52 protein-coding genes, 2 pseudogenes and 2 riboswitches (2 of these 56 cut by a window edge) are annotated in these 57,671 nt (G+C 42.2%); of the genes and pseudogenes, 14 read left to right on the top strand and 40 right to left on the bottom strand.

The genetic code is table 11. The features are described from left to right. The 7 genes from CVD23_RS12730 to CVD23_RS12705 form a co-directional block, all read right to left on the bottom strand. Positions 1-1,910 carry the 5' portion of a copper-translocating P-type ATPase gene (locus tag CVD23_RS12730; protein WP_257988398.1) on the bottom strand. 190 nt of this gene lie to the left of the window's left edge, so 1,910 of the gene's 2,100 nt are visible here — the first part of the coding sequence; its start codon is at positions 1,908-1,910; the stop codon falls past the left edge of the window. A 38-nt stretch (positions 1,911-1,948) separates the two neighbouring features. Beyond that, positions 1,949-2,227, bottom strand: coding sequence for a YHS domain-containing protein (locus tag CVD23_RS12725; protein ID WP_101666226.1), 279 nt, complete (start codon positions 2,225-2,227; stop codon positions 1,949-1,951). A 228-nt stretch (positions 2,228-2,455) separates the two neighbouring features. Next, positions 2,456-2,617 (bottom strand): hypothetical protein, encoded by a 162-nt coding sequence (locus tag CVD23_RS21995; RefSeq protein WP_180955654.1) that lies wholly within the window; start codon positions 2,615-2,617, stop codon positions 2,456-2,458. Positions 2,618-2,629: 12 nt separating this feature from the next. After that, a complete protein-coding gene (locus CVD23_RS12720; protein WP_101577890.1) occupies positions 2,630-5,044 on the bottom strand; it encodes a heavy metal translocating P-type ATPase in 2,415 nt (804 codons plus the stop codon). A 95-nt stretch (positions 5,045-5,139) separates the two neighbouring features. After that, positions 5,140-5,346 (bottom strand): copper chaperone CopZ, encoded by a 207-nt coding sequence (gene copZ / locus CVD23_RS12715; protein WP_101577889.1) that lies wholly within the window; start codon positions 5,344-5,346, stop codon positions 5,140-5,142. A gap of 14 nt (positions 5,347-5,360) precedes the next feature. Further along, complete coding sequence (locus CVD23_RS12710; RefSeq protein WP_101577888.1) at positions 5,361-5,705, bottom strand: metal-sensitive transcriptional regulator; 345 nt, start codon at positions 5,703-5,705, stop codon at positions 5,361-5,363. Between the two features lie 284 nt (positions 5,706-5,989). Continuing rightward, positions 5,990-6,727: an urease accessory protein UreH domain-containing protein gene (locus CVD23_RS12705; protein WP_101666225.1), complete on the bottom strand. Its 738-nt coding sequence runs from the start codon at positions 6,725-6,727 to the stop codon at positions 5,990-5,992. Between the two features lie 208 nt (positions 6,728-6,935). Here CVD23_RS12705 and CVD23_RS12700 point away from each other — a divergent pair. Further along, positions 6,936-8,282 (top strand): annotated as a pseudogene (locus tag CVD23_RS12700) (MATE family efflux transporter). Between the two features lie 69 nt (positions 8,283-8,351). Here CVD23_RS12700 and CVD23_RS12695 read toward each other — a convergent pair. Together CVD23_RS12695 and CVD23_RS12690 are read right to left on the bottom strand one after the other, a co-directional pair. Continuing rightward, positions 8,352-9,473 carry a YncE family protein gene (locus CVD23_RS12695; protein WP_101666224.1) on the bottom strand — a complete coding sequence of 374 codons (1,122 nt, stop codon included), beginning with the start codon at positions 9,471-9,473 and terminating at the stop codon, positions 8,352-8,354. Between the two features lie 375 nt (positions 9,474-9,848). Next, complete coding sequence (locus CVD23_RS12690) at positions 9,849-10,364, bottom strand: ubiquinol-cytochrome c reductase iron-sulfur subunit (RefSeq protein WP_101666223.1); 516 nt, start codon at positions 10,362-10,364, stop codon at positions 9,849-9,851. A gap of 243 nt (positions 10,365-10,607) precedes the next feature. Between CVD23_RS12690 and CVD23_RS12685 the strand changes: the two genes are divergently transcribed. Next, on the top strand, positions 10,608-12,215 hold the full coding sequence (locus tag CVD23_RS12685; protein WP_101666222.1) for a multicopper oxidase family protein: 1,608 nt from the start codon (positions 10,608-10,610) through the stop codon (positions 12,213-12,215). 55 nt (positions 12,216-12,270) lie between these two features. Here CVD23_RS12685 and merA read toward each other — a convergent pair whose 3' ends face one another. From merA to CVD23_RS12670, 3 genes are all read right to left on the bottom strand, one after another. Then, a complete protein-coding gene (merA, locus tag CVD23_RS12680; protein WP_101666239.1) occupies positions 12,271-13,911 on the bottom strand; it encodes a mercury(II) reductase in 1,641 nt (546 codons plus the stop codon). Positions 13,912-14,097: 186 nt separating this feature from the next. Beyond that, positions 14,098-14,496 carry a mercury resistance transcriptional regulator MerR1 gene (merR1, locus tag CVD23_RS12675; protein WP_101666221.1) on the bottom strand — a complete coding sequence of 133 codons (399 nt, stop codon included), beginning with the start codon at positions 14,494-14,496 and terminating at the stop codon, positions 14,098-14,100. 201 nt (positions 14,497-14,697) lie between these two features. Beyond that, positions 14,698-15,135: a MarR family winged helix-turn-helix transcriptional regulator gene (locus CVD23_RS12670; RefSeq protein ID WP_101577882.1), complete on the bottom strand. Its 438-nt coding sequence runs from the start codon at positions 15,133-15,135 to the stop codon at positions 14,698-14,700. A 155-nt stretch (positions 15,136-15,290) separates the two neighbouring features. Between CVD23_RS12670 and CVD23_RS12665 the strand changes: the two genes are divergently transcribed. Together CVD23_RS12665 and CVD23_RS12660 are read left to right on the top strand one after the other, a co-directional pair. Beyond that, positions 15,291-16,787 carry an ATP-binding protein gene (locus CVD23_RS12665; RefSeq protein ID WP_101666220.1) on the top strand — a complete coding sequence of 499 codons (1,497 nt, stop codon included), beginning with the start codon at positions 15,291-15,293 and terminating at the stop codon, positions 16,785-16,787. 192 nt (positions 16,788-16,979) lie between these two features. After that, on the top strand, positions 16,980-18,212 hold the full coding sequence (locus CVD23_RS12660) for an MFS transporter (protein ID WP_101577880.1): 1,233 nt from the start codon (positions 16,980-16,982) through the stop codon (positions 18,210-18,212). A gap of 80 nt (positions 18,213-18,292) precedes the next feature. On the opposite strand, the gene CVD23_RS12655 is transcribed toward CVD23_RS12660, so the two are convergent. After that, on the bottom strand, positions 18,293-18,814 hold the full coding sequence (locus CVD23_RS12655) for a hemerythrin domain-containing protein (RefSeq protein ID WP_101577879.1): 522 nt from the start codon (positions 18,812-18,814) through the stop codon (positions 18,293-18,295). Between the two features lie 194 nt (positions 18,815-19,008). Between CVD23_RS12655 and CVD23_RS12650 the strand changes: the two genes are divergently transcribed. Continuing rightward, positions 19,009-19,347: a hypothetical protein gene (locus CVD23_RS12650; RefSeq protein WP_101577878.1), complete on the top strand. Its 339-nt coding sequence runs from the start codon at positions 19,009-19,011 to the stop codon at positions 19,345-19,347. 276 nt (positions 19,348-19,623) lie between these two features. Here CVD23_RS12650 and CVD23_RS12645 read toward each other — a convergent pair whose 3' ends face one another. From CVD23_RS12645 to CVD23_RS12590, 12 genes are all read right to left on the bottom strand, one after another. Further along, positions 19,624-20,001 (bottom strand): four-helix bundle copper-binding protein, encoded by a 378-nt coding sequence (locus tag CVD23_RS12645; RefSeq protein WP_245917463.1) that lies wholly within the window; start codon positions 19,999-20,001, stop codon positions 19,624-19,626. 318 nt (positions 20,002-20,319) lie between these two features. Further along, positions 20,320-20,619 carry a metal-sensing transcriptional repressor gene (locus CVD23_RS12640; RefSeq protein ID WP_101666219.1) on the bottom strand — a complete coding sequence of 100 codons (300 nt, stop codon included), beginning with the start codon at positions 20,617-20,619 and terminating at the stop codon, positions 20,320-20,322. A 713-nt stretch (positions 20,620-21,332) separates the two neighbouring features. Beyond that, positions 21,333-21,617, bottom strand: coding sequence for a ferredoxin family protein (locus tag CVD23_RS12635; RefSeq protein WP_101577876.1), 285 nt, complete (start codon positions 21,615-21,617; stop codon positions 21,333-21,335). Then, the gene (locus CVD23_RS12630; protein ID WP_101666218.1) at positions 21,617-22,912 is read right to left on the bottom strand and encodes an FAD-dependent oxidoreductase; all 1,296 of its coding nucleotides are present in this window, start codon (positions 22,910-22,912) and stop codon (positions 21,617-21,619) included. Before CVD23_RS12630 ends, CVD23_RS12635 begins: the two co-directional genes overlap by 1 nt. Next, positions 22,905-23,927, bottom strand: coding sequence for an electron transfer flavoprotein subunit alpha/FixB family protein (locus CVD23_RS12625; protein WP_101666217.1), 1,023 nt, complete (start codon positions 23,925-23,927; stop codon positions 22,905-22,907). The genes CVD23_RS12630 and CVD23_RS12625 overlap by 8 nt, the downstream gene beginning before the upstream one ends. A 38-nt stretch (positions 23,928-23,965) precedes the next feature. Next, the gene (locus CVD23_RS12620) at positions 23,966-24,784 is read right to left on the bottom strand and encodes an electron transfer flavoprotein subunit beta/FixA family protein (protein ID WP_101577873.1); all 819 of its coding nucleotides are present in this window, start codon (positions 24,782-24,784) and stop codon (positions 23,966-23,968) included. 460 nt (positions 24,785-25,244) lie between these two features. Next, the gene (locus tag CVD23_RS12615; RefSeq protein ID WP_245917462.1) at positions 25,245-25,493 is read right to left on the bottom strand and encodes an aspartyl-phosphate phosphatase Spo0E family protein; all 249 of its coding nucleotides are present in this window, start codon (positions 25,491-25,493) and stop codon (positions 25,245-25,247) included. A 296-nt stretch (positions 25,494-25,789) separates the two neighbouring features. Next, entirely contained in the window at positions 25,790-26,323 is a 534-nt protein-coding gene (locus tag CVD23_RS12610; protein WP_101666216.1) for a 1,2-dihydroxy-3-keto-5-methylthiopentene dioxygenase, read from the bottom strand. Between the two features lie 20 nt (positions 26,324-26,343). Continuing rightward, the gene (locus CVD23_RS12605; RefSeq protein ID WP_101666215.1) at positions 26,344-26,976 is read right to left on the bottom strand and encodes a methylthioribulose 1-phosphate dehydratase; all 633 of its coding nucleotides are present in this window, start codon (positions 26,974-26,976) and stop codon (positions 26,344-26,346) included. Continuing rightward, the gene (locus CVD23_RS12600) at positions 26,973-27,635 is read right to left on the bottom strand and encodes a 2-hydroxy-3-keto-5-methylthiopentenyl-1-phosphate phosphatase (RefSeq protein WP_101577869.1); all 663 of its coding nucleotides are present in this window, start codon (positions 27,633-27,635) and stop codon (positions 26,973-26,975) included. Before CVD23_RS12600 ends, CVD23_RS12605 begins: the two co-directional genes overlap by 4 nt. Then, complete coding sequence (gene mtnW / locus CVD23_RS12595) at positions 27,635-28,858, bottom strand: 2,3-diketo-5-methylthiopentyl-1-phosphate enolase (RefSeq protein ID WP_101666238.1); 1,224 nt, start codon at positions 28,856-28,858, stop codon at positions 27,635-27,637. The genes CVD23_RS12600 and mtnW overlap by 1 nt, the downstream gene beginning before the upstream one ends. A 98-nt stretch (positions 28,859-28,956) precedes the next feature. Further along, positions 28,957-29,063: riboswitch (SAM riboswitch) on the bottom strand. A gap of 71 nt (positions 29,064-29,134) precedes the next feature. Next, positions 29,135-30,319, bottom strand: a complete 1,185-nt coding sequence (locus CVD23_RS12590; protein WP_101577868.1) for a pyridoxal phosphate-dependent aminotransferase — start codon at positions 30,317-30,319, stop codon at positions 29,135-29,137. 60 nt (positions 30,320-30,379) lie between these two features. On the opposite strand from CVD23_RS12590, the gene CVD23_RS12585 reads away from it, so the two are divergent. Together CVD23_RS12585 and mtnK are read left to right on the top strand one after the other, a co-directional pair. Then, complete coding sequence (locus CVD23_RS12585; RefSeq protein ID WP_373270866.1) at positions 30,380-31,216, top strand: carbon-nitrogen family hydrolase; 837 nt, start codon at positions 30,380-30,382, stop codon at positions 31,214-31,216. Between the two features lie 111 nt (positions 31,217-31,327). After that, positions 31,328-31,485, top strand: a riboswitch (SAM riboswitch). 91 nt (positions 31,486-31,576) lie between these two features. Beyond that, a complete protein-coding gene (gene mtnK, locus CVD23_RS12580) occupies positions 31,577-32,743 on the top strand; it encodes an S-methyl-5-thioribose kinase (RefSeq protein WP_101666214.1) in 1,167 nt (388 codons plus the stop codon). A 45-nt stretch (positions 32,744-32,788) separates the two neighbouring features. Here the strand turns inward: mtnK and CVD23_RS12575 are convergent. The 5 genes and pseudogenes from CVD23_RS12575 to CVD23_RS12555 form a co-directional block, all read right to left on the bottom strand. Further along, positions 32,789-33,166: pseudogene (locus tag CVD23_RS12575) on the bottom strand (DUF2087 domain-containing protein); the annotation flags it as partial. Then, a complete protein-coding gene (locus tag CVD23_RS12570) occupies positions 33,160-33,669 on the bottom strand; it encodes a methylated-DNA--[protein]-cysteine S-methyltransferase (RefSeq protein WP_101577864.1) in 510 nt (169 codons plus the stop codon). The gene CVD23_RS12570 and the pseudogene CVD23_RS12575, both read right to left, overlap by 7 nt. A gap of 5 nt (positions 33,670-33,674) precedes the next feature. Continuing rightward, entirely contained in the window at positions 33,675-35,495 is a 1,821-nt protein-coding gene (locus tag CVD23_RS12565) for a PAS domain S-box protein (RefSeq protein WP_257988394.1), read from the bottom strand. A 215-nt stretch (positions 35,496-35,710) separates the two neighbouring features. Further along, positions 35,711-38,005: a thiamine pyrophosphate-dependent enzyme gene (locus CVD23_RS12560; RefSeq protein WP_101666212.1), complete on the bottom strand. Its 2,295-nt coding sequence runs from the start codon at positions 38,003-38,005 to the stop codon at positions 35,711-35,713. Next, on the bottom strand, positions 38,005-39,018 hold the full coding sequence (locus tag CVD23_RS12555) for a 2-oxoacid:acceptor oxidoreductase family protein (protein WP_101666211.1): 1,014 nt from the start codon (positions 39,016-39,018) through the stop codon (positions 38,005-38,007). The genes CVD23_RS12560 and CVD23_RS12555 overlap by 1 nt, the downstream gene beginning before the upstream one ends. A 328-nt stretch (positions 39,019-39,346) precedes the next feature. On the opposite strand from CVD23_RS12555, the gene CVD23_RS12550 reads away from it, so the two are divergent. After that, positions 39,347-40,390 carry an acyltransferase family protein gene (locus CVD23_RS12550; RefSeq protein ID WP_101666210.1) on the top strand — a complete coding sequence of 348 codons (1,044 nt, stop codon included), beginning with the start codon at positions 39,347-39,349 and terminating at the stop codon, positions 40,388-40,390. A 32-nt stretch (positions 40,391-40,422) separates the two neighbouring features. Here the strand turns inward: CVD23_RS12550 and CVD23_RS12545 are convergent, their stop codons facing one another. The 4 genes from CVD23_RS12545 to CVD23_RS12530 all read right to left on the bottom strand — a co-directional run bounded on the left by CVD23_RS12545 (position 40,423) and on the right by CVD23_RS12530 (position 44,352). After that, positions 40,423-41,142, bottom strand: coding sequence for a LutC/YkgG family protein (locus CVD23_RS12545; protein WP_101666209.1), 720 nt, complete (start codon positions 41,140-41,142; stop codon positions 40,423-40,425). Further along, a complete protein-coding gene (locus CVD23_RS12540) occupies positions 41,142-42,569 on the bottom strand; it encodes a LutB/LldF family L-lactate oxidation iron-sulfur protein (RefSeq protein WP_101666208.1) in 1,428 nt (475 codons plus the stop codon). Before CVD23_RS12540 ends, CVD23_RS12545 begins: the two co-directional genes overlap by 1 nt. A 54-nt stretch (positions 42,570-42,623) precedes the next feature. Further along, complete coding sequence (locus CVD23_RS12535) at positions 42,624-43,340, bottom strand: (Fe-S)-binding protein (RefSeq protein ID WP_101577858.1); 717 nt, start codon at positions 43,338-43,340, stop codon at positions 42,624-42,626. A gap of 268 nt (positions 43,341-43,608) precedes the next feature. Continuing rightward, positions 43,609-44,352, bottom strand: a complete 744-nt coding sequence (locus CVD23_RS12530) for a FadR/GntR family transcriptional regulator (RefSeq protein WP_373270867.1) — start codon at positions 44,350-44,352, stop codon at positions 43,609-43,611. 313 nt (positions 44,353-44,665) lie between these two features. On the opposite strand from CVD23_RS12530, the gene CVD23_RS12525 reads away from it, so the two are divergent. Continuing rightward, a complete protein-coding gene (locus CVD23_RS12525; protein WP_101666207.1) occupies positions 44,666-46,357 on the top strand; it encodes an L-lactate permease in 1,692 nt (563 codons plus the stop codon). A 168-nt stretch (positions 46,358-46,525) separates the two neighbouring features. After that, entirely contained in the window at positions 46,526-48,289 is a 1,764-nt protein-coding gene (locus CVD23_RS12520; RefSeq protein ID WP_101666206.1) for a B12-binding domain-containing radical SAM protein, read from the top strand. A gap of 50 nt (positions 48,290-48,339) precedes the next feature. Here CVD23_RS12520 and CVD23_RS21990 read toward each other — a convergent pair whose 3' ends face one another. After that, complete coding sequence (locus CVD23_RS21990; RefSeq protein ID WP_180955653.1) at positions 48,340-48,483, bottom strand: hypothetical protein; 144 nt, start codon at positions 48,481-48,483, stop codon at positions 48,340-48,342. A 387-nt stretch (positions 48,484-48,870) separates the two neighbouring features. After that, the gene (locus tag CVD23_RS12515) at positions 48,871-50,229 is read right to left on the bottom strand and encodes a TrkH family potassium uptake protein (protein WP_101577854.1); all 1,359 of its coding nucleotides are present in this window, start codon (positions 50,227-50,229) and stop codon (positions 48,871-48,873) included. A 136-nt stretch (positions 50,230-50,365) separates the two neighbouring features. Between CVD23_RS12515 and CVD23_RS12510 the strand changes: the two genes are divergently transcribed. The 3 genes from CVD23_RS12510 to CVD23_RS12500 all read left to right on the top strand — a co-directional run bounded on the left by CVD23_RS12510 (position 50,366) and on the right by CVD23_RS12500 (position 54,360). Continuing rightward, positions 50,366-51,472: a CdaR family transcriptional regulator gene (locus CVD23_RS12510; protein WP_101577853.1), complete on the top strand. Its 1,107-nt coding sequence runs from the start codon at positions 50,366-50,368 to the stop codon at positions 51,470-51,472. 138 nt (positions 51,473-51,610) lie between these two features. After that, on the top strand, positions 51,611-53,023 hold the full coding sequence (glcD, locus tag CVD23_RS12505) for a glycolate oxidase subunit GlcD (RefSeq protein WP_101666205.1): 1,413 nt from the start codon (positions 51,611-51,613) through the stop codon (positions 53,021-53,023). Then, on the top strand, positions 53,020-54,360 hold the full coding sequence (locus CVD23_RS12500; protein WP_101577851.1) for a (Fe-S)-binding protein: 1,341 nt from the start codon (positions 53,020-53,022) through the stop codon (positions 54,358-54,360). The genes glcD and CVD23_RS12500 overlap by 4 nt, the downstream gene beginning before the upstream one ends. 41 nt (positions 54,361-54,401) lie before the next feature. Here CVD23_RS12500 and CVD23_RS12495 read toward each other — a convergent pair whose 3' ends face one another. Continuing rightward, on the bottom strand, positions 54,402-55,622 hold the full coding sequence (locus CVD23_RS12495; RefSeq protein WP_101666204.1) for an NAD(P)/FAD-dependent oxidoreductase: 1,221 nt from the start codon (positions 55,620-55,622) through the stop codon (positions 54,402-54,404). A gap of 207 nt (positions 55,623-55,829) precedes the next feature. On the opposite strand from CVD23_RS12495, the gene CVD23_RS12490 reads away from it, so the two are divergent. Next, positions 55,830-56,027, top strand: a complete 198-nt coding sequence (locus CVD23_RS12490) for an alpha/beta-type small acid-soluble spore protein (protein ID WP_101577849.1) — start codon at positions 55,830-55,832, stop codon at positions 56,025-56,027. A gap of 70 nt (positions 56,028-56,097) precedes the next feature. Here the strand turns inward: CVD23_RS12490 and CVD23_RS12485 are convergent, their stop codons facing one another. From CVD23_RS12485 to CVD23_RS12480, 3 genes are all read right to left on the bottom strand, one after another. Beyond that, positions 56,098-56,580 carry a hypothetical protein gene (locus CVD23_RS12485; protein WP_101577848.1) on the bottom strand — a complete coding sequence of 161 codons (483 nt, stop codon included), beginning with the start codon at positions 56,578-56,580 and terminating at the stop codon, positions 56,098-56,100. Then, a complete protein-coding gene (locus tag CVD23_RS22490; RefSeq protein ID WP_257985649.1) occupies positions 56,577-56,705 on the bottom strand; it encodes a hypothetical protein in 129 nt (42 codons plus the stop codon). The genes CVD23_RS12485 and CVD23_RS22490 overlap by 4 nt, the downstream gene beginning before the upstream one ends. Before the next feature lie 214 nt (positions 56,706-56,919). Beyond that, on the bottom strand, positions 56,920-57,671 hold the end of the coding sequence (locus CVD23_RS12480; RefSeq protein ID WP_101577847.1) for an efflux RND transporter permease subunit. It continues 2,533 nt past the right edge of the window; the window shows 752 of its 3,285 coding nt (coding positions 2,534-3,285); its start codon lies off the right edge, out of view; its stop codon occupies positions 56,920-56,922.

Raw genomic sequence — 57,671 nt, 5'->3', positions numbered from 1 at the left:
TTCTTCATTGTTGCCCGACTGATCTTGATCGCACTTGCGACACCGTTAAGGCTTCCAGAGATTAAAGTGATATCACTTGCTTCAATCGCTACATCTGTACCCGTTCCAATGGCGACCCCAACGTCAGCCTGTGTAAGAGCCGGAGCATCGTTAATGCCATCACCTACCATTGCAACAGTTTTGCCCTCCCCTTGAAGTTTTCGGACGTTTTCAGCTTTGTCTTGCGGTAAGACATCCGCAAGCACGCGCTTGATACCTACCTGTTTTGCAATCGCCTTGGCGGTGCGTTCGTTGTCACCGGTGATCATAACGACTTCAAGCCCCATTTTTTGCAGTTCCTGGATAGCTGAAAGCGAATCTTCTTTTACTGTATCCGCTACTGCTATAATGCCGCCCGCTTCTCCATTAATAGCCAGAAACATTGGCGTTTTACCTTCATCTGCCAGTACAGCAGCATACTGGTTGAACCCTTCCAGCGCAATACCTTCTTTTTTCATAAGCTTTAGATTGCCGAAATAAATCCTTTGTTTATCGACAAGACCTTCTACCCCGTGACCAGGGATTGCGTTGAATCCTTTTACTTTAGACGGCGTCTGCTGCTTTAGTTCTGCTTCGTCTAAAATCGCTGCAGCCAATGGATGCTCCGATCCCTGTTCAATTGATGCTGCTATTTGCAGAAGTTCTTCTTCTCGATAGCTTCCTAACGGTATAATATCGGTCAGGGATGGTTTTCCTTCAGTGATAGTCCCTGTTTTATCAAGTACGATTGTGTCTAATTTTTGTGCTATTTGCAGTGCTTCCCCGGAACGGATTAAGATCCCATTTTCGGCGCCTTTACCAACACCGGTTGTCAATGACATTGGAGTCGCCATTCCAAGGGCACACGGGCAGGCGATAATTAATGTAGTGACTGCAACAATCAGGGCATACACCCAACCCGGCTGAGGGCCAAAATTAAACCATGTGATATATCCGAAAATGGACGCTATCATTACACCAGGGGTAAAGTAAGCTGAAACCTGGTCAACCACTTTTTGGACCGGAATCCGGGACCCTTGAGCCTGTTTCACCATTTCTACAATATTGGCAAGCGCTGAATCCTTCTGTTCTTTTGTTACCTTGAAGGTAAAGCTCCCTGTTTTGTTCAGGGTTCCCCCAAATACATCACTTCCCGGGGCTTTTTCAACAGGCATAGATTCTCCGGTCAGCATGGATTCGTCGACGGCTGAATTTCCTTCGACAACGATCCCGTCAATAGCAATTTTCTCTCCGGGGCGGACAACAATTATTTCACCAATCTTTACTTCTTCGATCGGTATTTTCAGATCTTTTCCTTCTCTGATAACATTAGCTGTCTTTGGCTGCAGCCCGATTAGTTTTTTAATTGCTTCGGACGATCTCCCCCTCGCTTTAACCTCCATCGCCATTCCCAGAATAACGAGAGCAGTTACAACGGTTGTAACATCATAGTATACTTCCGCCATCTCAGCTTTTGGAAAAAGTTCCGGCCAGAAAAGGGCAACAAATGAATAAAGCCAGGCGGCACTAATTCCAGTGGCAATCAGTGTGTGCATATTGGCGGATCTCTGCTTTAAACCTTCCCACATGCCCGTAAAGAATTGTCCGCCGCTCCAAAACATGACAACTAACGCTAAGATCCCCATAATAAGCCTCGCCCACCATAGCCCATCACTTCCCATCGGCAGCCAATCACGGATACCGGGGAACAAATTAGGGTAGGAAACGAGAATAATTGGAACGGATATAGCAGCAGCAAACCACCACTTTTTCATCAATGAACGGTATTCAATTTCTTCGGATGATTCTTCTTCGTTAGAATGTTTATGATTCAGATGATTGGCAGCCGACATATCCTGTTCGTGTTCAGTGTAAAGCTTATGTGCTTTCATCGTGATTTCTCCTTTCATTGAAAATATCTTCTATCACTTTAATGCCGATGATAATTGTGGTGCTTATGCAAACGGTGCTCATGATCATGCTGTTTGCCGCGGTCCCTATGGTGGTGGTGCTCACCATGCTGGTGTCCCAATTCATCTGAATTGGCTGTATGAGCAATAAATTTTTGTGGTTCCATATTGAACTTTCCGAGGCAATCTGTCGAACAAAAGTAATAGTCGGAACCTTGATAACCTGATCGAATTGTTGAATTCGTCACTTTGATTTCCATTCCGCAAACCGGGTCTGTCTCCTTCTTCCTAAAAAACATGGAATCTCCTCCTTAAAAAACTTTGATAAGTTTCTACATTTAAATAATAAAAATCCATGCTTAGCAGCAGCTTAAACAAATCTGAGAATAACTTAAGAGTTTTTTTCATCAGCCCAATCACTAATTCACAGCCTGATATAAACAAAAATAGACCCCTGTTCGATAACAGGGGCCATGTTAAGAAAAGTCCACATCCGGAAATGAACAGACCTTCTCAAATAAAGTGTTCTAATGTTCTTCCGCTTCTTTAACATCTGTTTGGTCGCTATGTTCCATCTCCTCGTTATGATCGATGTTTTCGGAATCAGCTTCCGTTAACGAGGCATACACATAATACATACCCAGGACAATGAGCAGGTATACGAGTGCTGATAAGGCCCATTTTTTCATAGAAGGTTCTCCTTATAATTTTACTCTTTGTAAGCGCAATGCGTTTAGGACAACGGATACAGAGCTGAATGCCATTGCTGCTCCGGCGAGCCATGGTGCCAAAAATCCCAATGCAGCAACCGGAATTCCGAGCGTATTATAACCGAATGCCCAGAACAGGTTTTGCTTAATGTTGCGGATCGTTTTCCTGCTCATAAAGATCGCATCTGCAATGCTGTTGAGGTCACCGCGGATTAACGTAATGTCTGCCGCTTCCATCGCGACATCCGTTCCAGTTCCGATCGCCATCCCAATGTCGGCAACCGCTAATGCAGGAGCATCATTGATTCCGTCTCCGATCATTGCTACCTTCTTGCCCTGCTGCTGAAGTCTCTTCACTTCTTCGGCTTTTCCTTCCGGCAATACTTCGGCGATCACATGTTCAATGCCTGCCTGTTTGGCAATCGCCTCGGCCGTCTGGTGGTTATCACCGGTAATCATGATGACTTCCAATCCCATCTCTTTTAGGCGCTTGACCGCTTGCGTAGAGGTTTCTTTAATGGTGTCTGCGACAGCGACAATCCCTGCGTAAACGCCATCAATGGCTGTTAACATCGCTGTTTTACCTTGCTTCTCAAGACTGTCCATTTGCGGTAAAGCATGCTCGATTTCTACATCGTACTTTTTCATCAATCGGCGCGTGCCGATGAGAACTTCTTTGCCATCGACAACCGTTTTAATACCATAGCCGGGGATAGCCTCGAACTCAGCGACATCTTTGAGGCTGATATTCTTTTCTTTAATCCCCTCTACAATTGCCTGGGCGAGTGGGTGTTCGGATTGCTTTTCAGCAGACCCGACAAGTGTCAAAAATTCGGCTTCTTCCCGGTCTGTGATGATATCAGTCAGAATTGGAGTACCATTCGTGATTGTACCTGTTTTATCAAGGATGACCGTATTAATCCGGTGCGTCATCTCCAGATGTTCTCCACCTTTAAAAAGAATTCCGTATTCTGCAGCCCGGCCGGACCCTGCCATGATTGAAGTTGGCGTTGCGAGCCCTAGTGCGCATGGACAGGCAATGACAAGAACGGCGATTAAGATTTCCAAGGCGGCAGCAAAGTTTCCGGGAGAAACCCACAAATACCAAATCAAGAAACTGATAATCGCAATGCCGACAACAATCGGAACGAAAATACCGGAAATCGAATCGGCTAATCGCTGAATAGGTGCTTTTGACCCCTGTGCTTCTTCAACCACTTTAATGATTTGCGCAAGTGCCGTATCTTTTCCGACTTTTGTTGCTTTTATTTTAATAAAACCATTTTTGTTAATCGTGGCACCGATAACGGTGTCACCGACTGTTTTATCTACCGGCAGACTTTCCCCGGTAATCATTGATTCATCAAGAGCGGTCCGTCCTTCAAGAATTTCCCCGTCGACCGGGATTTTTTCACCGGGCTTTACATACAAAATATCACCTGTGACCACTTCCTCAAGCGGAATTTCTATTTCCGCACCATCGCGCAGGACGGTTGCTGTTTTTGCCTGCATGCCCATCAGCTTTTTGATTGCTTCTGACGAGCGGCCTTTTGCTTTAGCTTCGAATAGTTTTCCAAGAATAATTAATGTAATCAAAATAGCACTTGTTTCGAAATAAAGACCAACGGAATGGGCGTTATTTCCGATCGTTTCTATAGCAAGATATACACTGTAAAAATAAGCTGCCGATGTACCGAGTGCAACCAGCACATCCATATTGGCGCTCTTATTCCTCAGCGCTTTATAAGCCCCGACATAAAATTGCTTGCCAATAAAGAACTGTACAGGTGTAGCCAGTGCCATTTGCACCCAAGGATTCATCAGTGCGTCAGGGACATAAAGGAAAGAAGTGAAACTGAAGTGGCCAACCATTGCCCAAAGAAGCGGGAGCGATAAGATGAGTGAAAAAACGAACTTCCCTTGTTGCTTTTCAATTTCCTTCAAGCGGTGATCGACTGCCTCTTTTTCGTTTTCATCACTTTTCACGCTGGCCCCGTAGCCAAGCTTTTCAACCCTTTGGATCATCTCTTTAGGTGAGACAATGGACGGATTGTATTCGACAGATGCTTTTTCTAAAGCCAGGTTGACGTTTGCCTTTATGACTCCATCTTGTTTATTCAACCCTTTTTCAATTCTTTGCGCACAGGCGGCACATGTCATGCCGGTCAAGTTCAATTCAGTTTTTTCTGTTACGACATCATAGCCGAGATCCCTAACTTTCTTTTGGATATCAGCAGTTCCCATGGCAGACCCGTCAAACTTTACTGTTGCTTTTTCGAGGGCAAGATTAACATTTGCATCTTTGACGCCTTCCATTTTCTTTAACCCTTTTTCAATGCGGATGGCACAGGCGGCACATGTCATGCCAGTTATTTGAAATTGGCTTTCCTGAACTTTTTCACTCATAGCAAAAACTCCTTATACCTGTATAGGGTATATTTTTATAAAAAAGAGAGGTGCTATTTCTAGCACGGTTCTCTTTACTTTTATAGTTCAAAAACTCAGTTTACATCATAGCCTTGATCATCGATTGTTTCTTTAATTGTATCAAGAGTTACTTCATTTGCGTTATATTCAACATCTACTTTACCAGTTTCAAGGTGAACTTTTACGTTGGAGACACCTTTTAATTCCCCGACACTGCCCTCGACAGATTTTACACAATGCCCGCAAGACATTCCTGCTACATCTAATGTTACCTTTTCCATTCTGATCGTCTCCCTTATTTTTTCATTAATCTTTGAATAGTGACAAGGACTTCATCCAGTACTTCCATGTCACCTTCCTGGATTCTTTCGACAACACAGTTTTTCAAATGGCCTTCCAAAAGAATTTTTGCTACGCTGTTTAAAGCGGATTGGGTAGCTGAGATTTGCGTAATGACATCGTCACAATACGTATCTTTTTCAATTAACCCTTTAATCCCGCGAATTTGGCCTTCAATCCGGTTTAAGCGTGTTACCATATTTTTCTTCACGGCTTCGGAATGATGGCTTTTCCGGCCACTTGCAGCAGTGCAGCATTCTTCTTCTGTTAGGAGAGGATCATTTTCTAATTCATTTACCATGGTAACTCCCTCCTTGTTTTTTATTATAGTATACCCCAGTTCGGTATGTAAAGAGTTTGAATTCTATTTTTTGTGAACGTTTCTTGACGTTTCCTTTAGATTTAAATAAGTTTAGAAATTTTTCTCGATAATAAACTCAAGGGAATATTTAATATATCATAACTAAAATTTCCAATAAATACACCTCGCCAAACCATTTAACAAACTTATGGAGCTGCTCAGGTTTTTCCCCATATTGGCTACATAGATTATCATTTGTTCAATGGTAGATATCATTCATTTGGTTAACCTCCCCAATACGTTAAAGTATCAAAAATCCCCAAAATAAGCATTATTCCACCTGCGATTTTTTGAACAAGTAGACCAAGCTTACTCCCTTTTTTCTTCATTAACTTTCCATTCAGCTTAAAATACCAGATAAGAAAAATGAACAAAATGAGTGGAAGGGAAGTCCCAATCGCAAAAATCCCCGGGAGGAATAATCCGTATGATACTGAAATCGCCATCGGCATAAGGGTAATAAAAAATAACACAAACATTGTCGGACAAAATCCCAATGTAAAACTAACGCCCATCAAAAATGCACCTAAATTCCCTTTCTTCATGAATCTTTCAGGAATTTTCCCGAGTGTAAATGATTTATAAAACTTTAAAGCACCAATCATAAATAGTCCAATTATAATTAGCAGGGGACCAACCATTTTTCTTATCCAAGGGAAATATACAGTTAAAATACTTTTCACTTCGCTGCCGAGCAACCAGACAAGCAAGCCAAGTCCTGAAAAAACAACTATTTTCCCAAGTATAAAATACAGGATTTCCCTCCAGGCGAGCTTTGTTTGAACAGACCTATTTCCGTAAATTGTAATAGCCCCAAGATTCCCTGTGAATTGACAAGGTGCAAGCGCTCCGATAATGCCTAATATAAATGCAGCTAACATTGGCATGCCTTCAGTGCTTCTATACATATTTAGAAATGGCTGGCTTAATATGTTATACATTTGACTAAAAAATTCATACATTTACTGGCTCTCCCTATTCAAAAAATTAAATTGACCCCGGTATCTTTAACTTTTGATTATAATTGATATAATGGTTTATCGCTGAAAGTCTATAAAACACAAAAGCTATAAATCATTATAAAGTAAAATTATAAAGAATTTGTGGAGAAGTATTTGTAAACTTTTAAACTTTTCCTTGTCCAAATGTAACCGTGAGGAAGTGACTTGCATGTCTGCCATTGAAACTATGGAAGAACAAACTACCAAACAAAAAATAATGATGATCCTCTCTTTAGCTGTTCCGGCCATGATTGAAAATATTTTACAAACAGCCGTTGGATTTATCGATACTTTATTTGTTGCAAAACTCGGCCTGAATGAAGTGACTGCAGTTGGTGTTGCCAATACCGTTTTAGCTGTCTATATTGCTATTTTTATGGCCATTGGTGTGGGAACATCTTCTCTCATTGCTAGAAGTGTAGGCGCCAGGGATTTCGATAAAGCAAAATCGATTGCAAGGCAGTCCAGCTGGATTTCCTCTATGGCAGGAATTTTATTTGGAATTATTGCTTACTTTTTTGCTGAACCTTTGCTTAAAGTGATGGGAGCCGAACCTCAAGTATTAGCAGATGGAGTCACTTATTTCCGCATTGTGGCTGTACCTTCCATATTCATTTCACTCATGTTTATTTTCGGAAGTATCCTGAGGGCATCCGGAGACACAAAAACACCCATGAAAATCAGTGTCTGGATAAACGTGATCCACATTGGACTGGATTATATATTAATTTTTGGTTTATTGGGATTTACGGGTTTAGGCGTTGCAGGGGCAGCTTGGGCAACTGTTATTGCCAGAATAATCGGTACGATAGCTCTATATCGTTACATAAAAAAATCAAAAATTGATTTTTCAATTTTTCAAAATACTTTTAGAGAAGCTAAACAATTTATGTCACCTATTTTAAAGCTTTCATCCCCAGCTGCGGTGGAACGCCTTTTTATGCGTTTAGGCCAGGTTCTATACTTTGGATTAATTGTCCGAATCGGGACGGAAACATACGCAGCCCATACCATCGCGGGGAATATTGAAACCTTTTCCTATATGCCGGGTTATGGATTGGCTGTGGCAGCAACCACATTAGTTGGCCAGAGCATCGGGGCAAAACGTTAAAAAAATGCATACCAGTATGGGATGTTAACCACCGGAATAGCTGTCCTTTTTATGGCCATGATTGGTTTTTTGTTATTTTTCCTGTCACCTTGGATGGCAACCTGGTTCACGACTAATCCAAATGCGGTTCATATGGTCGTGACAGCATTAAGAATTGATGCTTTTGCCCAACCTGCTTTAGCCGTTGGTTTGGTGTTAGCTGGTGCATTGCAAGGTATGGGTGATACAAAAAGTCCGATGTACAGTACAGCCATTGGTATGTGGGTTATTCGTGTTGTCGGAGTTTATGTTTTGGGAATCCAGCTTGGAATGGGGATAGCCGGGATTTGGTTATCCATTGCGATAGACTTGTTTGTTCGTGCAATTTACTTGTTCGTTAGGTTTAGAACTCATTTCAAAATTTAATATGCTTAAAAAGCCGAAATTTCTTTTAAAGAAAAATCGGCTTTGTTTAGATCGAAATTGAATCGGTACTTACTTCATAATGCTGATTCCATTCGGAATTTCACCGACTTGAATTGTTTCTATCACTTTATTCTGTTCTGTATCAATCACACTGACGGTATTCTCAAACATGTTGGTTACGTAGAGATATTTACTATCCGGGCTGGTGACAACTCCATGGGCACCTTTACCTGTTTCAATAGTAGTCACAGCTGTCTTTGCAGCCAGGTCAACAACAGTCACTGAATTAGAAGGAGTATCCTCGGTCCCTTGATTCGCTACATAAGCTTTTTGATTATTGCCATCGATATAAACCTGGGCAGGCCCGGTTCCAACCTGAACCTTGTCAACTTTATCTGTGGCTAAATCGACTATTGCGAGCGCATTCTCTTTATTCAATGTCGTAACAAGTGTTTTACCATCAGCAGTAATCCCTGTAGTCACCGGAGTTGAACCCACTGTTATCCTTTTTTCTTCTGTCATATTTTCCAGGTTTAGAACACTGATTGTATCTTCTCCCATGTTCGCAATGTAAGCAAACTTACTGTCAGCGGAAATCCTGAACCCATGGGGACCTTTGCCGGTTTTAATCGTATGTGTAACGGAAAAACTATTTACATCAATAACTGTAACGTTGTTATCTTCATTGTTTGTAACCAAAGCATATTTTCCGTCTTCCGTAAAAACAATATGGGCCGGGTGGCTGCCAACTTCAACCGTCTGCAGCAGTTCATCCGTTTCCGTGCTATAGAAAAGGGCTAGCCCATTCATTTCCATTGACTCGCCACCACCATGATCCATTCCTGGTACAACTGTAGCTCCTAACATTGTTCCATCGGGAGATACTTGCACATTATGGACAGCCCCGTCCACTTCAATAGTAGCAATTACCTGATTGGAAGTTGCATCAATTTTGGAAATGCTTCCCCCTTCATTTGCAGTAAAATAATAACGAGTTTTTTCATCGCTTGCGTTTTCGTCTGTTTTTTCTGCGTCGGACTGATTATCTTCTTTCACTTCAGCAGTTGATTCGCTCTTTGGATCTGCCGGCTCTGTTGCGCCGGATTTTTCATTTGTACTCGAGCTGCATCCTGCCAAAATAACACCCACAATCATTAGAAGCAGAAATAAACTTAACTTTACTTTACTCATCGTAAAGCTCCCTCCTCTTATTCGGTATAAAGCGAGCATAGACAGAAGAGCCCTTTCAAACTGTGATTTACTTCACTTAAAAATAAATGAATCAGAAATTGGTAAAGTTTTGTGAAAATCCATTAAAAATGCAGATTTAGCGATTAATATAGAATGTTCTTTGCTCCCCTTGTCGAGTATTTTCCATACAAAAAGAACAGACTGCGAGTTAGTCTGTTGCAATAGGATTACTACAAAATTCGATTATTTTATGAAAAACTAATAAGCCAGGCACCCAGAATTGTCATCGACCAAAGGATAAAAAATATTCCTGTGGGAATCGTTTTTCGGTTTTTATTCTTTTTAATACAGCATTCCATTTTCTCATTCTCCCTTTCATCCCTTTGGCTTTTCCCTTTTTACGGGATTCAATATTGAAATATAGACGTTTCCATCTTGAACATAAGACTCAAAAATATCCAATGGCCTTGGAGGCGGGCCGCCTACATTAATGCCGAACTCATCATATTGCCCCCCGTGACAAGGGCAATAAAATCTGACTCCCTCCTTGTTCATCTCTTCGTCGGCATCCCCTGCCAAACATCCGAGATGGGTACAAATCGGCGACATGATAATGAGAGACTGGTCATCTTCACTCTTATTAATATACACAAAACCCGATGTCTCCTGTTCGACCCACGCATCCTTTATATTTGCTTTATACGGGACCTTCTTTGGAAACTCTCCCTTTTCAAGTTCACTGAGGGGGCCAAGATTGGCCATGGAACTCATATCAATTGGTTTTTTAGTGCTGCAGGCGGATAAACCGATCGGCAGGACTGATACCGTGAATAGACCTGCCGTCCCTTTTAAAGAATGTGAAATAAACTGCCTCCTGTTCCATGTTTTCATAAGGAATACCTCCTTTTTGGTTAATAATAACAAGAAAATTTGCAGAAAAAACCGATTTTCATTACAAATTGGGGTAACTGTCTAAAATATAGTGAATGTTTTGTGACAAATAATATGTTTGATGCTTATCATTTGGACAAAAGTGACATTTACCGTTTAAGTTCATTTTTTAGAAACATTAAATTCATAGTTTCTGCAAGATTATCCACTAATCTTAAGCAGAAAAATTATGGAGGTGCTCTAATGAAGCTTAAATTTATTGTATTAATGTCTTTTGTCATTTTAATACTAGCTGCTTGTTCTGCTGCTCAAAACGGAGATGGCAGCGAGACTAATAAAAAGGAAACAGAAACAACTGGCCAGGCGAACGAAACGAAAGGTTTAAAAACTGCTAATTTCGAAACGCTTACGGGCAATGAATTTACTCTTGTCGCTAAAGAGGCTAACCACCAGTTAAACAAAGAGACAAACGTAAACGCCTGGACGTTTAATGGTTCCGTTCCGGGCTCACAAATTCGCGTTACGCAAGGAGAAAAGGTCAAAATCACCCTCAAGAACGAACTTCCCGACCCTGTGAGCATTCACTGGCACGGAATTCGAGTACCAAACGAAATGGATGGAATTCCTGGTGTGACACAAAATGCGGTCCAACCTGGAGAATCGTTCACGTATGAATTTACGGCTGCCGATCCTGGAACATATATGTATCACACCCATCAGGAAGCAGTTAATCAGCTGGATAAGGGACTTTACGGCTCCTTTATAGTCGAACCTAAAGAAAAAACATATGACCGCGATTACAGCCTTATGCTTGATGAGTGGATGAGCAATCCTGAAGAATCAGAGTCTTCGATGAGCGGAATGGATGGCGACATGAGCGGAATGGATCACAGCAATATGAGCGGAATGGATTCAAACGAAGACAAGAATAGTGAAAAGAAAAACGGTGCCAGTGACGAAAACGGAGAATCAATGGGACATAGCATGGCCAATTATGATATTTTTACGATTAACGGAAAAAGTGGAGATTTAATAGAGCCCCTAACAGTCAAAGAAGGAGAAAAAGTCAGAATCCGCTTGGCGAATATCGGATATTTGTCCCATAAGATTCATCTGCACGGCCATAAGTTTAAAGTAGTCGCGATAGACGGACAAGAACTGAATGAGCCGCAGGAATTAAAGGATCAGTTAATCGCAATTGCTCCTGGTGAACGGTACGACATTGAATTTACCGCAGACAATCCAGGGGAATGGTATCTTGAGTGTCATGGGGACATGGAAGGTACAGATGGCATGAAAGCAAAAATTCAATACGAAGGCACTACTGAGTCGAAAGACCAAGCCAATCAAAATGAAAGCCTATCCGAATTTTCCTTTATAAACTACGGTGGTGCGAAAAACGGAGAATTTAAGTTAGACCAACAGTATGATGTAGAGTATACTATGGACCTTAATACACAGATGGATCGTGAAAATATGGTTTTTACAATCAACGGAAAAACATTCCCGGATACAGAAAGTATTGATGTGAAAAGCAGTGATCTGGTTAAAGTAAAATTGGTCAATAATTCTAAGGTTGACGTTCATCCAATGCACCTGCATGGACATTTCTTTCAAGTTTTGAGCAAAAACGGCGAGCCTGTGCAAGGTTCACCAATTGTAAAAGATACGATTAATCTAAATCCAGGTGATGAATACGTTGTTGCTTTTAAAGCGGATAACCCTGGAAATTGGCTTTTCCACTGCCATGACCTGCACCATGCTACGGCAGGAATGGTGAATATAGTCAAATATGATGGGTATCAGCCAAACTTCACACCCGACCCTGATGCAAATAATAAACCTGAATAACTTGTGAAAACAGCGGCCGATATTCCTGTTGTTAGGAATATCGGCTTTTTGAGACTCATACTGCACAACAAGACAATTTTGATACATCTTTATCAAACGTAATGGCGGCTAATTTCAATCCTTCTGCCATTGTTAAATATGGAGCAAGAGTTTCTCGTAGATCTTCTACTGTCAAACCGAATTTTACAGCTAATGTTGCTGCATAGATAACCTCTCCTGCGTTTTCCGCAACTATATGGACCCCTAACACTTTTAATGTTTTTGCATCTGCTACTAATTTAAAAACACCTGTCGTTTCTCGATTAACCAAGGCTCTTGGTATCGCATCTAACGACAAAACTGATGTTTTGATTTTAAAACCTTTTTCTTTTGCTTGCTGTTCAGTTAAACCAACCGTTGCAATCGATGGAGTAGTAAACGTTACACCTGGAACTACCTTTAAATTTATTTTTCGATTTAGACCTCCGATTGCATTACGCGCAGCAATTCCGCCTTGATAAGCAGCGACATAAACAAATTGCGGACCAAGAGTTACATCTCCGGCTGCGTAAATTCGGGAATTCGTCGTTTTAGAATACTCGTCAATGACGATTTCACCAAGAGAACCAACTGTAACACCTGCTGCTTGTAAATTAAGAGATTCTGTATTTGGTTTTCTTCCTGTTGCAACAAGCAATTGTTCTGCCTCAATTATTCGCTTTTTGCCATTTATCTCTACATGAACTTTTTTTATGTCTCCATCTTGTTCTATGCTTTCATATGTTGCGCCTGTAACTAAGTTGATTCCTTGTTCTGTTAAGGCCTGCGTTATTGCTTCTGTTATTTCTGGATCGTATTCTTTCAATAGACGCTCGCTTCTTTGAATCAAAGTGACTTCTGCGCCCAGGTTACGAAATAGTTGTCCCAATTCCAATCCGATATATCCAGAACCAATCACAGCAAGACTCTTTGGAACTTTCTTTAATTCAAGTAATGAAGTGCTTGTTAAATAATCTACTTCAGTTAATCCTGGAATAGTGGGAACAAATGGAGAAGCACCTGTCGCTATTAAAAATCGTTTTGCTGTTATTTGCTTGCCATTAACTACAACTGTATTTTCATTTACAAATTTAGCTTCACCTTTTATTAATTCAAAACCGTAATCGTCAATTAGATTCACATATTTTTCATTTCGAAGTTGACTTACTAATTCATTTTTTTGTTTTACTAACAGGGCTAAATCAACATCTGAAGCTGAAGTGTGCAATCCTATAAATGGATTATTTTTTGCTAAATGATTGATTTCTCCTGCTCGTAATAAGGTCTTAGAAGGAACACAGCCGATATTAACGCATGTTCCACCCACCGTCCCTCGTTCGATCATAGCAACTTTTGCGCCATAACCGACTGCTTCAATGGCAGATGAAAAAGCGGCCCCACCAGAACCAATAATGATATAGTCATAGTCACCTTCATTACCTAAGTTCACTTTTACCTGGGGATGTATTTCTTCAACTTCTCCTGGTTGATACTTTGCTTTAACAATCGCTTGTTTGGCTGTTCCAACCTCTACGTCATTTGGTAGCTCAAATAAAGCTTCCCCTTTGCGAAAATCAACTTCAACATTCTTTGCACCTATATTATCTAATGCAACTGAGACATGTTGCTCGCAACCTGAACAGGTCATTCCTTGAACATTAACTCGATATTTTTTCAATTTTAAATCCTCCTCTACTCCAAGCCCTAGCTCTAACACCTTTGTTGTAATAGCCTTTATAGCCGTTTTTTTATCATTAATGTAACTGTTACCTTCCATCAGTAGAACCACATGACATGGACATATGAATAATGCGAGTAGAAACCAAACATGGCCTGATAATGTGTCTCTCATAATGTTCTTTTCTTATTTTCCCATTACTGTTTCAATAATGGGACATGCATAAATATCTTTGTTTTCAGGGCATCTTTCTTTTAGGTTAATGAGCATTTGTTCAATTCTTTTAAGATCTTGAATTTTGCGTTGTATGTCTTCTATCTTAGAAACAGTAAAGTCATACATATCACGGCACTTTGCTTCATCCCGATCGACAACACCTAACAATTTATCAATTTCATTTAGGGTAAATCCCAATTCCTGCAAACGTTTAATGAAATTTAATCGGTCGACAATCCGTTCTGAATACATTCGGTATCCTGAATCCGTACGTTCAGGTTCTGGAATTAAACCTATACGTTCATAGTATCTAATGGTCTCTTTGTTAACATCACACTTCTTGGCCAATTCTCCTATAAGTAATTGCATTTGTTTCACCTCCTATACAGTATAAACCCTGTACTTAGGTACAGGGTCAATATATAGCTTACTTTTTCTCATTAATAATAGTCAGCGAGCAGTTTCTCGTAAGAATCTATTTGAATATTAAACGAAACCCGAATTTTATGAGCATAAAAAAAGACTGCCTCTAGTGGCAATCTTACAACTCTTTTATACAGGGACCCGTGGTTAGTATTTCGCGACGGGTAGTCCGATCTTTTTTAGCAATTCGATTGCTGTTGCTTTTTCCTCTTCGGAAAGAACGTCCATAAGCTCATGGATCCTTGCTTCGTGTTCGGGAAAAATAGCCTCGATGAATTCTTTGCCTTTATCCGTAATAATCGCATACGTAACCCTGCGGTCATTCGGGCAAGCGGCACGATTTAAAAGACCTTTTTGTTCGAGTTTATCGACGACATATGTTATGCTTCCGCTTGCAAGCAAAATTTTACCGCCTATTTGCTGGAGCGGCTGCTGGCCTTTATGGTATAAAAGCTCCAGAACAGCAAATTCAGTCGGGTTTAATCCATTCGCCTGGATTGCTTTATTGACCTGCTCATTAATCGCTTTATATGCCCTGGAAAGAACGATAAATAGCTTTAAGGATTGGTTAACTTCAGAATTCATGTAAATCTTCCTTTATAAAAAGATATCTCGACTTCAAACTAAATTATAGAAAAATTTCGGGATGGTGTCAATAAATCCAGATAAAGGCATAGTGCTTAATACCCTTAATTAAGTTATAATTTAATTGCCTATAAGCACTTAAAATAGAGGTGTCTATGCCAAAACTTAATAAAAATGCGTTGCTATATTTGTTGATCGTTATACTGCCCAGTATGTTAGGAATCTTTTTACAAATATATAATCTCATCCAGAAAGATTACGAACATCGAAAGGCTGATACCCAATGGATTGCATCGATCCATCAAAGAACCTGGGATCAGCTAATTACTGAAACCGTGACGAGCCTGGATATTATTGCAATTACGCTTAAAAGTATGATCGATTCCCCGCAAGAATTAGAGCCATTGCTCCAGCAAGTACACCAAAAAGACCCTCGCTATGGGGGCCTTTATTTACTGAATGAAGAAGGAACGGTTGTTACCGGATCTCAATCACTGCTCGATCATGTTGATTATTCCTCCATGGAGTATATTAGAACTGCCATTAATACGAAGGATACGGTTATATCCGACCATCAGGAAACTCTTGAAAATGGTCAAACCGTGATTGGCCTGGCTGCACCCGTTATCAATGAAAGAAATGAACTAAGTTCGATACTTGTTGCCCATTTAAGGGTTGACTATATTGAAAATGTTATGAGAGTGTTGACACCTGACACAAATCTTTTAATTGTCAATGGACAAAGCCACATTATTATGAATTTCAATGGATCTGAAAAGACGAGCTCAACTGCAAACGAGTGGTTGACAATGCCAATTGAGCGGCTTCCATGGAGCATTAAAGCGGAAATTCCCGACTTTGACTGGAAGAATACAGGAAAGGAAATGGTCGCATTAATAGCTGGGACCCTGGTTTTTTTCCATATTCTTTTCCTTCTAATTAAGTGCTATCTATTAAAAAAACAAACAGCAAAAGAAAAAGCGCAAATTGAAGCGCAAAAGCTTGAGCTGGTAGGCTCACTCGCAGCCAGTACAGCCCATGAAATCCGCAACCCCCTTACAGGCATTAAAGGGCTTGTCCAGTTGTTGGGCGAAAAATACCGTGATCCGAAAGACCTCTACTATTTTTCAATCATCAATGAAGAGATCAACCGCATTAATGAAATCGTCAGTGAATTTTTGATTCTGGGTAAACCGACCGCCCAAAAGAAAGATATGATCGATATAAGGTCAGTTTTTACCGAACTGAAGCCGATCATTTCTTCCGAAGCAAATCTTCATAACATTAGATGTTCTTACTATTTGCCAAACACTCCATTGCCGGTTGAATGCACAAAGGACCAAATGAAGCAGGTAATTTTGAACCTTTCAAAAAACGCTTTTGAATCTATGAAAAATGGCGGTGATCTTGAAATTAATATGATGCAAGAACAGGAAACTTGCAAAATAGAGATTATCGATACCGGTTCAGGAATTTCTGAACAAGCGCTCAACAGGGTTTTTGACCCTTTTTATACATCAAAGGATATGGGAACAGGCCTCGGCCTTGTGATTTGCAAAAAAATAGTGCAATCCTTTAACGGCACGATTGAAATTACCAGCAAAGAGAAGCAGGGTACTCAAGTTTCAATTATCCTTCCGCTTGCTGAGTAAAGGGAAGAGCTTTGGGAATATGGTCCAATGCTCTTCTTCTTTTTGTTTAGTTTATTTGCTTGTTTATTACATATAAATTTCGAGAATAGAAACAAAATCATTTTTAAACAATTGATAATCTTGTAATATAGAAGAAAGAATAAAAAATGGTACTTTTATAAATTTATACAGTCATATAAAAGGAGATACTCCATGAGCCAATCTGCAATAGCTGCAAGCATGTCGCCACGTGACCGTGCGAATACTTCATACAAAATATTAATTATTATCGGAATTTGCCATTTATTGAATGACTCGATCCAGGCTGTTGTTCCAGCGATGTTCCCGATTCTGGAAAGATCGATGGGGCTCAGCTTTACGCAGCTTGGCATGATCGCTTTCGCTTTGAATATTGTATCGTCGATTATGCAGCCGCTCGTTGGAATGGCCACAGATAAAAAACCAGCGCCCTTCGCGCTGCCGATCGGGCTTTCCTTTACGCTTTTCGGCGTTCTTGGCCTTGCTCTTGCACCCCGGTTTGAATTGGTTGTCCTGTCCGTCTTGTTCATTGGCCTTGGATCTGCTGTTTTCCATCCAGAGGGATCAAGAGTTGCTTATATGGCGGCCGGGGCACGCCGGGGGCTTGCCCAATCCATTTACCAGGTTGGCGGCAATTCAGGCCAGGCCCTTGCCCCGCTTATTACTGCGGTCATTCTTGTCCCGCTCGGCCAAATCGGTGCTGCCTGGTTTACATTAGTTGCAGCGGCCGCGGTCGGATTATTGATCTATATTGCCAATTGGTATTCCGGCATGCTTAAAGTTGAACGTTCTTTCAAAAGCAAGCAAAGCAGCAAAGATAGCACAGCTGGGAACGGTATTCGCAAAGGTGTCTGGGTTTCACTCTTGTTGATTTTGTTTCTAATCTTTGCCCGCTCCTGGTACATTTCCGGGATCACCAATTTCTATGCATTTTTCGCAATCGAAAAATATTCACTATCAATTAAAGAAGCTCAAATTTTCCTATTTGCTTTCTTAATCACCGGTGCAATCGGTACATTTTTCGGGGGGCCGCTTGCCGACCGGTTTGGCAAGAAAACGGTTATTTTAGTTTCGATGATCGCCACCGCCCCGTTATCATTGCTGATCCCGTTTGTTCCGCCTTTTGCAGCATTCTTGCTGCTTGCTTTAAGCGGACTGCTTCTGATGTCGAGCTTTTCTGTCACGGTTGTTTACGCCCAGGAGCTCGTGCCGGGAAAAATCGGGACAATGGCTGGCTTGACGGTCGGCCTGGCATTTGGAATGGGGGCGCTTGGATCGATCGGGCTCGGCTATTTAGCCGATCTCATCGGGCTTTCACAAACGATCATTTTCACCGGATTTCTTCCATTGCTCGGTTTGCTGGCCTTCTTCCTTCCTTCCGATCAAAAGTTGGAGCAGTGGAATTAAGGAATATATGCTCGTCTCCGGATTTTGGTATAAAAAAGAAAACAGGATAGGAGGAAAAGTCCTTCTACCCTGTTTTTTTATTATGATTGAACCCTTGCATACAGCAATTCTTTTTCTTCCTTAGTAAACAAATTCTCCGCCATTGGATACAGCACATTTTCTTCTTTTGCGAAGTGGTCCACTAGTATTGAATAAGCTTTTCTAATAAATGCTGTACATGCATGCATTTCCTCTGTTGATAATGGACCGTCACCCTCAGTTTTGTTAAGAAAGCCGCGAATCATTGATTTGGCCTGCTCATGCTCATGTTCCATGACTGCAATTGGACCCGTTCCCTTACCAAGATAAACTTCCATCATTTTAAACAGAATACCTTCTTCTTTTTCTGAGTGGCGCTCAAGCTTACTAAAAAATGCTTTTACTTTTTCAGTTAAAATCGCAAATACATCCTGTTTTTGGTCTGAGTCTTCAACTTTTTTGGATAGCTCTACAAGCTCATCAAGCAACTGAATCAACGGCGGATGTTCTTCCTTCAACAAAGCTAATCCTTGTGACAACTCGACCGGCTTACGGTTTGCAAAAGCACCCATACAACCTTCCATCAACAATCTCTCCTTCGACAATCACAGTTATTATGATCAGTATAAGCGGCCGCTTCTCTAAAAGTTGTGACGCCAATCACAATATCGAAAAGATCAAACTAATTTTCGAAAAATTTTAACAAATAAGTTGCTAATTTTTATTGATTTTCACATATAATAGAAGCAAGTAAGATTGATGAAATGGAGGGATTATAGTGGTATATGAAAATTATCGCGACTTTTACCAGAAATCGCTAATACAAATTGGACCCGAAGACTTAAATTCTTTAAAAGAAACCCTTCCCATTCCCGGAGACAAAATCACCCATTGGCTCATAGCCTTAGAAGGCGAACCGGACCAGAAAAATTATTATCAGTGGAAAGTGGCAGTATATCCAGCAGACTGTGAGGGAAGCTTTGATTGGTCGAGCCGATTTTACACATCAGCGGATTTTAACTGCTTCCATAAAGCTTGTGACTTCGCCCGGAGCCTTGAGCAAAACGGCAAAAACGACAAACTCTCCTCATTAACCCCGTTTGAACAAATAAGCTAACCTAACCTCTAATCCATTCCTTCCCCTCTTTTTCGAGACGTTTGTGAAGTTACATACATATAGTGGTAAACTTATAATCATTCAAATTGTGAATAACTCTTCACTAAAACTCTTCACTTACACCAAATAATATGATTGCAATAACGAGAACAATTCCTCCTGCTGCAACTAACGGAACCAATGCTTCATTTTTATTAATTATAAGTAGAGGGTGTCCCAAAATCCAATCTTTGGGACACCCTCTTTATTTGTTTACATGAAAACTTTTTTGATTGCTTACATACTCTCCAGCCGGGATCTTGCAAAAGCCCGGCATTGTTGGGCACAATGCAAGCAAATTTGTGCACATCTTTGTGAATGAGAATCTGGAAACTTTAAGCATTCGTTTCCACAAATTTCACAAATATGGGCACATAATTCGGCAACTGACTTTTCCACATAACTGTTTCTTGCGATTAATTTCGCTGACAATGTGCATATATCTGCACAATCTCGCAATAGAAGCAGTTGGTTTCTTCTGGCATGAACATCGCTCATTCGCAGCACCATAGTCCCCATATGTTCACAAGTTATTTCACAATCCTGGATTGTCTTCACCAAGCCCATGTGTTCCATATGAGTAGATTTAAATTTCGCATAATCCATACTTTGCATAGCATTTCCTCCCCAATTTTGTTATTAGCCGTAACAGTCGTATCATATGGTTTCCGCATTCACCAAGTGTAGGTAAATGCCCAAGAAATGTTTGCATATTTTCTGCAAATTTACAGCAGATTTTACTGATTCCCGCAAGCGGCATAAAGAACCTAAAATGTTTCCCTTAAAAATATGATTAAGTTTTAAGGCGGAGTGCTAATCCAGCCACAATAATACGGAAAAGTTACCCGCATGTCAGGCACAATCGCTGCATAAAAGCGGGCAGTGAACAATAAAAATAAAAGCCCTGGCAGGAATTTTTCAGCCAGGGCTTTTTCATATTTTTAGTATTCTGTTAAAGGTAATAAACAGCTTATTTAACTCTTCCTCGTTGTCTTTTTCAATTTGCTCAGCCAGACATTTTTTCATTTTTTCTTCGAAAAGAACGAATACTACACTTTTTAAGGCAGCCTTGGAAGCGATAATTTGAAAGATAATATCCTCAAAGTCGTGGTCTTTTTCAATTAAACTATTAATTTCTCGAACATTTCCTTCAATATTGCTTAAAGTGTCCACCAGCTTTTTTTTGGATGTTGGATCTAAACAGTGAGGTTTTTCAAGATTAAGTATCTCCATTATTTAACCTCCTTGTTTTATTAATACATGCCCGTTATTTGCAGCTATTTTATCAATGATGATGCTTTGTCGTTGCAGAGTGGTTATGTGCGGAATGGTTATGGCCAAACAAGTGTATTAAGCCTTTAACCAGTAATGATGTCTTTTCCATTAGAAACCCTCCAAAATATAATTTTATTACATTTATAAAATACTACCCCCGGTAAGTATATCAACTATAAAAAAACCTATTGTTTACTTTTTGAATATACAATTCATATTTTAGACATATTTACGGAGGAAATTTTAATTGCATCTTACGGTTCGGTGAAAGCACTTAAGTACTGTTTTGATTCTGTTTAAATTGAACTTTAAATCCAGTGTCTACCTGTTTGTTCTTAAGATAACGATGAAATCTGCAGGAAATGCAAATTTTCACCTCTCTCTTTTTTTATTAGATTCATCTATGTTAGATTAGAGATTAATAATGAGGAAAAACTGAATTAAAACTAAGAAAAAGATAAGAATTACCACTACTGAAAGATTATAATCCTTTTAGACTCCATTTTGAAATTTTGTAATTAGCTATTATGATGGTTTATTTGTTGTTATATCAAAAGTGTTGCATAAAATTGTTAAGTCCATATTAAGAAAAAAATTATGCTTGATAACTAAAAAACGATGCTCGGACCCGCATCGTTTTTTTCCTTTTATATAAACACTAATTTCATTGGCTATGCCATTCTAAAAACGATTCCGTGTCCGCCTTTTGGATATTCCCAGTGGATATTTTGGTATGGACAGCCGATTCGGCAGCTCCCGCATTCATGACACCCTTCGTATCCGACCTGCATCCTTGTTCCTTCCCATTTGTAAACCTCGGCAGGACAGAAAACGGTACAAATTTTATCAGGACATTTTGTCATGCAAATATCGTGGTCCATGACAGTTAAATGGGATTTCGTATCACACTTAAAGCGAATTAAGTACTGTTTTTCTTCAATCGTTTTTGTGGACATTATTTCACCGCCTTCCAGGCACGATAAATGTCTTTCAATACATTAAATGTTCCTTTTTCGTTTCTGACACTGCGGATAATTTCTTTCTGCTTATCCCTTTTTGGGGTTCCGTCAACAGTAAACATTTTGCTTGCGACCCGGTTCATCATCGGGACGTATTCACGCAAATATTGCGGATGGTTCTCAAAGGTGTGGGTTGCATCTTTATATTTTTCTAAATCTTTAATAATAAAGCTGTTATAGAGGGCTTCCCGATACTTATTTAAACTCGATGCGCTAAAATCATTTCGCTGCTTTGCTTCGACAATAGTCTCTGCCGCCATTTTTCCGGAAGCCATTGCCATATTTGAACCTTCACGATGGATAGCATTCACAAGCTGGGCTGCATCCCCTACAACGACAACACCGTCTCCGGCTACTTTAGGAACGGAATGATATCCGCCTTCCGGGATTAAATGCGCCAAATATTCGGCAGATTCCCCTCCCTCCAGAAAAGGCTTCACCATTGGATGATTTTTTAAATAGTCAAGCAGGTCATAAGGCTTTAATTTAGCTTTTATCATGCTTGACAGAGTGGTTCCGACACCGATATTCAAACTGTCTTTGTTCGTGTACAAAAAGGCAGTACCCAAATTTCCCTTTGTTGCATCCCCGAATATTTCAATCGTACAGCCCTGGTTTTCTGAAAGGTTAAAACGGTCATTAATCGTTTCCTTAGGAAGATTAATGACTTCCATCACAGTCAAGGCCACTTCATCAGGACGGAATTCCTTATGGAATCCGAGCTGCTTGCCGAGCAGTGAATTGACACCGTCGGCAAGCACGACAACATCGGCAAATACTTCTCCATCCGGGCGGTCTGTTCGAACACCGATCACTTTTCCATTTTCAACAATACATTCTGTTACAACCGTCTCGGTAATGAGCAGGGCTCCTGCTTCGACAGCCTTTTGGGCGAACCACTGGTCAAATTGGGCACGCAGAACTGTAAAATTATTATATGGCTCCATTCCCCATTCGAGACCTTTATAGCCAAAAGAAACAACCGATTCTTTATCCATCATCCAAAAACGCTGCTCGACAACCGGTCTTTCCAATGGTGCTTCCTTCCAAAACTCAGGAATAATCTCTTCCATTTGTTTTCGGTACAGGACACCGCCCATGACGTTTTTGCTTCCCGGGTATTCTCCCCGTTCAATCTGCAAAACGTTCAAACCGTTCTTTGCACACGTATAGGCACATGCTGTTCCAGCCGGTCCGGCTCCGACAATGATTACATCAAATTTCTCAGGCATAACTGATTTCACCGCCCTTTTCTTTTGTCATCTGTTTAAACTGTTTAATCAATTCAGGCACGATGACATGTGCATCCCCAACGATTCCATACGTTGCCACATCAAAAATTGGCGCTTCTGGATCTTTATTAACCGCGATAATGAACTCCGAATTTTTCATGCCAACAATATGCTGGATCGCCCCTGAAATACCGATTGCAAAATAAATTTTCGGCGTTACCGTTTCGCCTGTCTGGCCGATTTGCTGATGATGGGGAAGCCAGCCTGCTTCAACTACATCCCTGGTCCCACCAACACTGGCACCAATCGTTTCCGCCAGCTCATGAATCAGCTGAAAGCCTTGTAGATCACCCATTCCTTTTCCCCCGCATACAATGACATGGGCTTCCGACAGGCTTGCTGTTTTTGTTACGTCCTTCACAATTTGCAGCACTTTTGTGCGCATATCTTCTTCCTTAATTGAGATTTGTTCCTCAATGATCTCTCCTGTTCTCGATGGATCCTGCTCCAGTGCTTTCATGACCTTTGGCCTTACGGTTGCCATCTGCGGCCGGTGTTTTTTGCAGAGGATCGTCGCCATTATATTGCCTCCGAACGCTGGCCGGCTTGCTTCGAGCAGCCGCTTGTCGACATCGACATCGAGCATTGTCGTATCAGCAGTTAACCCTGTGCTTAAATCAGTGGCAACTGCACTTGCCAGGTCTTTTCCGTTCGGGGTTGCCCCGTACAGGAAAATCTCCGGTTTGTATTTCTCGGCAAGAAAAATAATTCCTTTCATATACGATTCAGTCCGATAAGTCTTCAATACCGGGTTATCAATAACATATACTTGGTCTGCCCCGTAGGAAATTACTTTCGGGCAGAGCCCTTTAATTCCGTCTCCGAGCAGCACCCCTGCCAGCGGTACTTCAAGCTTATCAGCAAGCTTCCTTCCGGCACCGAGCAGTTCAAGGGAAACTCCTTCAATGATTCCTTCGTTTTGTTCAATGAAGATCCAGACACCTCTATGTTCCATTGTAGCAGGCCACCTCGCCATTATATTATTGTGAATAGTTAAGCTTGTACTTTGAATAACCCCTTTTTATCTGCCAGGAGGTCCAATAATTGTGTTACTTGATCTTCTGGTGCACCTTCAAGCCGTTTCCCTCCATCAGGCTTTGGAGGTGAAAACATTTTGCCGACAATCGTTGGCGAGCCCTTCAAACCAAGCTGTGTCCGATCCACGTCCTCCAAATCGTTTACGGTCCAGATCACTGGCTCATACCTCGCTGCTTTCAGCATATTTGGAAGCGGCGCATATTCGATTGCGTTTATTTCTTTTTCCACAGTAAGCAGACACGGCAATTCAGTCTGAATCAATTCGTAGCCATTGGAGAGCTTTCTTTTGATTAATACGCTTCTTTCTTTCTCGTTTATTTCCGCTACTTCAATCACATTTGTAACGGGCGGTATATCGATTCTTCGGGCGATGCCAGGCCCGACCTGCCCTGTATCCCCATCAATAGCGTGTTTTCCGCAAATAATCAGATCAATCGGATCCTCCTTTGATATTCGTTCCAAGGCCTTCGACAATGCGTAGCTAGTTGCGAGCGTATCTGCCCCCGCGAAAGCTCTGTCAGAAATCAAATAGCCCCTGTCGGCTCCGATTTCAATGCTTTTTTTAATGACGGCAGTCGCCTGGGGCGGACCCATTGATAAAACGGAAATGGTACCGCCTGTTACCCTTTTAATCCGCGCTGCTTCCTGGACAGCGTGCGCATCATACGGATTTAAAATTGCCGGGGCACTGCGGCGGTCAAGGGTATTCGTTTTCGGATTGATTTTGATAATTTTTGTATCTGGAACTTGCTTGACACAGACGACAATATGCATATATCTCATTCCCTCCCTTTTATAAAGCCATAACGAAAGCGCTTTCCTTATAAATATTTATAAAATGTCTGTATTACGATATATGAATCGCAACACGGGCATAGTACAAACAAATGAAAACAATCCATTCGAATAACGTTAATATCTTAGTGCACCAACTGCTGCTGTGATATAAAATGAAAGAGTTCTGGAGTAGATCATAGGCTGAAAGGTCAACGGGTTAATAATAATAATCAATTGGAAATCAAAGTAACCTTAGTATTACTATAAAAAAAATTCACAGATTAACAATGACAAAAATCACATCTGAGCGAATTTTTGTAATATTTAAATTGGGTAATTCATATATATGAATCTTTATGGATGAAGTTCCAATTGAAGTTTTTCCATCCGAAGAGGGGGATCTATGTGTATGCTTAGTCCAGCACGATAAAAGGGACCACAATGGTCCCTTTTTACATTAGATTAATTTACAAATGGGAGTAAGAGCTTTTGGCCAGACGATCATTTGTTTATAGGGTAATCTGCTTTCTTCCCAGCCTTTCTGTCCCTTATGTATTTTAATCTGAAATTGGTAAATGAGCTGATCAAGCTCCTCGCTGCAGCGAATCGTTTCTTCACTTGTAAAGCCGTTTATTGTCGCACTTTCAATCATGCACTGTCTTTTCCTTTGGATTTCTTCCAGCAGTTTGTTTCCATTCTGATACAATATTTATCCTCCTAATCCTACCCCTTAGCTTTCCGGTCCGGTTTTTCTTCCGGTCTATCTACATTTTTTTGTATACTGAAGAATTATTACAGCAATTTCTATAGTTGTAAATAGATTCGCAAAATTAGACAAAATATTTTTTATATTTACTTGGATTCGACATAATCCTATCCAGACTATGATCATTTTCGACAAATTTTTCTCGATTCTAAAATGTTAGTCGACTGGATCAACTGCAGCATTTATTTTAAAATTAAAATAGCTCCCACCGCAAATTGCGGGGGAGCTGTTTGATTTTATGAATTAATCTCCTGTGTTTCATAGATCGGCACCCAGCCTTCAGTAGTTACAAATATCCGCACTGCGACTACTTTTCTGTCGTCTTGCAGCGTAAAGTAATGACGGATATTTTCAGGCACCGAAATCAGGTCGCCCGGGTTAAGGAAAACCTCAAAAAATTCGCCGTCTTTTCCCTGGATGATAAATACTCCGTGTCCGCTGACAATAAAACGGACTTCATCATCTGTGTGGTGGTGCTCCTGCTGGAAGTTTTGCAGAAGCTGGTCAAGATTCGGCGTGTTTTCAGAAAGAGAAATGACATCATGTGCTTTATAGCCCCTGCGAGCTGAAATATCGCTGATTTCATCCTTGAAAACTGCTAATATTGCATCTTTCTCTTCGTCAGACAATAGGAATTTTTCCTGGAGGTGAGCTGGAAGCTTGTTGATGTCCCAATTCTCATAAATGACTTCCTGGCTTTCCAGAAAGGCTGCTACTTCTTCTTGATTCACTAATTTTTCACCAGTTTTTTGAAATACAATATGTGCCATACTACTTCTCTCCTTTTCTATTAAACTGCTTTAATTAGCTCGGGTTTATGCTCCAGTAGACGAAGCGTGTAGCGAAACAAAAACTCTGAGGCTTCCAGAAGCTTTTTCGCCTCAAAAGCACTTTCACCCCAGACGGTAACGCCATGATTGCGAATCAAAACTGCGCCTTTTTGCGCATAAACATGCCCGGCAAATTCCCGGGCCAGAGCAGGAATATCGGCGTGATTAGGAATGATTGGAATCGTAAGCACTGCATCCTCATCCCATAAATTGAAGGCTTTGATTAATTCCTGGCCTTTAAATGTGACTTCTCCCCTGTCCCCGAATAGTTCTGAAATGACATTATTATCAACTGTATGGACATGGAGGCTGCAGCAAGCATTCGTGCGCTTGTAAATTTCCGAATGGAGCAATGTCTCCGCCGATGGTTTTAAATGGGTAGCTTCAGCAGGTCTCCCGTTTGCATCAACAAGCAGAAAATCTTCACTCGTGCGTTTCCGTTTATCTTTACCGCTCGCGGTTACAAGAAAAGTCAACGGATCCGCGCCTACTTTAATGGCCAGGTTTCCGCTTGTCCCCATAAACCAATCACGTTGTGCAAGTTCATCTTTGACGTCGGCGAGCTCCTGCCACCTTTCCTGAAGAAGACTCATGCTCTCACCCCTATCTTCTCTCTTATAGAATCGATGCAATCAAAGAAAGTATTAAATGGTTTGTAAGGAAGCCCGAGCTCTTCACATTTCCTGGCAAGTAAGTCCCTTGCAAGAATAAAATCAGCTTGCTTGGCTGCCTCGACATCTGTGATCGAATCACCAATGACAATCTTATCGAGATTTTCTCCATCCAGGCTGCGGATGACAGAAGGTTTGCAGCAGCCGCAGCCGTTGGAGCAGTGACTGTCACAGCTGTGAGGCCACAGTATCTTTATTCTTTCAGCGCTGAAATCAGATCCGTTACAATATAAGCCTGTAATTGGTCCAGTCCCCTCCAGAATCGGCTCTACAAAAAAGTCGATTCCGCCACTGACAATATAAAGCGGGATATCTTTGTCAGCCAAAAAGGCGGCAAACTCCTTAAATCCAGCCCTGATTACTGCATGTTCAACCGCAAATTCAATAATCTCCTCCTTTAGAGAGCTGGGGAGGAGCGAGAATAGCTTTCCCACACCTTCCTTGATCGAAATTTGCCCGGAAAGAATCTGCTCCTTCAGCTGTTCCGACTCGGAAGGCGCAAATTTCTGCATGATCGCAATAATATTGTCCTGCTCGGTGATCGTCCCGTCAAAATCGCAAAATACAGCAAGCTTTTTCATTATGCAGTCACCTCTTGATGGCCCCATAGTTCGATCGCTGCCCGCAACTCATCATGCTGTTTTGCTTTATCCAGCAAAGATTGCCCATTTAAAACCGCTTCGATCGCTTGCCTGAATGCAAGGCCGCCCCCTTTTGCGCCATCCGGATGACCGTGAATACCGCCGCCTGCGTTTATTACGCTGTTATTTCCAAAGTCTCTGTACAATAATGGCACGAGGCCTGGATGAATTCCTGCCGACGGCACTGGAAACACTGGTTTAAACGCATCTTCTGTTGTCAAAGCCTCTGCGATTGACAAAACCTGTTCTTTTTCAAGGGCAACCGAGCCGTATGGAGACGGAAACAAAGATAAATCCGCTCCTGCATATCGCAATAATTTTCCTAATAACAACGAATAAGACAGTCCATATACCGATGATGAAGCGAGTGCACCACTGACAGCCGGATGGGCCATAATCGGCAAGGCAATGCTGTCGTCCTCCCGCAATTCCTGAAGGATATCGAGTCCGTAAGCAAAAACATTGAACAATAATAGATCCGCCCCAAGCTCGGCTGCCTTTTTCGCCTTATCCCTGAGAGCCGATGAGCGGCCAGTCAGGTTCACCGCATATAAGGTCCGCTGTCCTGACTGCTCATAGATTTCCGTTAACACCTTTTTCCCTTCGGAAATTCTCGCTGCAAACGGAGCCAGATCGTTCTCGAACAAAATTTCGTCATCCTTGACAATATCGACTCCACCCAGAGCTTGTTCTTTCAGCTGCGCAAGCAAGTACGGCAAGTCCCTGCCGATTACGCCTTTATAAATACTCATTAGCAACGGCCGGTTATAAACATTTACTTTTTCACGAATTCCCTCAATTCCAAAACGGGGACCGGGAAAAAGGGCTTTCAAGGAATCACTAAACTGCAAGTCTATTAATTTTATTTTTCCATCCAGTGATAACTTCCCAAAAACGGTTGTTAAGATCGCCGGTAAATCCGCTGAAAAATTTACAGCAGGGTAGGCAATTTTAATCAGTGCCTTTGTTTCCTCTTTGCTGCTTTCTTCCGAAAGACCTTCGACAGAGACAACACGCCCTTTGTGCTTTTTCAATTGTTTTTGCTCTAAGTAGGGCAGAGTTGTCCATGACCCTATCGTCAAGCCGAGGGCAATTTCCTCTGCTTTCTTCTCGGGATTATGTTTAGCATCATAGACTGAATATGTAGCAATTATTTCACTCATGCCGATCATCCTTTCCTTAAACGCGAGGGCCAACTTTTTCATTTTGGCCACAAAAAAACCTCTTCAGAAAGAAGAGGTTAGCATCTCAAACTAACATCTCCTTATCTTTCAGCGAATGCTGCAAGAATTAGCACCGTGCCTGGAATAATCCAAGTCGGTTGCCGGGCTTCATCGGGCTCGTCCCTCCGCCTGCTCTTGATAAGAAAACGATTTTCATATAATCATGTTCATGATAGTTCAAATTAATTTGGATTATCGCAGGAAATTTCCCAGTTGTCAATCCCCTTTATCAAATATTTCTAAAGATTCGATTCTTCTGACTGCTTCCTGCAATCGTTCTTCCGAGGTTAATAGCCCTGCTCTGACATAGCCTTCACCCCATTGCCCAAATCCTATTCCCGGTGCGACCACAATATGGGCATTTTCGAGCAAATAGTCGGAAAATTGCTGGGATGTAAACGCAGGCGGTACTTTTAGCCAGGCGAAGAATGAACCTTTTGGCGCTGCAACCTCCCAGCCTATCGATTGCAGCCCGTTAATAAACGTGTTTCGCCGCGATTCATATAATTGGTTCAGTTCCTCTACACATTCCTGCGATTCCAGTAAAGCTGCTGCCGCCGCTTCCTGTACTGCTCCAAAAAGGCTGACATAAAGGTGGTCCTGAAGCAAATTGATCGCACTGATTACGCTTTTATTACCAATAGCGAAACCAACTCTCCAGCCGGCCATGTTATACGTCTTCGATAAAGTGTAAATTTCAATGCCGACTTCCTTGGCGCCTTCCGCCTGCAAAAAGCTGATTGGTTTTTGCTGATCAAAACCGATTGCTCCATATGCGAAATCATGGACAACGCAAATGTCATGCTGTTTCGCAAGCGTTACGGTCTCTGCAAAGAACGGAAGGGTCGCAGTTGCTCCGGTCGGATTGTTCGGGTAATTCAGGAACATTAACTTTGCTTTTGCTAATGCGTCCGCGCTTAAATCATGATAATCAGGGAGAAAACCGTTCTGCTCAAGCAATGGCATATACAACATTTCCGCTCTCGCCAATGCTACCCCAGACCAGTAATCCGGATAACCCGGATCAGGAACTAGCACAGTATCCCCCGGATTTAATAAACATTGCGGAATTTCAACCAAACCTGCTTTTCCGCCGAACAATACGGCCACTTCTGTATCCGGGTCCAACTCGACCTCATACTCCCGCTTATAGAACTCAGCTGCCGCTTCCTTCAAGTAGCGAAATCCTTGAAAGGGTGAATATTTATGATTGACCGGGTTTTCAGCCGCGGCCTGCAATGCTTTGACAATATGTCCTGGTGTTGGCTGGTCCGGGTTGCCCTGGCCCAGATTAATCACATCATGGCCCTGTTCAATGTATATTCCTGCCTTTTTGACGAGTGAGGCAAAAAACTGCCTCGGCAGGCTATTTAATAAATCTGACTGGGAAAAACGTGTCACTTTAGCACCCGCTTTATAAAAAATGAATTTGAAATTCTAGTCACAAATGATATAACGTTAATAACAGCTTGTAAAGCGAAATTTTTTAGTTTTTTGAATGGGGTGACAATTTTGAAACTATCAATAGCTTGTATTCAAATGGACATTGCTTTTGGCAATCCAGACCAAAACTACCAATCTGCGAAACAGCTGATTGCCGATGCAGCAGAACTAAAACCCGATATTATCGTCCTTCCTGAACTTTGGACGACCGGGTACGATCTGAGTCGGCTCGATGTAATTGGCGATCAGGACGCCAACAAAACAAAGTCCTTCTTGAAGAATGCAGCACTGCAACACGGTACCGCTTTTGTCGGCGGGTCTGTTGCGAAGAAAACGGCTGAGGGGATTTTTAATACGCTCATCATTGTCGATAAGCATGGAGAGGCAGTCCATGAATACAGCAAACTGCATCTTTTTCAGCTTATGGACGAACATCTGTATTTATCGGCGGGCAATTCGAAGGGCCTGTTCACGCTGGAAAACAGGCTCCTGTCCGGTATGATTTGCTACGATATCCGCTTTCCGGAATGGATTCGCGCCCATACGGCACAAGGAGCGGAAGCTTTGTTTGTCGTCGCTGAATGGCCGCTTGCCCGCCTCGCCCACTGGAGAGCCTTGTTGATATCACGGGCAATCGAGAACCAATGCTATGTCATTGCCTGCAACCGGGCAGGATCCGATCCGAAAAATGCTTTTGCCGGACATTCAATGATTATTGATCCGTGGGGGGAAATCATTGCGGAAGCCGGCGAAGACCAGGAAATATTGCATGCTGAAATTGACCTGGATGAAGTACGTCGAGTAAGAGAAATCATCCCGATTTTCTCAGACAGAAAACCGGAATTCTATAATTAAGTGCAGATTTTTGCCGGCAAAAATTTTTAAAAAAAAATGATTGACATATCACTTTTTGCATTGATATGATGATCAACAAGTGAAGAACAATTATGATTTTAAAATAGTACTCTCTTATCAAGAGCAGGCTGAGGGATTTGGCCCGATGAAGCCCAGCAACCGACCGTAATGCCATTGTGAAATGGGGCGCTAAAATGCGCCGGGGATTGATAATCTCCTAAGGCACGGTGCTAATTCCAACAGAAGGATTTTCTTCTGGCAGATAAGAGGCGTGAAGAATATAACCTTCAAGCCTCTTTCACATTGAGAAAGAGGCTTTTTCATTTGCTGAAAAGCCTCCACACTAAGGAGGAATAAACGATGGTCTTATTACAAAATACAACATACGAACCTTTAACCGAAAGCTCAGCCGCCGCCTTAGCGATTAGATTGCGGTTATTTCCTGAAGGTTCTGTTTTAACCGTATCAGAGATTGGCGATGGCAACCTGAATCTTGTCTTTAGGATTTCAGATCACGAATCCGGTCAAAGTGTGATCATCAAACAAGCATTGCCCTATGCGAAAGTCGTTGGTGAAAGCTGGCCGTTAACGTTAAAAAGAGCGACAATCGAAGCAAATGCATTGTCTGTTTTTAAAAAACTGGCACCAAATTATGTTCCTGAAGTCTTTTTTAGCGATGAGATCTTTGCCATTACTGTCATGGAGGATTTATCACATTTAACAATTGCGAGAACCGGATTAATCCAGGGCGAGGATTTCCCACTTCTCCCCAAGCATATCGGTGAGTATCTCGCTAAAACGCTGTTCTTTACTTCTGATTATGGCTTAAAGCCTGCAGAGAAAAAGGAGCTAGTTGGCAAATTTATTAACCCGGAGCTGTGTAAAATCACGGAAGACCTGATTTTTACCGATCCATTCTTTGATGCGCCAACCAATGACTTTGAAGAAGGTCTGAGGAAAGATGCCGAGAAGCTCTGGGCAGATGAAGAATTAAAGTTAGAGGCAGCCCTTCTCAAAAAGAGCTTTTTAACCGAAACAGAGTCATTGCTGCATGGCGATTTGCATACTGGAAGCATTTTTGCAAATAACGATGAAACAAAAGTCATCGACCCTGAATTTGCGTTTTATGGGCCGGCTGGCTTTGACCTTGGCCAAGTCGTGGCGAATTTGCTATTTCAACAGATTGCCAATCCCGAAAAACAGCGGAAAACATCTTCCCAGATAAGAGTGTTTTGGAAGACTTTTTCGCAGGAGTATTCAAAACTATGGAAAGAACAGAATACAGATCCGCTTTCTTCAAACGATCGCTTTCTCGCTTATTTACTTGAAAAATATCTTCAGGATGCTGCCGGATTTGCCGGTTGTGAGCTGATCCGACGGACGGTTGGACTGTCACATGTTGCCGACTTGGATGGCATACAAGATAAAGTCAAAAGGCTTGATGCAAAGCGGACAGCCCTTCAGCTTGGCAGTAAGTTGATTAAAAATCATCGCACTATTAAATCGATTGAAGACCTGATTGGTTAAACTCATCCAGCCGCTGAATGCAGTTCTGCGGCTGGAAATTTACGCTTAACCGTCGATTTTTACCCACATCTCTTCTGGATTCACTTCATATATTCCATTATCCCGGTACATATAATGATTGATAATAAACTCACGGCGGATCGTTGCATAATCTTCGTGAAATTTTTTTATATACTCATTTAGTTCCTTTTCCGCATATTTTTTTCCTGTTGTTAAACCCCGGATCATATATTCGAATACGATTAATTTCTTCTTCCTTTGGGCCGGAATGTTTTTCAGCTTCCCATCGCGCGTGAAGAAGTTATCAATTACCTTTTGTCTTTCGATATTCGTTTCGGCCATTTCCTTTATTCCCTCCCTGCCCTTCTCAATCTGCTCGACTAAAGCACTTGCATGTTGTTTCAGGACTGATTCATTTAAGTGCTTACTGAACCTTTAAACGAAGCTTTTTCGTGGCGAAGCAGCTTTTCTTTAATATCGGTTCTCGTGCCTGCATAGCCTGTCAGTGTTTTATTTTGGCCGATGACACGGTGGCATGGAATGATAATCGGGAATTTGTTTGCCTTGTTGGCCTGGCCGACTGCCCGCACCGCTTTCGCTTTGCCAATAGTTGATGCAATATCCTGGTAGCTTTTCGTCACCCCGAAAGGAATCGCTTCAAGCTGTTTCCAAACTGCTTGCTGAAAATCTGTGCCTGTTATGTCTAGCGGCAATTGAAAACTGCTTCGCGTTCCGCTAAAATATTCGCCAAGTTGTGTGACGGCAGCAGCCAGGACTGGATTATGCGGATTTTCTGAGAGATCCTCCCCGGTTTCATGTTTATCAAAGTCTTCTTTCCCTATATGTACAGCGCTCAATTTCCCGTTTTCAGCGACGATGAATAACAAACCGATCACGGTCTGCAGTCTAGTATATTGCCTGTTCAAAGTCTCTACCCCGCCTTCTTTAATGGTAAAAAAATATGAAAGATTGTCCCTTTGCCAAGCTGGCTTTCCACTTCAATGCTTCCTTGATGCTCTTCAATGATTTTGTAGCTCACCATTAAACCAAGTCCTGTTCCCCGCTCTTTTGTAGTATAAAACGGTTCGCCAAGCTTTTTCAATTTTTCTTCGGGGATGCCGGGTCCTTCGTCCTGCACATATATATGGATTTTATCGCCTGCGGCCCGCTTAACTGAAACAGTAATATAGCCGCCTTTCGGCATCACTTCAATCGCATTTTTGATAATGTTGATAAACACCTTTTTGAGCTGGTTTGGCTCACAAAAAAGCAGCGGGAGTTTATCTTGATAATATGTTTTAAATTGCACGTTATGCAAGACAGCCTGGGCAGTCAGCAACTCAACCGTTTCCTTAACAATTCTCGTAACATCCGATTCTATAAATTTTACTGCCTGGGGTTTTGCGAGGATCAGAAATTCATTGATTATTGAATCTATTCTTTGTAATTCACTTGTGATCACCTGAAAATACATCTCATGTTCATCCTTCATATTACCCTGAAGCAACTGGATAAACCCTTTTAGCGCTGTCATTGGATTTCTGATTTCATGGGCAATTCCAGCGGCAAGTTCTCCAATAACCGTTAAAGTATCAGATTTTCTGAGCTGTTCTTCCATCTCCAATTTTTCTGTTATATCTTTAAAAACAATTAGATTTAAGCCCGACATCAAGTTGCTTTTTGTTGAAAACTCAATGTGCTTTTTTGTTTCTTTTTTTATCCTAATCTGCACCACACCGTTCAATTGACCTTGTTGCAGAAGGGTATCCATATGTTCCACTTGTTCTTGCCGGCTCAGTCGGCACTCTGTCAGCAATTCCGTCAACGATTTACCGACAATCTCTTGTCTGGAAATCCCGAGCATATTTTGGCCGGTCTGGTTAATATCAATGATCTCAAAATGATTATTCCATAATATAATTCCTTCAAGTGCACCTTCAAAAATCTTCCGGAACTTCAACTCGCTCTCGCGAAGCTCTTTTTCCATACGATGGCGTTCACTGGCGTTGCGAACAATGGTTATATTAGATCCATCAATATGGAGCTTGGACGTAAATTCAAGTAATTTTTTTTGTCCGTTTGGCATTAGAAAACACAACTCATCACGGATGGCACCCGTTTTCTTTAACAAATCCATTGTTTTATGGAAATGATCATCTTTTGAATAAACAAAATCCGTTAGCTTTCTCCCCAGCAAATTCTCCAATGGACATTCAAATATTTTGCATGCAGCCTGATTGGCCCGGGTCACTATTCCACAGCCATTCCAAAATATGATCCCATCAAGCGCTTCTTCAAATAGATCCTGGTATAAATCTTCATTTTTCCTAATTTTCTTTTCGATGATTTGTTTCTCGGTTACATCCCTCATTATACTAATATACTGATCCTGCCCAACAGGGAGTTGGCTTGTATTAATTTCAAAATAAGTTAATTTTTCATCATAGGCAATCGGCAAAATTCCTCTTGCGCTTCCCTTTTCCTCCAATAGCGCCCAAATCTTCACCAGCTTAAATTGATATTTTTTAGGAATTAAAGATTTCAACGGCATTCCGATTAAAAGGTTGCTGTCAATATTAATATGCTTACAGAAAGCAGAATTCCCAGCCGTTATGTTTCCCTCTCTGTTAAATATAATCATTCCATCTGGAGCATGGTTAAACTGTTCTGTCAACAATCGATTTGCGTGTTCGAGGGCAGCAACTTTTTCTTTCAGGAATTGATGTTCTTCGTATGATATTGCTCCATTCACTGTCTTGCCTCCTTGCCAATCTTCAATAGATAAATATTTCGACATTTAACAGGGAAAATCCTGTCTTTTCCATCAAGCATTTGCCATTCGCAAACCTTTTTATCTTAACTTGAACATAAGCATTTCGTTTGCCTGTACACCGTATCGACGAACTAATTTTCTTAAGTAAATGAAGAAAAGCGATGCCGTTATCTGCATCGCTTCTCCTGATTTTTTTACAGTAAAATATTCTCATGCTTTGCTGATAAACGCTGCCAGCGCTTTTCTACTTCTTCTTCAAAGTCTGCCAACAATTGCTTGTTTTCTTCCTTCAATAAATGCTTCGTTTTCCCCATTAATTTTAACCATTCTGACAGAGGAATGCGTTTATTTTTCTTGTCAGGGTCGTAAGTAATAGCCGTGATTCCCTGTTCGACTTCATATAGTGGAAAGAAACAGGAATTAACGGCAGCCTCGACAATTTTTTCGCCAAGGCGGTCATCAGACTTCCAATTTAATGGACAGGTTATTAATATTTTCCCGTAAACTGTGCCAACATTTTGGGCATACCACTGTGCTTTTGCAGCCTTTTTAATCAAGTCCTGCGGAAATGCTTCTGTTCCGGTAAAAACATACGGGATGTTCGCTGCTGCCATAATTTGTGCTGTATCTTTATGATGAAATGCCTTTCCCTTTTGGCTCTTCCCGACATTGGAAGTGCTTGTCATGTGTCCCAGCGGTGTCGAATAAGACATTTGCGAGCCCGTATTCATGTACCCTTCATTATCATACTCAAGTATGATCAGTTTATGGTTTCGCAAAGCAGTTCCAATCGCTGATCCCATCCCGATATCCATTCCTCCGTCACCGGTAATCATCACAAAGGTCGCATCATCCGATACTTTAATTTCTCCCCTTCGCTTCAACTCCAGAAAAGCTTCAACTGTTCCTGACAAGGTGGCAGCGCCGTTTTGGAAAAGGTTGTGGATCATCGTTTGTTTGTGGGAAGTATGTGGATATGCGGTCGTCACCACATAAGCACAACCAGTTTGGAATAAAACGACCACATCTCCCTCAATTCCTTTAAAAAACAGTTCAAGACCTCCGAAAATTCCACAGCCGGGACATGCCCCGTGCCCGGAAGCAAGCCGCTTCGGTTTGGCTGTTAACGCTCTTAACGGCGGTATTTTCACTCTCAGTTTATTGGTGGCCTCATCTTTTTTCACTTCAATCAATCCGGATTTATAAGCATCGCTGTGCTGCGGGCTAATAACCGGCTGGAGAATTTTATTCGGATCGCCGGGTACATGCCCGTAGTAATCAAAAGGTTTTTCGGCTTTTCCTTTCTCGATTGCATCGATTGCAAATTTGAAAAACTGTTCGGCATCATCCGGATAAAAATCCTTTCCGCCAAGGCCAAAAACTCTGCTTAACACAATCGTACTGTTATCTTTATCTTCCTGCAGAGCCGACTTAACCTCATGAGTCAGATTAGGACCATTTGCACCATAGGAATCTGCTCTTTCGCCAACAAGCAGAGCTTTTACTCCTTTCAATGCGTGGCGGATTTCTTCTGCAGGAAAAGGGCGAATGATATTGGGGCTGATCACTCCTGCTTTGATTCCTTGCTTGCGAAGCCTGTCAACCGTATCCTTCGCCGATTCAGCAGCTGAATTCAGCAAAAATAGCGCTACCTCTGCATCTTCCATTTCGTATAAATCGAGAACAGAATATTTTCTGCCGGACAATTGGGCATACTCAGCTGCTACTTCTTCATAAACTGCTCCAGCCCGGTACATCGCTTCTGACTGCTGGAAATGGTTATTGAGCAGATCATCGCCGTTCATATGGGCACCGATTGTAACCGGTTTTTTCGGATCCCTTGCAAAATGATAGCTGTCAGGGCACTCCCCGACAAACTGCTGGACTGCTTTCCGATCCTTAAAGTATTTGACCTTCCTTTTTTGGTGGGATGTAAAAAATCCATCATAGGCCACGATGACAGGAAGGCGGACTTCTGAATGTTCAGCAATTTTCAAAGCCATGATGTTCATATCATAGACCGCCTGGGGTGTTCTTGCTGTAAGAATGACCCAGCCTGTATTTAAAGCGAAGTACAAATCGGAATGGTCGCCGCGAATATCAAGCGGCCCGCTTATTGAGCGCGTCACCAAGTTCATGACCATTGGGAAACGGGTCCCCGATTGGACTGGCAGCTGCTCAAGCATATACATGAATCCGTTCGCACTCGTCGCATTAAAGACGCGGGCTCCCGTTACAGCTGCACCATAGCAAATACCTGCCGAGCCATGTTCACCGTCGGCAGCGATTAATTGGATATCGTGCTCACCGCGGGCTTTCATTTGATCTAAATATTGGGCTACCTCTGTCGAAGGTGTAATCGGAAAATAACCCATGATATGATAGTTAATTTGCGCCGCTGCCATTGCTGCCATTTCATTGCCGGATTCAAACGTAGTTAGCTGCTCTGCCGTTCCGTTCTGTTTTAAGTTTTGTTCCATGATGGCCATTAGACGATTCCTCCATTCACATAAGGAAAGTTTTGTTTAACGCGGTTTATTTGAGCGTATTGGGCCGTCTCACGCAGCTCGCTTAATGCCGTTGTTGGACATGCCTCCACACATTTCAGGCAGCCTTTGCAATATTGATAGTCAATACCCGTTAAAATCATTTGCGGCCTGCCCCGCTTGTCAGTCTCAGACGACCAGACAAAGCAAAAATCAGGACAAACAGTATCACAGGCTGCGCAATTTATGCATTCCTCTCGTACAAACTTCGGAAGAAATCCCTGCCGTGAGCCGCTTAAATCCTTCACAATGCTATTGGCTTGGGCAGTAACAATCCCGCCCATTTCCTGAGTTTGATATCCCAATAAAGGAGCAGCCCTTGAGAAAGCTTTCGATTCGGCATTGGCCGGCGCTGGAATCGTTTTGAATTGAACTTCTTCATAGCCTCTGTTAAAAGTACGGATATTTGGCTCAACAAGCTGCGGGTATTTTTTTTCAAACGTTTTGCGTATCACATTTCGCATCGCATTTGCGTCGAGAAAATCACAAATTTTGAATAAGGCTCCGAGCATTGCCGTGTTTACTTTTGTTTTTTCTTCAACCGCAATCCTGAGCGCATCGACAATCGCCAATGTACCGTGTTCAAGCTGAAGATCTTCCTTTATTTCCTCGAATGACCGTACCGAGTTGACTAAAACAATCCCTTCCGGCCCTAAACCGCTGACAACATCGACGGTTTTGTAGAGCGCTTCATGGAAGACGCCAATCACATGTGGCTGTTCAATCGGGCTGTGATCGCGAATTTCAACATGCGGTTCACAGAAGCGGATAAAGCTTTTCACAGGCGATCCTTTCTTCTCTGAGCCATACGAAGAAAAGTTTGCCCCATTTAGCCCGAGGCCCAGCACTCCTGCTTCGGCCAACATTTTTCCGGCAAGATTTGCCCCCAGACCGCCAATCGATTCAAGCCTGATTTCAAAAAAACCCAGTTCATTTTGTTTCGGTAATGTAGCCATGTTTCCCCTCCCCATTCTTTCAAAAGATCTTGATTGTGAATTTTACACTGCTCTTTTGTCATTTTAATGGACTTTTCAGCTTATCGCTGTGACAAATATCAAACATCTTCATATTTTTTATGAAACAGATTTTTTAAAAACGAAATAAATCCAACTCTGTTAATTATGTAAGCGTAATCTCCAGTTGTATAACAGACTTAATATTGTATTAATACAGAAACTACTTAGAAAGATCCATAAATTAACACGCTTTTTTTAGTTTGATTTATAGTAAGGTGGGTAAATAAATTTAGATGCTTTCGGGGGGTCAAAAATTCGGGAGGATCTTATGAATAAACGAAATTATTATTTTGACAACGCGAAATTTATCTTAATCTTTTTCGTCGTTTTCGGGCATTTGCTTCAATCATTCATTGCAGATAACGAAACCATTTATGCGTTATATAAAGCAATCTACACTTTCCATATGCCGGCATTTATTTTGGTTTCCGGTTTTTTTGCAAAAGGCTTCTATCAAAAAGGTTATTTGCGGAAAATCACTAAAAAATTAATTTTGCCCTATTTAATTTTCCAGTTGATTTATTCAGTCTATTACTACTATTTATATGGCCAGTCGCATTTAACCGTTGATCCACTTGATCCGCACTGGTCTTTATGGTTTTTGGTCAGCCTGTTTTTCTGGAATATTATGCTGCTTGGTTTTTCGAAAGTGAAAGCAGCAGCAGCGATTTCAGTTTCCCTGGCAATTGCGCTTGCAATCGGCTATATCGATTTCATTTCCAACTATTTAAGCCTGTCGAGAACGTTTGTGTTTTTTCCGCTTTTTTTACTCGGCTACTATTTAAAGAAAGAGCATCTTTCATCTCTTTTTAATGTGAAGATGAGAAGTGTTGCAGCTCTTTCCTTTGTGATTGTGTTTGTCTGGTTTTATTTAAATCCGGACATTAACTATCAGTGGCTCCTCGGCTCAAAGCCTTACGGGGAAATGGGGGCTGCTTCCCTTGCTGCGATGGGGAAAAGGTTTGGGTTTTATTTGTTAAGTTTGGTAATGGTTTTCAGCTTTTTAGCTTTCGTGCCAAGGAAGCAATACTTTTTTACAAATCTAGGCAAAAATACATTATACGTTTATTTGCTGCATGGTTTTTTTGTCAAAACGTTCAGAGAAAGTTCCGTACAAGATTACTTTACAGAACCGGAAAGTTATTTGCTGCTAGCTGCAGTTTCGTTACTGCTTACTTTGTTACTATCAAGTAAAATAGCCACATCCTTTGCCCAGCCTTTCATTGAATTAAGGCTTTCCAGCCTGAAGAGGCTGTCGGTTAGATTTTTTTCCGCGTTGAGATTTTACAAAAAAAAGCTTCAGAACGGATAAGCCGCCTGCAAAAAATTGCAGGCGGCTTGTTTTTACAAATCATCAATCACAATATAAGCTGCTTTAACAGGGCCATGCACGCCGACTACTAGATTCATTTCAATATCGGCGGAATTGCTTGGACCAGTAATAAAGTTCACGCATGACGGAATCAGTTCCCTGTTCGCCACTTTTTCGCGCATCTTTCGCGCTGCTTGAGTCATCCGCGGCACGAGGCTGCTTTTTGGGATAAGAATCACCGAGCACGTTGGCAAAAAGCTTACTGTCCTCCCTTTATCTTTGCTGCTGAACAATACAGCCGTGCCGGATTCTGCGAGGGTTATATCGCTGATTGTTAAACCGATATTGGCTTTTTCGGCAAATTGAATATTTTGCGCACCGATTTCCGAATCCCATATATGGACCGGGACACCTTCTGAAGGCCATTCCGCCTCTAGTAAAGATGACACACCATATTCATTAAAGCGCTCGTCCTTCCAGGCGATGATCGGTCCGCCGCCATAATTTGAAACAATATCTTTCAGCGTTTCTTGTAACCTATCTGAGTTCGTCACAACCAGATCGGTATGAATAACCATGCATTGCGTTTTAAGGGCCTCAAGCAGCTCATCTGCGTTGGCTTCTTTTAAAACGGCGTCCTGGGGCTGCCATGACCATTTCGGCCTGGCCACTTCTTTCGTATTTGGTGCCCGACCGTGCCGCTCGGCAACTGCAGCGAGAAATGAATCGCGGTTATGAATCAATCCCTTCATCAATGGTTCCCCCCTTTGTCACGATTTTTAAACCAGTCACGGAACCGCTCCTTGTTAGGTGCCGGAAATTCACGGGCCTCTGTCCATGCTTTTAAAGGGCCCGGTCCTTTTGAAATTTTATCTCCTGCTGTAAAAGGATTCATGGCAACAGGAGCCATTTTCGAGCCGATTTTATACAAGGAAGGCGACGCTGCCCCAAGGCCGAATGCTTTCATGGCAAGCTTCTCAGAAATTGGTGCGCGCCCTTCCCGCTCCACAATGATCTGGCGGTGTTTGTGAAGCAGCTCATGCAGCGGAATTTTCACCGGGCAGGCGTCCGTACAAGCGGCGCATAGCGTGGATGCATATGGGAGCTCTTTGTATTCGTCATAGCCGCCAAGCAGCGGTGACAATACAGCACCGATCGGCCCCGAGTAAATTGAGCCATACGAATGACCGCCGACATGACGGTAGACCGGGCAGGCGTTCACACAAGCTGCACAGCGAATGCATTGCAGCACGGATTGGAACTCACCGCCCAAAATTTTTGATCTGCCATTATCGACAATGACGAGGTGAAATTCTTCAGGACCGTCAACGTCCAATTCTTCTTTTGGACCAGTGAGAACCGTGATATAGCTTGTCAACTTTTGTCCGACAGCACTTCTTGTCAGCAAGCTGACAAGCACTTCCATTTCTTCAAATGTAGGAACGAGCCGTTCCATTCCCATTACCGTGATTTGTGTTTTCGGAAGTGCCGTTACAAGGTCAGCGTTGCCTTCATTGGTGACAAGGCTGATTGAACCTGTTTCGGCAACGGCAAAATTACAGCCTGTTATCCCTAAATCGGCACTTAAGTATTCCTGGCGCAGCATTTCTCTGGCGTGCAGGGCAAGCTCTTCAGGTTTTTCCGTATTTTTATAGTTTAGCTTTTCTGCAAAAACATCCCTGATCTGCTCCTTATTCTTATGTAGTGCAGGCGTGACGATATGGGAAGGAGGATCGTGATCGTCGATCTGGAGAATATACTCGCCAAGATCCGTTTCGATGACCTGGCAGCCTGCATCCTCAAGACAGGCGTTTAAACTGATTTCTTCAGTTACCATCGATTTCGATTTAACAACTTTCCTTGCCTTTTTTTCAATAACAACATCTTTAATATATTGGTTTGCTTCTTCCGCAGTCCGGGCGAAAAAGACATGTCCGCCCCTTTTTGCGACATTTTCACTCAATTCATATAAATAATAATCTAAATTTTCAAGAACATGCTGGCGAATTTCTTCACCGAGTGACCGCCACTCCTGCCAATTTCCGAGCTCCTCTGCTGCTGCAAGCCGCCTTGTCTGAAACCGTTCCTGGGCAGCTGCCACCGCGCCGCGCATGAACGAATTATTTATTCCTGTTTCGACGCGCTCTTTAAATTTATCTGTACCGATTTTCATTGCCATTTTCTTTACCCCTCCATTCGAAGCTAATCTCAGGTCAGATTCTCTTAAAATCTTCTATCTGCTGTTCAGTACTTCGGCAATATGCAGAACCTTGACCGGTACCCCTTTTCTGTCAATCCGTCCCCCGATATTCATTAAACAGCCAGCATCTGCACCAATTAAGTATTCTGCTCCAGTTTCTTCAACATGGCATACTTTTTCATCTACCATCTGCTCAGAAATTTGCGCCATTTTCACGGAAAACGTTCCGCCGAACCCGCAACAGTTTTCCTTGCCTGGCAGCTCCGTAAATTCCAACCCTTCCACATTTTTTAATAGTTTGATAGGGGCCTCTTTTACGCCCAACAGTCTTGTCATATGACAGGAGGTATGGAAGGTTCCTTTCCCGCTTAGCCGTGCCCCGACATTCTCCACCTGCAAAACATCAACGATAAATTCCGTCAATTCATACGTTTTATCAGAAAGCGCCTGTGCTTTTGGCCCCCAAACTGGATCATCTTTAAAGATATGCGGATATTCCTTAAACATCGCAGCGCATGATCCTGAAGGCGAAACAACATATTCTGCATCCTGAAACGATGCGATCATTCGTTTCATCGCTTCCTTTGATTCCTTCACATAGCCGCTATTATAGGCAGGCTGGCCGCAGCACACTTGAGATTCGGGAAAATCAATCTTACAGCCAAGCCGTTCCAACACTTCTACTGTCGCTTTCCCGACATCGCCCTGAAACATATCAACCAGGCAAGTAGCAAATAGGGTAACCTTCATTCTTCCATCTCCTCATATAGTAAACTTCCATTCTACTCTCATTCTTTTAATGAACTAATCAGCCGGTCATCTGATGACTAGCTTGAAATAAACTATTAATCGTATAGTACTACAAAACGAAATAATCATGAAAGGGTTTTATTTAATGATTTTTAAAAAACTGCAAATAATCAGAAAAAACGAGACCGATTAATAAATGTATAGTGTGTTGGGCCATTAATTTTTTCCCTTATGTAATTTTTTTTAGGCGATGAAAAACTTCGTTGCATTAGATCACGTCATCCCTTTCCATCGTGCCGGTTTCTTGCCAGTATTTGCTCAGAATCGTTTCGACATTGTTTAAATGGGCTAGAATCGTACTCCTTGCTGCTTCCTCCTCCTGGTTTTTAACTGCTTCGAAGATAGCGAGGTGCTCATTGTACAGCAGTTCAGTGGTCGTTTGCCTGGAAAAGAGCCAGAGCCTGCGTGTTTCTTTCATCGTTTCCACCATCAAACCGGAAACATGACTCATCAGGCTTGCCAATAGCGGATTTTGTGAAGCTGCCGCCAGTGCAAGGTGAAATTCGAGGTCGGCTTTTTCACCTAACTCTTCGTTGCCATGGGCTTGTTTCATTTCGTCCAGTGCATGTGATAACGCAGCCAGATCTTCATTCGTTCTTTGAACAGCGGCTGCGGCTGCGGCCCCGGCTTCCAATATCTTTCGCACTCCCAACAAGTGGGCAACATCTTTTTTGTTCATCAAAATCGCTGTAGATAGCGGAAAGTTTATTTGAGCCGCCTCGAATTCTTTTACATAAGTTCCTTCCCCCTGCCTCATTTCAACAAGACCAATCGCCCTTAAGGCCGATAAAGCTTCACGGATTGCCGAACGTCCGACTTGGAAATTTTCTGACAGTTGTTGAACAGAATCAAGTCTGTCTCCCGGTTTTAATTGTCCCTGGCGAATCATTTCATGAATTGCTTCAGCCACTTCTTCATAAATCTTCTTCGGCTTTATTTTCTTGTAATTAATATTGCTCATTTTCCCTTGTCCCCGTTTCACCGTTTCCTTTTAACTTTTATTATACATTTATGTCTCTATTGTGACATTCTTAAACAAAAAAAATACGAATCTATTAATCAAATTTTAAAATTCAAAAAAATGAAAAAACATATTGTTTTTTTATAGATTCAACTCTATAATTTGTCTCAATAGGTTTCGCTTTCTGGTCATCAGATGACCTAATCACTTGCTAACCGTATTATTGAAAGCGATTTCTTCAAGGAAATTTTTATGGGAGAATTAATTGTTAAAGACTGAAAATGATCAACATGGGGGTAATGCTATGACATTTGTACAAAATTTCACACCGGTAAGGGATAGTCTCGCCCTTTCCGCCGTAGTCGCTTTAATTCCAATCGTCTATTTCTTTTGGGCGCTTGCCATTAAACGTATGAAGGGGTATGTGGCTGGGCTGACGACATTGCTCGTTGCGCTGGCAGTGGCGGTCATTGCATTTAAAATGCCGGCCGGAATGGCTTTTATGTCAGCTACACAGGGTGCAGCATATGGGATTCTGCCAATTGGCTGGATCATCATTACATCAGTATTTCTTTATAAATTAACTGTGAAGACTGGACAGTTTGAAATTATCCGCAATTCAGTCCTGTCGATTACGGAAGACAGGCGTTTACAGGCACTTTTGGTAGCGTTCTCATTCGGGGCATTTCTGGAAGGTGCTGCAGGCTTTGGTGCACCAGTAGCGATATCGGCAGCTTTGCTTGTCGGACTTGGATTTAACCCGCTTTATGCCGCCGGGCTGTGTTTAATTGCCAATACAGCGCCTGTTGCATTTGGTGCGATCGGAATTCCAATTATTGCTGTAGAAGGTCCAACAGGAATTCCGGCGATGGAAATTTCAAAGATGGTTGGCAGACAATTACCATTCTTGTCTGTTTTTATACCTTTCTATTTAGTAGTTATTATGGCAGGATTTAAAAAAGCGTTGGAAATTATGCCTGCCATTCTCGTATCCGGCGTTTCTTTTGCTGTTACCCAGTATTTGTCTTCTAACTTTTTAGGACCTGAACTTCCGGATATTTTATCTGCATTGGTGTCATTGTTTGCATTAGCTATTTTCTTAAAGTTTTGGAAACCAAAAACAATTTTCCGATTTTCTGCTGAGCAGGAAATGGCAGCTGCCTCTGCTGTGAAGAAGCCTGTTGATAAGCGGATTTCCTATACAGGAGGACAAATTTTCAAAGCATGGTCTCCTTTCCTTGTACTAACAGCGGTTATTTCATTGTGGGGAATTCCAACGCTGAAGCTGGCGTTAACGGGTCATTATGAGGGTACAAACGCGGTGTTAAAAGCGATAAATTCAATTGGAAACGCTTTAACCTTGATGCCTGAAGTTCCGTTGCTCCATAACCGAATTATAAGTGGAGCAGGATCAGAAATTGCCGCTCTCTACAAACTGGAATTTTTGGGTGCTGCCGGTACAGCGATTCTCATCGCAACGATTATTACTAAATATATAGTGGGGATTGCCTGGAAGGATTGGATCGGAACATTCGGTGAAACGTTAAATGAGCTCAAGTATCCAGTGATTACAATTGGTTCGGTTGTTGGTTTTGCTTATGTCACGAATGCGTCAGGAATGAGCACCACTTTAGGGATGACGCTGGCAAAAACAGGCTTTTTGTTCCCATTCTTCTCGCCATTCCTTGGTTGGCTCGGGGTATTTATAACCGGCTCCGATACGTCGGCGAACCTGCTGTTTGGAAATCTCCAAAAAGTGACCGCAACTTCAGTTGGTATGGATCCTATTCTCGCCGTTGCCGCGAACTCGTCGGGTGGCGTTACCGGGAAGATGATTTCCCCGCAGTCGATCGCAGTTGCATGCGCGGCAGTTGGTCTGGCCGGAAAGGAATCAGATTTATTCCGCTTCACAATCAAGCACAGTCTTTTCCTAGTCATGTTAATTGGAATATTGACGTTCTTGCAAAATGGCATCCTTTCCTGGATGATCCCTTAAATGATTGTAAAACTGTAAATCACAAATGCGAAAGCCCTCCGATTAGGAGGGCTTTTTGCATGCGGGCTGCTATGTTTTTGCTATACCTTTTTTGTGAACAATACTATATAATAAACAGTTGTTTCAACTAAATAGCCTTAACTCTGAAAAGGAGTCTGAAAACCGAGCATGAATATTGTCTGTACAACTTTAAACGCGAAATATATTCACACAAATATTGCGATTCGTTATTTAAAAGCTTACGCCCGTCCTGAGTTTGACGTGCAACTAACTGAATACACGATCAAAGACCCGATTATGAACATTGTTACGGACCTTATTCGCAAAGAGCCTGATCTTATCGGGTTTAGCTGTTATATTTGGAATATAGAAGAAACTATCAAAGTGATCAAAATGATCAAGAAAATCAATCCATCTATCCAGATCGTTGTCGGCGGTCCGGAGGTAACCTATGATGTGCATGAATGGATGAACGAAAACGCTGAATTTGACTTTATTGTCGTTGGCGAAGGGGAAGAAACATTCAAACAATTGTTAACTGAGCTTAACGGCTCTGGGGATTTTTCAAAGGTTCCCGCTCTTGCATACAGGAATGGTGGCAAAACGGTCATCAACCCGCAGCGAAACAAATTAGACCTGCGGGAGCTGCCGTCCCCGTTCCGGTTTGAAGAGGATATTCGCCATTTCTCAAAAAGGGTAACTTATATTGAAACGAGCCGAGGCTGCCCGTTCAGTTGCCAATTTTGCCTTTCTTCAATTGAAGTCGGTGTCCGTTATTTTGACCGTGAAAAAGTCAAAGACGATATCCGTTATTTAATGAAGCATGGAGCGAAAACGATTAAATTTGTTGACCGGACTTTTAATATCAGCCGCAGCTATGCAATGGACATGTTTCAATTCTTAATTGATGAGCATCTGCCTGGGACTGTCTTTCAATTTGAAATTACCGCGGATATCATGCGCCCTGAGGTGATTGATTTTCTAAACCGCGAAGCGCCGCCAGGTTTATTCCGCTTCGAGATAGGTGTCCAGTCAACCAATGACTACACGAACGAGCTCGTCATGAGAAAGCAAAATTTCGAAAAGCTGTCCCGAACTGTCACAATGGTAAAAGATGGCCGGAAAATCGACCAGCATCTCGATTTAATTGCCGGGCTTCCGGAAGAAGATTACGCTACTTTCTCAACTACCTTTAATGATGTGTTCGCCCTCAGACCGGAAGAGCTTCAGCTCGGCTTTTTAAAAATGCTGCGCGGAACCGGTCTGCGATTGCGGGCTGATCAGCATCAATATGTATATATGGACCATTCTCCATATGAAATTTTGGGAAATAATGTCCTGTCCTTTAACGATATTATTCGCATCAAGCAAGTCGAAGATGTACTTGAAAAGTTTTGGAATGACCACCGGATGGACGAGACAATTGAATATCTCGTTTCAAAGGTATTTTCGTCTCCTTTTGAGTTCTTCCAGCAATTCGGTTCGTATTGGGAAGAACAAGGCTGGGAACGGATCGGGCATCAGCTCGAGGATCTTTTTAACAGGCTCAGGCAGTTTTTGCAATATAAAAACTTGAGCCAACTCGAAATTATTGAAGGTTTAATGAAATATGACTATTTATCAAATCACAAATATAAGCCAAGGAAACCGTGGTGGCAGGCTTCATTTGAAAAGGCGGAACGAACCGCCATTTACAAGGAATTGCTGCAAAAGCCCGGCTTGCTTGGAAAGGGCTATCTGGAGCTCAGTCTTCAGGAAAAAGAGCTTTATAAGCATACGATGCTTGAAGAAATCCCATTTAACCTTGAAAAATATTTAATAACCGCCGAGATCGAGCTTGAGCCCAGCATGCTGCTGGTCTACTTTTCAGCAACTGAAGAGAGAGCATCTGTCTTCACCTGTAAAAAAAAGCTTCTAAATGGTTCCAATTAAAACGTCCTGAAGGTCTTGAGTGCTAATATCGGCTCAAGACCTTTTTATTATTAGTTCCTCTTCTTGTTTTCCTTCGTGCTTTTCTTATCATTCATAAAAGGAATTTCGTATATTTTGCTTGCATTTATATCCCCAAATTCGCTTCCGAATTCAACATTGGCTTGTTGTGCTTGTTTATCGCTGCTTTTTTTCATTTACTCCCGCCCTCCTCTGTTTGACCATATATTTTTGCCTGCAATGTAACGAAGAAATCCCTGAACATTCATGCGGATATTTACACGCATTGCTCTACCAGCACTACACTCGGCGTTTTGGATTCGCGATATTCATTCAACCTTGTCAGTCCTATTTTTAGCTTCCGTGGAAAAGATATGTATCATCTTTTACCATAGAAAAAATAAAAAAGAAATCCCGGGTACTCGCCCAGAATTTCTTTATTAACCGAGTAAATTTTCGCAATGTAATAAGCTAAACCTCAATTGTCTAAAATAAACAGGAGTATTCTGTACGGAAACGAATAATACTATATCAATTTTGAATAACTTTCGTTTATCAATTAATGCATTGCTTATGAAATTCATTTAACCAATAATTACTTTTTCCTTTGGAAAATGGTATTTTGCCTTTTTTTCTGTACCGCCAAGTAAAAATAAAGATGAAATTAAGCCAATTCTGCCAATGAACATCAGCGCCATAATAATGCATTTTCCCAGTGTCGATAAATCCGGAGTAATTCCCATTGATAAGCCTGTTGTCCCAAACGCTGAGCAAATTTCGAACAAAATTTCAAGCAGGCTATGGTGCTGTTCGGTAATCGATAAAATAACGAGTGACATTAAACATAGAATCATTGCCAGCATCGTAACGGCCAATGATTTGATAATGTCTTCCTCGAAAATCTCACGTTTGAAAATTTTAATGCTGCGGTTGCCTTTCGCAAAGTGGTAAACAAATAAGATATTCAAGGCAAAGGTGGTCGTTCTTATTCCTCCACCGACGGAGCTTGGCGAAGCACCGATAAACATTAAAAGAGACATAATCAGCAAGGTCGGGACCGCAAATTCACTGACATCCATGGTGGCGAGTCCCCCGCTCCGCGTCGAAGCCGACTGGAAGAAGGCATAAAAGAACGATTTATGCCAGGAGACACCCTCAAAGTAATGTTGGCTTTCAATGATTAAGATCAGCAATGTACCGCCGAACAGTAGAGCTGCAAAAGTGACCGTTGTCAGCTTTGTGAACAGGGAAAACCGGAAGTTGCCCCCATTGTTTTTCGGAAATAAATAGGCCTTCACTTCGATTAAAACAGGAAACCCAATTGCCCCCAATGTAATCAAGATAATGTTGATGATTTGAACAAAATAATCGTCCGCAAATGGCTGTAGCGAAGCGCCGGTAATGTCAAAACCGCCATTTGTTGTCGCGCTGACCGCTGCAAAAAGGCCGTGTAGAAAAGCCTCCCCCCACGTCGGGTAATATTTTAAAAAATATAATCCCAAAACTAAAGTGCCGATCAATTCGATTAAAAGAATAATCGTTAAAATTTCCTTTATTAAGTTAACAACACCTGCCAGGTTGGCTTGATTATGATCGGTCATAATTAATCTGCGTTCCCTCAGCCCTATCTTCTTCCCAAGCAGCAGCCAGAAGAATGTTCCGAGTGTCATCACTCCAATACCACCGAATTGGAGGACAAACATCAACATAAAAATACCGAAAACGCTATACGTTTCCGAAATATCAAAAACGGCAAGCCCTGTTACACTCACCGCGCTGACTGCTGTAAAAACTGTGTCAACAAAGCTGATGGAAACACCCGGCTGAAAGACTGCCGGTATGCTTAACAACAGGACAGAGACGCTGACCGCCAGAAAATAATAGCTGACAATTGCCCGAGCAGGTGTGATTTTGTCAAGTCTTTTTTGTACCTTATTCCACATTTCACGTTTGTCCTTTCGACATTTTCCCAACCCTTATCATAAAGAAAATACCCGAATTTGAAAAGCAATATCAGGACAATAGCATGATTTTCTTATAATCTTTATAATAGTTTTAAGAACACTGGGAGGATATGCTATGTTATTGCCGGGGCTTGCCGAAAAAATTATCATCGAAGTAAGAAAGCTATTAAATGAGGATATCATTGTGGCCAATCCAGATGGAACGATTATTGCAAGCACCGATCCTGTAAGGGTCGGAACGTTTCACGAAGGAGCGTTTTTGGTTTTTAAACGGAAAGCAAAGCGGATCATTACAAAAGAAGATGAAACAAGGTTAACGGGGGTTAAAGCCGGAATCAACCTGCCGATATTTTTCAAAAAAGAAGTCATCGGCATCATTGGCATTACCGGTAATCCCGACAAAGTTTCCCCATTTGGAGAAATTATCCGCAAGATGACCGAGCTGCTAATCAGTGAAAACTACTATGCAGAACAACTGGAAATTCAATCAAGGGCGATGGAAGCATTCGTATTTGACTGGATGCAGATTCACGAATGGGATTCATCCTTTTTGGACCGGGCGAAGCTTTTACATATAGACGTCACGATTCCAAGGAGAGTGCTGCTCGGAGAAATCCGCCTGCCGGAATCGATCAGCCAGCGGGAGCTCGGGCAGTCACTTAAAAGCCTCAACGAAGATATCGCAGACGACATCATCATCAGATGGGGCAATGAACGGATTTTGTGGCTGTCGGCGGAAAGCTCAAACCACTCCTTAAAACAAAAGATTTCTAAGGCGGAGCATTTTTGGAAAAAACAATATGGTGCTTCTATTTTAATTGGTGTCGGCCAGCGGGCAGCTCCCGGCCAGATTCATCACTCGTACCGGCAGGCGCTTAGAGCGTTAAAATCGGCACTGGTGAAGGAAACGGTCGTTTTTGATGAGGATTTAACTTTTGAAATGATCCTGGATGACATAAAAAGCGAGACAAAGTCAGCGTTTTTGCAGCGAACAATAAATCCGCTCCTGGATGAGGAAGAACTTTTGCTAACCCTGAAAGAGTTGTTTCGACAAAACCACTCCTTGAAAAATACTGCTGCGGCCCTGCATATTCATATCAATACGCTGCACTACCGGCTTAAAAAAATCAATGATTTAACCGGGCTTGATCCTTCATCGATTGAGGATTTATTGTCGCTGTTTTTGGCGATCGTGATTTTGGACGAACATACAAAAATATAAAAAAATTCACCATAATATTCAGATATAAATCCATAGCGGGACTTTCCCGCTTTTTTTATACTTAAAATTGAGAATATTGGTTAAACAGCTAAGTAAAATTGAAAGCGTTTTAATGTTTTTTTGGGGGGAGAGAGATCAGTGATTACAACTGAAACAAAAAACCAGCTGCTCGACATTGTCGGATCAGAAAATTACGATGATTCCAAAGCAGGCCGCTTAGTTTATTCTTACGATGCAACGCCCAATTTTCAGTCGATGCCGGATGCTGTCATAAGCCCGCGGAACACAAGCGAAGTTGCCGAGATCGTAAAAATATGCAATTCAGCCCGGATTCCTATCGTACCGCGGGGATCGGGCACAAACCTGTGCGCCGGAACCTGCCCGACAGAAGGAGGAATTGTTCTTCTTTTTAAACATTTAAACAAAATTATCGAGATTGATGAAGAAAACTTGACCGTTACGGTTGAACCGGGAGTTATCACCCTGGATTTAATCAATGCTGTTGAGGCAAAAGGTTTATTTTACCCGCCTGATCCGAGTTCAATGAAAATCTCGACGATCGGCGGAAATATAAACGAAAACTCAGGCGGGCTGCGCGGGTTAAAATACGGTGTCACAAGAGACTACGTGATTGCCCTGGAAATCGTGCTTGCAAATGGGGAAATTATCCGGACCGGAGGAAAATTGGCAAAGGATGTTGCCGGCTATGATTTCACCCGTCTTTTTGTTGGTTCTGAAGGGACGCTTGGCATCATTACGCAAGCGACACTCAAGCTTGTCCCAATGCCGGAAACGAAAAAGACGATGCTGGCACTGTACCAGGATATTGAAGCGGCTGCCAAAACAGTGTCAAAGATTATCGCCAACAAAATTATTCCAACGACGCTTGAATTTCTTGACCAGCCTACACTGGAGGTAGTTGAAGCCCACGCCCAAGTCGGCTTGCCGACTGACGTGAAAGCCGTGCTTCTCATTGAACAGGATGGCCCCGCAGAAGTCGTCGACCGCGATATTTTGCGGATGACCGAAATTTGCAAGCAGGAGCATGCCGTCTCAGTTGAAGTGGCAGAAACAGAGTTTGAGGCTGAGGCGCTTCGCACTGCCCGGCGCGCCGCCCTGTCCGCTTTAGCCCGCCTGAAGCCGACAACGATCCTCGAAGATGCGACTGTTCCGCGTTCCGAAATCGCCAATATGGTTAAGGCCATTAATGACATTGCGTTAAAATATAACGTTAAAATTTGTACATTTGGCCATGCCGGAGACGGCAACCTCCATCCAACCTGCCCGACAGACGCAAGAAACCATGAGGAAATGGAAAGAGTCGAAAAAGCATTTGAAGAAATTTTTATGAAAGCAATCGAACTGGGCGGAACGATTACCGGGGAGCACGGCGTCGGGATGATGAAAGCCCCATATTTGGAGTTGAAGCTTGGCAAAGAAGGGATTTCTGCGATGAAAGCGGTCAAATCCGCACTTGACCCAAATAACATATTAAATCCCGGAAAAGTATTTGCTAAAGACAGCAGGAAGCGTGTGGTGGTAACAAAATGACAACAAGAACTGAACAGGAAGCGATTCAGCAGCAATTCCGGCAACGAATGGATGAAGATGAACTATTAAACTGTATGCGATGCGGGTTCTGCCTGCCATCGTGCCCCACCTACATTGAATCCGGTTATAAGGAATCCCATTCGCCGCGCGGCAGAATTGCCTTGATGAAGGCGGTTGTCGATGGATTAATCGAACCTGATGAGGATGTCGAAAGATCTTTGGATATGTGCCTTGGCTGCCGGGCATGTGAGCCGGTTTGCCCATCGGGTGTCAAATACGGCCATTTGCTTGAAGAAGCCCGGGATATCATCAACCAAAATAAAAAACATTCATTACCGGTTCGGGCGGTCCGAAAGGCAGTCTTTGACGGGCTTTTTCCGCATCAAAACCGGATGAGAACGTTAACGGGCCTGCTTGGATTTTATCAAAGATCAGGATTGCAGAAGGCCGCTCGAAGAACGGGTGTATTAAAACTGCTCCCAGAAAATCTCTCAACGATGGAAAAAGTACTGCCGGACGTTCCGCGCTTAGCGGAAATGAAAAACAGGCCTGAGCATCTGCCGGCTAAAGGCGATACGAAAAGCCGTGTTGCCTTCTTTTCCGGATGCTTAATGGACACGATGTTTTTGGAAACAAATAATGCGACAATGAAGCTTTTGCAGATTGCCGGCTGTGAAATCGTCATTCCAAAGGAACAAGCCTGCTGCGGGGCCCTTCACGGCCACAGTGGTGAAAAGGCGTCTGCCAGGGAGCTTGCAAAAAGAAATATTAAAGCCTTTGAAGACTTAAACGTTGATTATATCATCACAAATGCTGGCGGATGCGGAGCGTTCCTCGTCGATTACGGCCATTTGTTAAAAGACGACCCCGACTGGGAGGAACGGGCCCGCGATTTCTCAATGAAGCTAAAGGATGTGACTGAAATACTTGCTGAATTGGAGTTTCACAAAAAAGTGAAGCTCGAATTGCCACATCAAGTGATTACGTATCAAGACTCCTGTCATTTGCGCAACGTCATGAAAACTGCGTCCGCCCCGCGCAAGCTGATCCAGGCAATTAAAGGGACAGAATACCGGGAAATGAAAGATGCGGATCGCTGCTGTGGATCGGCTGGCATCTATAATATTGTCGAATCAGAAATGTCGATGCAAATACTCGATTATAAAATGAAACAAGCAAAAGAAACGCATGCGGCAACCATTGTCACAGCTAATCCCGGCTGCCTGCTGCAAATGAAGCTCGGGATTGAACGGGAAAACCTGGCAGGACAAGTTCGTGCCGTCCATATAGTCGATCTGCTGCTTGAAGCAGCCGGGGAGACATCTTCCTTACAGTGATTTGTAAATATCGGCGGGCCGGATTTTGGCCCGTCTTTTTTTTATCTTTCATTCCGTGCATTCAAATAAATAGCTAAATCCTTGCTTCCTTCACCGGCTATCTCATCTCTTAAAATCCGGGCAGAAATGATGCTGGAAACCGTTCCGTTTCCCCCATAGCCCATCACAAAGTATGTATTGGGAAACCGTTCATAACGGGCAATGATCGGCAATCCATCATGGGTGTTGCCAAAAAAGCCTGTCCAATAATAATCCGGGTAAACCTTGCCTTTAAGATGCGGAAAAAGCTTGACCAGTTCAGCAACAAGCAAGTCCCGCTTATGATAGAGCATCGTATCACGCTGATCTGATTTTGCTGCTCGTTCATCCAGTCCGCCAATAATAATTCTGTTATCAACCGTCGTTCTCATATACAAATATGGCCTCGCTGTTTCCCAGATTAAAACATGATCTTTCCAGAGATCTTCTTTAACGAGACGGTTTGTTGCAATCGCATATGAGCTGTCGAGCACAGCGTTTTTTTCAGACACTTCTTCCAGTGCCTCGTGGCCTGTTGCCATAATGATATACCTGGCTTTGATCTCCCGATGGTTTGATGTGAACACAGACATATAGCCGTCTTTAAACGTTCGCCCAGTCATTTTTGTATGTTCAAAAATCCGGACACCTTTTGCTTGTGCATATTGGAGCAAGCCATGGGCAAATTTAAAGGTATTAATCTCAGCATCTCCTGTTGTCAAAAGCGCAGCCGGTTTAGAAATCCCGAAGCTGTCTTTCAAATCCGCCGAATTTAAAAACCGAACAGGAAAGTCAAACTTTCGCAAAGTCGCAAATTCTTTTTCCAATCCCGCAACATCTTTTTCAGAGCTGGCAAAATATAAGCTGTCCCGCTGCCTGAAATCCGGATCAAATGGCAGGCTCCGAATAATTGTTTGGCCAAGCTCTGCAAGTGCTTGCCGGCACAATTGGTAATGGCGCGTGCCTTTTCTCTCACCAAACGAATTAATCATTGAAAACAGCGGTTTATCATTTGAAAATTGCAACAAGCCTGTGTTGGCGCTTGAGCACCCTGAAACAACCGTTCTTTTATCTATTACAACAATTTTCAAGTTGGTTTCACTAAAAAAATAAGCACAGCTGGCACCTGATACCCCACTGCCAATAATGAGCACATCGCATTCAATATCCTCTTCCAACGCAGGATATGCAGGAGCAGCAGGAAATGTCATTGGCCAAAAGAACAGCCCCGTTGTCAAGTTCATAACATGACTCCTCTTTCAATTATCCATTAAATATCGTTTTTTACGAAAATTGTTCACCGCTGACTGCCGCTGCTTATTTTCTGCAGCATTTACGGTTTCTAACCATTTTCGAAAAAGATTACCACGCATGTTTGGGAGATTCTGACTCAAACTAAGTTTACAGAGGATTTAAAAGTCCACTGATAAACAGATGAGGAGTTGACTAAAATGGCAGGCAGCCGAAGAAAATTACTTGTACCAGGAGTTGAAGAATATTTAGAGAGTGTCAAATATGAAATTGCCCAGGAATTTGGAATTAATTTAGGTGCACAAACTGTCTCTCGTTCAAACGGATCTGTCGGCGGTGAAATAACAAAAAGACTGGTAGCGCAAGCCCAGTCTGACTTAACCAACCAAAACCGATAGACTAATTTTATATTCATGGATCACCGGCCGTTAACACGGCCGGTATTTATTGCGTGCACCCGTGCCCATTTTATCGGGCAATATCTGTCTGGTTCCTGCGGACTTTTAACAATATAAACCTCAGCGTAAATCCAATCAGCAATCCAACCAATAGAAAAATCATCGGCAAAAAAACCGGGCCGAACAAGATCCCGAACAGCCTTAACCTGGTCGAAAGCATAAGGCCAACAGTGATTGTATAGGCAGCAAATACAAACGGTAAATACGACAGCTGTTCGTCTTCGGGCATAGCTGTTCGGTACGCGTCCCACATGGCAAACATGTATAAACAAGGGTAAAACATCAGCCATTGAAAGTTTGTCACCTCGATCGCCCTGTCGATCTCACCCAAAAAGCTAAATATGATCGCGGCATTAAAATGACTGCATACATTTATGATGATTTCCAAAACGACAAAAAAGGCTCCTTTAAAAAATTGACCAATGAGCAATTGGCTAAAACCCGGTAACGCGATATTCCATAAGACCGCTTCAAGCTTAGACATTTTCTTCATTCATCTTCACGGTTCGTTTCCTTTAAGATTAATTCGTAAATACGAGCATGCCAAAAGGGCCGGACGATCATAGCGGGCTTAAATACAATTGTTTTCGCAGCGTTCATACATAAAATATCATTCATTCACTTTCCTCCAGCACTAGTCGGTAGTTCTAGGATGCACAACGGCAAACGCATTTATTTAACAAGTATAAAAAATCCTTTTTTTACAAATTCCAATTATCAGCTTGGCGTCTTATCAAAATGATTGATTTTTCGATCGTTATCCGCGAATCATGTTCAACAATAAAATACAAAATATCCCTCTTCCAAAATAGAAGAGGGGCTTGTGTACATATTATAAGTCTTTATTCTTTCTTGATCTTACCCTTGATAGTGGTTCGTCTTCCTTGACGACTTTTAGAAGCTCCTCGAGCATACCAGCCATTTCTTCTCTGTTATATTTGCCTGTCGATTCAACCGTTTCTGATAAAAAGTGGTCTGTTTCTGAAGTTTGGTCCTTGTCTGGCTGTAAATCAAGAAGATAGCCCGGAACGAGATGTCCATCGTGTGTAGCATACAACTTGTTCATCCTCCGTGTTTCTTTATCAAAAAGACTGTAAACAACAGGGATGACAAATAAAGTTAATAAGGTACTGCTAATGAGGCCACCAATTACGGTGATCGCCATCGGCTGGTTGATCTCGGTTCCTTCGCCAATTCCAAGTGCCAGCGGGACCAAACCGAGGATTGTCGTTAACGCCGTCATAAAGATCGGTCTCGCCCTGTCCTTTACAGCAACAACAATCGCATCAAAGGTTTTCATACCGCTATTTTTCTTCTGATTTATATAGTCGACGATCACAATGGCATTATTAACGACGATGCCTGCGAGGACGATAAACCCGATAATCGCTGTTAAGCTGATAGGCGTATCCGTGATCACTAACGCGATTGATACGCCAATGACCATTAGAGGAACCGTAAACATAATGACGAACGGGTATTTTAGCGATTCAAACTGCGCAGCCATGACAAGATATATGAAAACTATTGCCAATCCAAAAGCCATGATCAGATCGTTGATCGAAGAATCAAGAAGCTCTTTGT

This window comes from Bacillus sp. V33-4, assembly GCF_002860225.1.
Taxonomy (GTDB): Bacteria; Bacillota; Bacilli; order Bacillales; family Cytobacillaceae; genus Bacillus_BJ; species Bacillus_BJ canaveralius.
This window is presented reverse-complemented; position numbering and strand designations above follow the sequence as displayed.

What these genes read in the sequence shown, in the direction of transcription:
- CVD23_RS21990 (WP_180955653.1), bottom strand. Translation starts at nt 48,483, where the DNA reads ATGAAAAAAAGCAGCGATAAACAAGCACAACAAGCCAATGTTGAATTC.
- CVD23_RS12545 (WP_101666209.1), bottom strand. Translation starts at nt 41,142, where the DNA reads ATGAAGGGATTGATTCATAACCGCGATTCATTTCTCGCTGCAGTTGCC.
- CVD23_RS12635 (WP_101577876.1), bottom strand. Translation starts at nt 21,617, where the DNA reads ATGTCCACAAAAACGATTGAAGAAAAACAGTACTTAATTCGCTTTAAG.
- CVD23_RS12510 (WP_101577853.1), top strand. Translation starts at nt 50,366, where the DNA reads ATGTTATTGCCGGGGCTTGCCGAAAAAATTATCATCGAAGTAAGAAAG.
- CVD23_RS12540 (WP_101666208.1), bottom strand. Translation starts at nt 42,569, where the DNA reads ATGGCAATGAAAATCGGTACAGATAAATTTAAAGAGCGCGTCGAAACA.
- CVD23_RS12685 (WP_101666222.1), top strand. Translation starts at nt 10,608, where the DNA reads ATGAAGCTTAAATTTATTGTATTAATGTCTTTTGTCATTTTAATACTA.
- CVD23_RS12690 (WP_101666223.1), bottom strand. Translation starts at nt 10,364, where the DNA reads ATGAAAACATGGAACAGGAGGCAGTTTATTTCACATTCTTTAAAAGGG.
- CVD23_RS12520 (WP_101666206.1), top strand. Translation starts at nt 46,526, where the DNA reads ATGAATATTGTCTGTACAACTTTAAACGCGAAATATATTCACACAAAT.
- CVD23_RS12640 (WP_101666219.1), bottom strand. Translation starts at nt 20,619, where the DNA reads ATGGAGATACTTAATCTTGAAAAACCTCACTGTTTAGATCCAACATCC.
- CVD23_RS21995 (WP_180955654.1), bottom strand. Translation starts at nt 2,617, where the DNA reads ATGAAAAAATGGGCCTTATCAGCACTCGTATACCTGCTCATTGTCCTG.
- CVD23_RS12695 (WP_101666224.1), bottom strand. Translation starts at nt 9,473, where the DNA reads ATGAGTAAAGTAAAGTTAAGTTTATTTCTGCTTCTAATGATTGTGGGT.
- CVD23_RS12515 (WP_101577854.1), bottom strand. Translation starts at nt 50,229, where the DNA reads ATGTGGAATAAGGTACAAAAAAGACTTGACAAAATCACACCTGCTCGG.
- CVD23_RS12645 (WP_245917463.1), bottom strand. Translation starts at nt 20,001, where the DNA reads ATGCAAAGTATGGATTATGCGAAATTTAAATCTACTCATATGGAACAC.
- CVD23_RS12485 (WP_101577848.1), bottom strand. Translation starts at nt 56,580, where the DNA reads ATGAAGAAAATGTCTAAGCTTGAAGCGGTCTTATGGAATATCGCGTTA.
- CVD23_RS12625 (WP_101666217.1), bottom strand. Translation starts at nt 23,927, where the DNA reads ATGGAACATAGAGGTGTCTGGATCTTCATTGAACAAAACGAAGGAATC.
- CVD23_RS12495 (WP_101666204.1), bottom strand. Translation starts at nt 55,622, where the DNA reads ATGAACTTGACAACGGGGCTGTTCTTTTGGCCAATGACATTTCCTGCT.
- CVD23_RS12490 (WP_101577849.1), top strand. Translation starts at nt 55,830, where the DNA reads ATGGCAGGCAGCCGAAGAAAATTACTTGTACCAGGAGTTGAAGAATAT.
- CVD23_RS12535 (WP_101577858.1), bottom strand. Translation starts at nt 43,340, where the DNA reads ATGAAGGTTACCCTATTTGCTACTTGCCTGGTTGATATGTTTCAGGGC.
- CVD23_RS12610 (WP_101666216.1), bottom strand. Translation starts at nt 26,323, where the DNA reads ATGGCACATATTGTATTTCAAAAAACTGGTGAAAAATTAGTGAATCAA.
- CVD23_RS12620 (WP_101577873.1), bottom strand. Translation starts at nt 24,784, where the DNA reads ATGCATATTGTCGTCTGTGTCAAGCAAGTTCCAGATACAAAAATTATC.
- CVD23_RS12720 (WP_101577890.1), bottom strand. Translation starts at nt 5,044, where the DNA reads ATGAGTGAAAAAGTTCAGGAAAGCCAATTTCAAATAACTGGCATGACA.
- CVD23_RS12705 (WP_101666225.1), bottom strand. Translation starts at nt 6,727, where the DNA reads ATGTATGAATTTTTTAGTCAAATGTATAACATATTAAGCCAGCCATTT.
- mtnK (WP_101666214.1), top strand. Translation starts at nt 31,577, where the DNA reads ATGGTCTTATTACAAAATACAACATACGAACCTTTAACCGAAAGCTCA.
- CVD23_RS12630 (WP_101666218.1), bottom strand. Translation starts at nt 22,912, where the DNA reads ATGCCTGAGAAATTTGATGTAATCATTGTCGGAGCCGGACCGGCTGGA.
- merR1 (WP_101666221.1), bottom strand. Translation starts at nt 14,496, where the DNA reads ATGCAATTACTTATAGGAGAATTGGCCAAGAAGTGTGATGTTAACAAA.
- CVD23_RS12710 (WP_101577888.1), bottom strand. Translation starts at nt 5,705, where the DNA reads ATGGTAAATGAATTAGAAAATGATCCTCTCCTAACAGAAGAAGAATGC.
- CVD23_RS12725 (WP_101666226.1), bottom strand. Translation starts at nt 2,227, where the DNA reads ATGTTTTTTAGGAAGAAGGAGACAGACCCGGTTTGCGGAATGGAAATC.
- CVD23_RS12600 (WP_101577869.1), bottom strand. Translation starts at nt 27,635, where the DNA reads ATGAAAAAGCTTGCTGTATTTTGCGATTTTGACGGGACGATCACCGAG.
- CVD23_RS12555 (WP_101666211.1), bottom strand. Translation starts at nt 39,018, where the DNA reads ATGGCTACATTACCGAAACAAAATGAACTGGGTTTTTTTGAAATCAGG.
- CVD23_RS12665 (WP_101666220.1), top strand. Translation starts at nt 15,291, where the DNA reads ATGCCAAAACTTAATAAAAATGCGTTGCTATATTTGTTGATCGTTATA.
- CVD23_RS12655 (WP_101577879.1), bottom strand. Translation starts at nt 18,814, where the DNA reads ATGGAAGGTTGTATGGGTGCTTTTGCAAACCGTAAGCCGGTCGAGTTG.
- CVD23_RS12525 (WP_101666207.1), top strand. Translation starts at nt 44,666, where the DNA reads ATGACATTTGTACAAAATTTCACACCGGTAAGGGATAGTCTCGCCCTT.
- mtnW (WP_101666238.1), bottom strand. Translation starts at nt 28,858, where the DNA reads ATGAGTGAAATAATTGCTACATATTCAGTCTATGATGCTAAACATAAT.
- CVD23_RS22490 (WP_257985649.1), bottom strand. Translation starts at nt 56,705, where the DNA reads ATGAATGATATTTTATGTATGAACGCTGCGAAAACAATTGTATTTAAG.
- CVD23_RS12560 (WP_101666212.1), bottom strand. Translation starts at nt 38,005, where the DNA reads ATGGCCATCATGGAACAAAACTTAAAACAGAACGGAACGGCAGAGCAG.
- CVD23_RS12670 (WP_101577882.1), bottom strand. Translation starts at nt 15,135, where the DNA reads ATGAATTCTGAAGTTAACCAATCCTTAAAGCTATTTATCGTTCTTTCC.
- CVD23_RS12605 (WP_101666215.1), bottom strand. Translation starts at nt 26,976, where the DNA reads ATGAGTCTTCTTCAGGAAAGGTGGCAGGAGCTCGCCGACGTCAAAGAT.
- CVD23_RS12500 (WP_101577851.1), top strand. Translation starts at nt 53,020, where the DNA reads ATGACAACAAGAACTGAACAGGAAGCGATTCAGCAGCAATTCCGGCAA.
- CVD23_RS12550 (WP_101666210.1), top strand. Translation starts at nt 39,347, where the DNA reads ATGAATAAACGAAATTATTATTTTGACAACGCGAAATTTATCTTAATC.
- CVD23_RS12660 (WP_101577880.1), top strand. Translation starts at nt 16,980, where the DNA reads ATGAGCCAATCTGCAATAGCTGCAAGCATGTCGCCACGTGACCGTGCG.
- copZ (WP_101577889.1), bottom strand. Translation starts at nt 5,346, where the DNA reads ATGGAAAAGGTAACATTAGATGTAGCAGGAATGTCTTGCGGGCATTGT.